Raw genomic sequence first — 54,847 nt, 5'->3', positions numbered from 1 at the left:
TGGCATTGGCGGTGCCGGGGTCCTACTCGACTGGAACCACAGCAGCGGCGAAAGTCGTGCCTCGGTGAAGCTGGAAGACATGATTTCCGGTGGATTGAAGGCAGGCGTGCCGACCTTCGCCTCGGCGATCCTCAAGCGCCCGGCCTCGTTCCCCGGAAACTTCACCACGCATGATGCCTGGCTCATGGCCAACTATGATGGCAACGGTTTGGGGCCGATCCAGCGCAAGCACATCCGGTTCCACTATTTCCAAATCCGGGCGGCCACGCCGCAGGACCTGCAGAACCTCGACACGGCCGCCACCGTGGCGCAGGACACGCAGACCCTTGCTACGCTTGACGGTAAGGCGCGGGCCAGCACCGGCGTTGCTGTGACGGCCGCCGGCGGGGGTAATACCTACGTCACGGAAATTCGGCAAACGAGCTTTGCGAACCCGGACGGCTCCGGCGGCTCCGTGATCCAACTCGGCGCAGATCATATCCTCGCCGATGGCACGCTCACCACGCGGAAGCTCGCGGTGGGGTTCGGGGGTAACCTGCTCACGAATACCGGCTTCTGGGCTGGTCTCAACGATTGGCGAGCCTACGCGAATGGCAACGTCGGGGCGCAAACCAACTTTGCGATACGCCAGCCTGGGCAATCCTTTGCTGGCCTTCGTTATCCCACGCTGATGATGAACCAGAACGGGACAGCCACGGACGGCTACACCGATTTTTCGTCTGAGCCTGCCTATAACGCAGACGGGCATGGTGGTCTCGGGGCGCCTGTGACGCCTGGCAAGCGCTACGAAGCGACGCTTTATTGCTCGACGCACCGCTGCACCGGTCAGCTTCGCATCCAGTGGATCGACGAAGCGGGCAATACCATTGGCTATGCTGGCCCCTCGGGGATCGCCACTGCATCCAGTGATAGCAGCAACCCGGACAAGTGGCCGCGCTACGTTGTTCGAGGGACCGCGCCAGCAAATGCCTGTTACGCGCGGATCCACATTCGCAAGCTCGGGACACTCTCGAGCACGAGCAGCTACCTATTCATCCACAAGCCGATGCTCTGCGAAACCCCCGACAACGCCACCGAGATGACCCCCTATGGTCCGGGCGGCGCGACCTTCATCGACGGCGCCACCATGCGCACTGGCTCGATGACGGCGGACAAGGTTGACACTGGCTCCTTCAGCGCGGCGGGGCTTGCCGTCTTTGGCGGTGAGGTGAGGTCAGACAACTACGCCTCCGGTAGCGCCGGATGGGCGATCCACGAGGACGGCTCGGCCCAGTTCAACAACCTGATCGTGCGCGGCTCTCTGCAGGTGGGTTCGGTGTCGGATGGCGGCTTCTACGCGGGCGCGGCGGGCACCACTCAATACGGCGACGGTGACGTTGTCTACACCACCCCGGTCCTTGTCGGACCCTTCAACTTCGGGGACCTGTGGCATGTAGCTATCTCGGCCCTTATGCGCACATCCGCGCAGAATGGGGGTATCCATTCGCTATACGTAGAGGCTCGGACCCTTAACTCTGGGAGTTGGAGTGGATGGAGCTCAGCTTACGTGAGCATATCCCGAACATCACCTTCTAGCGATGAGTGGCTAGACATGAAGTCCTTTGGTTTCACCCAGCTGGAGGGGGACCAAGTGCAGTTCCGTATGCGGCAGCGCTTGGACGGCCCCAACCGCACGAGTGTGGGCAGACCACGTCTCAGCGCAATCTGTATCAGGAGGTAAGAACATGCCCACCTATGTGGAGCTTGATGAGAATAACTGCGTAATCTCGGCCGGTCACAGCAAGGATATGCCCGAGGGAGCCTTTACCTTGCCAGACCTGCCGGACGGGCAGGATTGGGACTTGGGCGCTCTGGCCGGGGCCTACATGGTGGAGGGCGAGCTGCAGCCTCGCCCGTCCATCGCGCCGGAGCTGAGCGGATCGGAGGTTACCATCCCGCCCGTGCCGGTGGGCACCATGGTCATGGTGTTCGAGCAGTTCACCCCGGAGGCGCTGCTGAACGTCACCACCGATGTCGAAGGTTGGACGGAAACCATCCATCTGCCGGACGCCGGGCGCTACTCCATCGATATCTGCCCGCCGCGCCCGTTCGTGAGCACAAGCACATCGCTGGGGGTGAGCGCATGATCACCTTGAACCGGGCGCAGGCGAGCGTCGATGCGGAAGCGGCGGACCGGAGAGCGTCCCTCAAGATCGCCATCGATGGCGAGCGGGATCGGCGCATCAACGGCGGCTTTACCTTTGGCGGTGTGCGTTATCAGACCCGGCCTGAGGATCGCGAGAACATGGCCGGGGCGGCGACAAGCGCACTCGCGGCGATCACCGACGGGGCGCAGCCTGGCGACCTTCGCTGGCACGGCGGGAGCAAAGACTTCGCGTGGATCGCGCAGGATAACACGCTGGTGCCAATGGATGCGCAGACGATGCTTGCTTTCGGCCAGGCCGCGATGGCGCACAAGCAGGCACACATCTTTGCGGCCCGCGCGCTGAAGGACATGCCGGAAGCGCCGAGCGACATCACCGACGACGCGCTCTGGCCGTCCTAAGCGAGACCGGCTCGGCCAAGCTCTGATCTTTGGCCGGGCAGGCACAACAGCAGCCTTCGAGAACTGCAAGGACCTCCCATGCTTTTGAAAGACTTTCTGCCGCGCGTCCGCACGGGCGCGGGGCTTGTGCGCGACTTCCTTTACCTCGTCGGTGTGGTCACCCCGATGATGCTGGTCTTCCTTTACGGCCTCTATGCCTACAATCGCGAGTGGATCGTGGGCACGGTAAAGGCCGAGCTGGGCATAGACGGCCTAGCAACGGAAGGGGCAGTGACGCGCCTTGCCGAAACCGTCGAGGGGCTGGCCGAAGATGTGCGGCGTGCGACGGGTGAGGATCGAGTCATTCGGCAGCCGCAGGGGCTCTCCTATGTGGAAGAGCCGGTCTCGATCGGCGAGAACGTGGTGCTCTGGCTCACGGTGGCGCGCACTCGGCTTGGGAAAGACTGCCGTCTCACCGACTGGACGCCGCTCTTCACCGATAGCCGCAATGTGCCGCTGGCTGGCACGCGCCCGCACGCGAGCGGCGTCCGGCGCCAGATTGGCGATGAATTCGAGAAGCTACGCGTCGAGATGATCCCGCCGCCGGGTCTCGTTCCGGGGCGGATCGAGCTTTACCTCGTGCTGGACTACGAATGCCCGAGCGATCGTGATGGCACCCGCGCCATCACCCGCGTGCCGGACCGCACTGACGTGGTGACCTACCAGCTGCTGGGGTGAGCGCGACGACCTGCAGGCGAAGGGTTGCATCACGTCCGCACGCTGCCCAGCCAAGCTTCTCATCCCTACGTGCCTATGATCAGGACTTCAAAGGCTCGGATGCGCACGCCGCGCTCGGAAACAAACGTACCACGGAAACCTGAGTGTCCTAAGAAAATCCAATGACAGAAGGGGGCCGAAGTGAGCGCGGCGCCCGGCCTCGGTTGGCCAGATAATCCCGCAAGGGGTTAAGTTCCGAGGCCTGAACCCTCCCGAGATTCGGGGATGAAAGTGAGAGTCCGCGCCGCGCTCAAGGCTCAATCTAACGCTGAACTCAGGATTGTCACGCCCGGCTTCGTGCACGACGTGATCGAGTTCTCCCTGATGATGGACAATGACTGCGGCGGCAAACGCATGCCGGACCGTACCTACGTGGTGACCTAGCAGGTGCTCGGGCGAGGTGAGCGCGACGCAGAGCTTTCGCTTTGCGTTCAACTTACGGAACGGGCGACTTTCTGGGAAAAGACCACACCGCGCCGCGCTCGCAGAAAGCCTGGGGCCGGTGCTCCCGCAAATCAATTGCCGAGATTCAATGAAAAGAGATCGGCATTTTTCTGCTCAGGTTGGGGAGCGCGACCCGATATCTCCGCAGTGGCCAGTTCCTGTGGAAGCTACTGGCATGCAGGGGGCCGCGCTCGCGCACCGGGCTGCGCTGCAAGGATCGGAAGCATAGCGCGGCCGTCTCGCTGTTGCGCATCACGAGAACTGCCGCGCGCCCGTCGCGCAGCGCTTCAATAGCACAGTTTTACTGATTCCTCACGCCCGGCTTCATGCCGGGCTTTTTTCATGGGAGATCGCAATGAGACAGGAAATCCGCGCCCTCCAGGCCGGGGCGAATGCGCTCGGCTTCTTGGCCGGGCCTGAAGACGGCCTCTGGGGGCCGCGCAGCGAGGCAGGAATGCTCGCGCTGCTGGCGGCGCACGAGGGCCGCTGGGGGGATGCGGTCGAGCAGATGCATCAGGCGATCATCGACCTCGGATACCTCGCCGCCGGACCGGTCAGCCGCGTCTGGACGCCCGAGCTTGACCGCGGGCTGCGCGCTCTGGTCGAGGGAGAGGGCCGGCCGCGGGCGGGTGCGATCGTCGAGGATGTTGCGTTGTCGCCCGGCTGGGGTGGCTGGCTCTCGCACGAAAAGCAAATTCTGCAAGGAGGCGCCGGCTACCTGGTCAGCCTGTTCGTGCTGCATACCACGGCCACCTCGGAGACCTGGTGGAGGGGCAAGTCCAACCGGCAGATGTTCGAGGAAGTGCGGAGCTGGCACCTCGCCAACGGCTGGCGCGACATCGGCTATCACGGGCTGATCTTCCCGGATGGAGAGGTCATCGAAGGCCGCGCCTGGTCCGAGATCGGCGCGCATGTCATCGGCCACAACGCGGGCTCCCTCGGCTACTCGATGGTCCCGGTGAAGACCGTGACGCACATGGGCGCGGCCGAGGATTTCTACACCGCCGAGACGCTAAAGGCGATGCGCGGCGTGATCGCCAAGGCGTGCAACGCCACGCAAATCCGCCGGATCGCCGGGCACAACGAATTTGCGAACAAGCTCTGCCCGGGCTTCAAGGTCGAGGATGCGGCGTGGGTACCGCTGGGGTGGGCCGCATGACCCGCGCCGTCCACTACCGCGACCGTAACGCCTTCCTTCAAGACCAGGTGCGCGGCTCGTTCTGGATCAGCGGGCCGGACGAGAAGGGCGAGCAAAACTTCATCTTCTTCTGCCCGTGCGGTTGCGGCGACAAGTCAGTGCTGAAGATCGGCAACGGATTTAAGCCGAAGCACAGCCCGAGCTGGTGCTGGAATGGCTCGACCGCTGCAGCCGAGCTCGCGCCCTCGGTCATTTGGCAAGGCCACTGGCACGGCTGGCTTCAGGCGGGCGTCTGGCGCGCCTGCTGATGCCCTTTCTCCCAATCACCGACTGGCGTCTCGCGCTGGTCCTCTCTGCGGCGCTCTGCCGCCTTCCGAAAGGTTCCCAAGATGGACTTCCTCAAAGCTTTCTTCTCCAGCCCGGAGCTGGTGCAGGCGATCGCCGGGCTGCTCGGCATCGCGCTCATGCTGATCATCAATCGCGGCGCGGCGGCCTTCGAAGCCTTCACCGGCATCAGGATCGAGGCGGCGGCGCGTGAGGCGCTGCATTCGGCCATAAAGTCGGGCGTCGAGGCTGCGCTCTTCGAAGGCCCTGATGCTGGCTTTGAGGTGATTAAGGCACACGCGATCTACCACGCGCAGCAGTCCGTCCCGGATGCGATCGCGCGGCTGGTGCCCGGCGACGGTGTGCTCGACCGCCTCGCGCTGCGGTACTACCGAGAGGCCATGGATCGGGCGGGGGTACAGATCCCCGCGTGAGGGGCGCCCGTCTACTGGTTGACAAGAGCCCGGCCGGCGTGCCGGGCTCTCGTGTCTTCATCTCGTTTTGTTCTCATTCTAATCTGCGGCTCATGTGGACGCGGAAGAAAACAATAATCGCGGGCATGGCGCTCATTGACGATTGGACGGTCTGCAAAGATCGCCAGCCGGTTGGCCGTGTCTACCTGACCCACATCAGCGATCCAGTATTGAACTGGATGTGGATCGTCCAGGTCGCACCCGTGGGGCAGGGCTATTCGCCGAGCTTGGCCGAGGCTTTGGAAGAGGTCCGGCGGCGCGTCGAGTGATCCACCGGGCCCGGGTTTTCTGGACTCGTGCCGCTTGGCGGCTCGTAGCCTTAAGCGACAGGTAGAAGTACCGGATGAGTGTTGGGTCTGCGGCTCGGAAGCGTTAGCGCCAGACCCTGCTTCCGCACTCAGGTTAACTTGTATTGGTTCCATGCTTTCATTTGGCGGGGATCGAAGTGGTCCAATTACAACAGTTATACCGCAACCTAAGCGGTTCTTCGCTGTGAGTTGTCGCAACATATTTGGGCTGTTAGCTTCCTCGAACTTGTACAGTGGTAAAGGACAAACACTTGAGACCCCAGTTTTTAACGGTTGCGGCTTTTGCTCTGCTCGTTTCTGCATGTGCGACTACAGACGTCCAACAACTTACTCAGACCAGCTTCAAAGTCTCGACGCGTGGAGCACCAGCTTGCGGTCCAGCGGGCACTCGCAACGTAGCGTTCCGCACCGCTGCAGTGGAAGTAATTCGCCGTGGCCATGATCTGTTCATCATCGAAGGTGACACTACAGGTTACGACGGCTGGTCCGGCGTCAACCAGCAAGGGATGGTTGTCCAGCTAATTGCACCTAACTCACCGGATGCGAAGAACGCGCTTTCGGCGCGGCAGACGCTCGGAGCGGATTGGCAGAGCGTCGTTCAGAAGGGCACTCCAACTACCTGCACGACTTGAACCGAGTAGCGCCGCTGTAACTTCGAAATACGGCGGCGCTGAAGGCTAGAGTTGCATTGCCGCGATCAGCGCAGCAAGTGGCGGCTATTGTACGCCTCCGGCGAGGGCCGTCTGACGGGGATTTGGGTGTGAGCAAGGTCAACAGAGCCGAAACGAAGGGCGGGGAGCTGCCGTTCGCTGCGGTCTGGACTAACGGCAGCAGTGCGCAAGAGCTGCCGTTCGGCATCGTAGTATGCAAACGTCGGCTTCGCACTCATCTTGGCAACACCGTCTTCATGCAAATAGTCACCAGAGCAGCCGTATACTCACAGACCCCCTTCGCTTCTCCGAAAGGACCTCGAAATTTGGCGCACTTTCGATGATCGTCAGGTCGCCGCCCAGCAAGCCTGTACACCGTCGAGTAGGGCTAGAACTCTGTCCTTGTCGGTGTCGTCATATTTCAACTGGCGCAGCAAATAGCAGTATGCGCATACGGCCAGCTCGCGTCGGCCTGTAGCAAGGCTGTTCGACCAAGTCCTACAGGCCCGAATGAACTCCGGCATTGGGCAATCGACGACATAGGCATCCAATTCATGCCATTTGCGGCAGGCATCGGGCGTGGGCCAAGCTGCGCCAAGCGTTGGATTTTCTTGGAGGACCGCACTAAGTTCGAGCGACACGGGATCGTAGGCGGCGGACCCTGGGCCGACATCGCCATAATCTATCACCAGCACCCTGCCATCCGGCGCAACGAGGATGTTCTCGCCGTGCAGGTCTCCGTGTACGCAACACCATCGCGTCTGAATTTGGCGCCTCTCGAATTCTGGCGCCCATGTGAGCCCATAATCTGCGTGAAGTTTCGCAGCCCATTCGTCCGACAACCAGGACCGCCGGATCGAGGCGATCGTCTTAGGCTCTTCGTTTCGGCCAATAGACCAGCCGGAAAGTGCCTCCGCCGTAGCCGCGACCGCTCTCGCCGCTAATGCGTCCTCGGCTGCCATGGTCAAAAACATCGAAGCTTCATGACCGCTTGCAAGTTGATAGAAGATGCCCGCTGTCGCGCCCGCACCGAACTCCAACAGCTTCATTTTGCGTGGGGTCGCCCCACCGTCAAGCAGCACAATATGCGCGTCATGCCGCCTCTCCTCGTCGATCATCTTGTGTAGCTCGCCCAGCTTCGCCACTACCTCCCGAATCAATGCGCCCGTCCGATCGATCAGCTGAAGCCGCAAAGTGCTCGCGCCTGATTTTCCCGACCCGATCGGGTACACAGCGCAACGCCGGGCGTTGAAGTTCTTGGCAAAGATCCGAACAAGGCGATCTTCGGCCATGCTCAAGTTTAGACCCTCGCACTGCAACTCGACGTCGGACAAGGCGCGGATCGCGGCGACGACCTTGCTAATTATCTCCGGTGCCTCATCCAGCTGGATCTTCTTCAAAAACTCGACAGTATGGACCTTGTGGCCCTCGCTCCAGATATCTGAATCGTGCTTCTGTTCAATTAGCGGCCGAATGAAATCCTCTGACGGCGACGCGGTGAGCACAAGGATCTTCGTGCCCGGCGACACTTTGCGGATGTGATGAAACACATACTTGCCATGTTCGGGGTCGAGATCGGTCGTCCCTTTGGCAGTGGGGATTTTCAGGTCTAGGATGGCGAAATCAAAGAACCCAGTTTCCAGCTGTGCCAACGCGTCATCGCGGTTGGTCACAAACGTCGGAATCGCGGCCCCACCGGCTTCACCGATGATCCGCTTGAGTTCTTCGATGTAGGCGTCTTCGTCCTCGACGATGAGAATGTGCGCCGTCACTTGCGCCACCGTGCGGTGTAGAGGGCACCGCCATGCTTCGCCGGTTCCAAGGTGAGTGAGCCGATCATTGTTTCGACTGCTTGCCGGGCGATCGCCAAACCGAAGCCGATGTGATCCCTCTTAGTCGAGTTGCCGATCTCAAAGGCAGTCTCGATTGGACCGTTTATGCCGATCCCGTGGTCCACCACCGCCAGCCAATAGTCAACATCGGTGTCACCCCAGTTGATTGTCACGTCATGGGAGTTCGGCTGGGCTGATGCTGCCTGCTGGGCCTCGACCGCATTGCGTATGCCGTTGGCAACTACCATTCGGACGAGCGACGGATCGCTCTTGATCAGAAACGGGCGAGAACCGATCGTTGAGATCCATTCTCGGACCTCGGGGCTGTAAACATCTAGCAGTGCGTCCACGAGCGCCGATAAGTCGAACTCCTGCGGGCGTGGCACGCTGGCGGCGTTCTTCAGCAGCTCGATCGCGTCAAAGACACGACCGACCGTTTCTAGATGTCGCTGGGTGTCGGAACCATCCCAGGAATTGCCAAGCTCACGCTTGGCCGCTAGTCGGACCAGCCCGATCGGCGACGATATCTCGTGGAGAAGGAACCCTGTGATCCATTCCATTGCCTTGCCGTAGATCTGCTTACGCACATCGTCAGACACGACATTGGCTTCGTCCTTTGAACGGTCTGGCGCCTTTTCATTTGCCAGCCGACGAATTGTTTCCTGAAGCGCGTAATTGACGTAAGTGACAGTCTCTTCCCGCTGTGCCTTACGCAGGCGAGTAAGATCGCTCGGACGCCCAACATCACCAAGAATGCGGGCGGCCTGGCCGCGCACATGAGCGGACGGTGCCGTTAGATTCTCCAGCGCGTCTTCTCGTGTCATGCGAGACCTTGTGATCCGTAGAAGTTGGCGCGCTGCCGGAAGGCGGCCGCCCCGCCCTCCATTACCGATGTGACAGCTTGAACGACTGGTGGGTCAGACAGCGCGCCAACGGCGATGGGAAAGCCGCGACGACCATCAGATCCGAGCTGAATGACAAAATCGGCAGCCCCCAGGACCGGAATGTTGGCATTATGCGTGGAGAAAAGCAGCTGGCCATTCGCAGGGCGTGCCAGGATCGACTTGATAAGCGTTTCGGCGATAAAGGCGTTGTCGATGTGGTCCTCGGGCTGGTCCACGATTAGCAAACGCTCCATATGACGCAGAACCAGCGGAAGGATAACCGTGCAACGCTGACCGGTCGAAAGTTCGGCGATGTCTTTATAATCCGGACCATCCATGAGTGAGAATGTGACGTAGTCGTCGACTGGAACGGTCGCGATCCCACCAAGATCCGCATCCTTCAGCGCGACGACGACCTTGGCTGCCCGGTCGATGGTCATTGAACCCCGGGTCGCGATCAATTCGAAATCATCATTGTCCACGGCTTCAAGCAGCTCGCGCGGGCTGATGCGCGGCGCCAACTCGGCAACTAGATCGTTGTACCGAAGGCCGCTGCCACGCAGGGCCTCGACAAGGGCACTGGCAAAGGCCTCCGACTGGCCGCCACGCATCACGTCGATTCGAATACGTGGACCGAGCACATGGTTGAGGTTTGCTGCAGCTTGCCGCCGTGCCTCAAAAAGCGCGGATCGTGTGGCTTCCAACGCATCCAGCGCCTGATTGCGGCGCGCTATGACATCGTCGATGCTAGCGACTCGAGACTTTCGGACGGCCATCAGCGATTCTAGATGCGCCTTGCGCTCACGTAGTAGCTGGCCACGACGGACAATTTCTCCAGCACCAGTTTGAAGCGCTTCGATCTCGCGGCGAAGATTCCTCGCCTGACCCTCGAAGTTCAACTTCTCTTGCGCGACATGGCTGCCCAAATCGACGGTTCCCGCCTCGACTGCAGTTAGTTCTTGTTGACCGTATTTGATATGCTCGATGGCTTTGGCAACTCGCGTGCGCAGCTCTCCAAGTGGATCGCCGCCGGCATTAGCAGGCCATTCCTCATATCGCATCGGGTTGCTGACATCGATCAACGAGCGCTGACGAGCGACTTCGTTGCCGAACCTCTGAATTGCTGTAGCCGCGACGCCCATCAAAGCAATTGTGTTGCTGAGCTCGGCCAACTGAACGCTCTTCGCGTTCGCGTCCGCCGAAAGTGCAGCTAGATGCTCTTCCTGTGGCGCCACCTGATTGATTTGCTCCAAGATGGACGGCATCTCCGCCAAGTGCCGGTCCAGTTCCTCGATGTCCGCACGGATGGTGTCCGCTTCGGATGTCAGCGAGCGGACGGAGGCAACGGCCTCTGTTTCCGTGGATTTAGCTGTGCGCTGGTCTCCAATGAAACCATCCAGCAGCCGCAGACGTCCGCCCGACTGGAGGCCTACGGTCTCAATCTCCGTCTGCGATAGCACGATAGGTGCAAGGAATGGCCCCGAAGCGCGCGGGGCAGTATCGTTGGCTGACCGTGACACAGTGATCCGACGGCCGTCTTCGTTCAAGGTCAACGTGACCTGTCCTGCCCCAAGCACTGAAAGCGCATGCTCACGGCTGCGCTTCGTTGTTTCCGGCGTGTAGCCTTCAACGCCGAGGCAGAATCGGATCAGCTCAATAAGGGTAGTTTTGCCAGTGCCGCGCGCGCCTATGACAACGTTCAGGCCGTACCGCAGCGAAATGTCGAAGCCATTGAGGAACCCCTCCTCAACCTGAATCCGCTCAATGACCATCTTGCTCCCTTCAACCAAGTGCTCCAGCAGATTGATGCTACCAGACGGCCTTCGACTTGCAGCGATCTGCTTTTACCCCAGCTTTGCGTAGGCGTGTGAACTTACTGAGATGGTGTCTCTTCGCAAGAGGGAGATTCACCAATCAACCCAGTCTTCGGCAGGAGCTGTCCACCTTTGTTCCGGCGCCAGCAGACGGAGAAGTGCCATTGCGCCAACCTCAGAATGCGGACGTTCTTCCATCCAGCAGCAAGGGTCTGCTCTATGCCCATGGTGTCGGCGCCTGCGGCCATGGTGCGCCTCGCACCAATGTCATGGAAGGGCTGCGACCAGCCCTCCGCTTCGCCTGGTGCGAACGGCTGGTAAGGGCCGGCTACGTCATGAAGGGGACCACCTGTCGTCCCTTCGCTATGTCGGGTTCCTGCGCCGTCCTGCCTGTCTAGTGCTGCGTATCGACTTGCAGCGCCCGCGTCTCACTGTTGGTGGCGAATGACGTAGCTGGGTCGGCTCCATGTCTCTTCTCGGCTCGCCATCGCCGTCTCACTGCTAGCTGGCTCAGGACGGCACACGGCAAGTACTGGCAATTGCTCATGTGACCGGTCTGAGTGGTGCGATGCGCGCGACCATACGGTGCGTTGCCGGCTATCTTAGTGGCTCTAAGCGGGTCGCAGAACAGAACGAAGACGAAACATGAATGTGTGGCAGACTGTGTGGCAAGAGGGCTTGCGCTTCCGCGTGGCCTCGGCTAAACGCCATGCACCACACGGTATACGGCGAGTTGGCGGAGTGGTGACGCAGCGGATTGCAAATCCGTGCACAGGGGTTCGATTCCCCTACTCGCCTCCAAACACCCCCCTAGATCAATTTCTCCGCACTCTCGTTCGATCAGGCCGAGATGGTGCGTGACGTCGAGCCGGGCGCCTCGCAGAGAGTGACGCCGCCCAGTACCGCGTGCAGCGGAACCGATATTCCCAATACATATTCTGAACATTTTCTGCCACCTGCGGCGCAAAGCGCCCGGGTCTTCAGCATCCGCCTGCTTCATCCCACAAAAATCGCAAAAGTTAATTTTACCGTTTGGTAAAAAAATCTCTGCTGATCTCAGACGGCCTGCGCGCCGCCGGACACCTGTTCAGACAAGAGGTCATGCATGGAAATCGGGGTCTTTCTTCCCATCGGAAACAACGGCTGGCTCATCTCCGAGACCGCGCCGCAGTACAAGCCGAGCTTCGAGCTCAACAAGCAGATCACCCTCAGCGCCGAGAAGCACGGGCTGGATTTTGTGCTCACCATGATCAAGCTGCGTGGGTTCGGCGGCAAGACCGAGTTCTGGGACCACAACCTCGAGAGCTTCACCCTGATGGCCGGGCTCGCCGCCTGCACCAGCAAGATCAAGCTCTATGCCACGGCCGCCTCGCTGGTAATGCCGCCGGCGATCGTCGCGCGCATGGCCGCGACGATCGATTCCATCTCGAACGGCCGCTTCGGGGTGAACCTCGTCACTGGCTGGCAGAAGCCCGAGTACAGCCAGATGGGCATGTGGCCGGGGGATGCGTTCTTCGGCACCCGCTACAAGTATCTCGGCGAATACGCGCAGGTGCTGCGCGACCTCTGGGAGACCGGCAAGAGCGATCTCAAGGGCGAGTTCTTCCAGATGGACGATTGCCGGCTCAGCCCGCAGCCGCAGGCTGACATGAAGGTGATCTGTGCCGGCTCCTCGGATGCAGGCATGGCCTTCTCGGCGCAATATGCCGATTACAATTTCTGCTTCGGCAAGGGGGTGAACACGCCCAAGGCCTTCGCGCCCAACGCAGAGCGCCTCAAGGAAGCCACCGCGAAGACCGGGCGCGACGTGTCGACCTATGCGCTCTTCATGATCATCGCCGACGAGACCGACGAGAAGGCCCGCGCCAAGTGGGAGCACTACAAGCAGGGCGCCGACGAAGAGGCGCTGTCCTGGCTCGGCTTGCAGAGCGCGGCGGACACAACATCAGGCACCGACACCAACGTGCGGCAGATGTCCGATCCGGTTTCGGCGGTGAACATCAACATGGGCACGCTGGTCGGCTCCTACGAGACCGTCGCCCGGATGCTCGACGAAGTGGCAGAAGTTCCCGGCACGGGCGGCGTTCTGCTGACCTTCGACGATTTCGTGCAAGGGGTCGAGGATTTCGGCGCCAGGATCCAGCCGCTCATGGCCTGCCGCAAAGCGGTGCAGGTCGCCGAACCCGCATGAGGACCGAGATGGAAGTTTCCGCACAACCCGAAGCCTTCGGCTTCGATCCCAAGACCACCGCGCTGATCGTGGTGGACATGCAGAACGCCTATGCCACCAAGGGTGGCTACGTCGACCTTGCGGGCTTCGACGTGTCGGGCGCGCGCTCTTGCATAGAGAACATCTCGAAGGTGACGAAGGCCTGCCGTGACGCCGGTGTGCTGGTCACCTTCCTGCAGAACGGCTGGGATCCGGCCTATGTCGAGGCGGGCGGGCCCGACTCTCCCAACGTCAAGAAGTCCAATGCCATCAAGACGATGAAGAAGCGCCCCGAGCTCTGGGGCCAGCTTCTGGCCAAGGGCGGTTGGGACTATGACATCATTGACGAGCTGCAGCCGCAGGAGGGAGATCTGCTCATCCCCAAGCCGCGCTACTCGGGTTTTTTCAACTCCTACCTCGACAGCGCCCTGCGCTCGCGCGGGATCAAGACGCTGGTTTTCACCGGCATCGCCACCAATGTCTGCGTGGAAAGCTCGCTGCGTGACGCCTTCCACCTCGAGTACCATTGCCTGATGCTCGAAGACGCGACCAACCACCTCGGGCCGGACTTCATCCAGAAGGCCTCGGTCTACAACGTCGCCACCTTCTTCGGCTGGGTCTCCAAGACCGACGACTTCTGCGCCGCGCTCATCTCCAAGGAAGAAAAGGAACTTTCGAATGCCTAAGACTCCCGTGATCCCCGAAGGCACCGGCAAGCCGCTCGCACCCTACCTGCCGGGCGTGCTGGCCGACGGGGTGGTCTATGTGTCGGGCACGTTGCCCTTCGACAAGGAAAACAACGTCGTACACGTCGGTGATGCGGCAGCGCAGACCAAGCACGTGCTGGAGACGATCAAGTCGGTGATCGAAACCGCCGGGGGCACGATGGACGACGTGGTGATGAACCACATCTTCGTCACCGACTGGGCCAACTACGGCGCGGTGAACGAGGTCTATGCGACCTATTTTCCGGGCGACAAGCCAGCGCGCTACTGCATCCAATGCGGGTTGGTGAAGCCCGATGCGTTGGTCGAGATCGCCACGGTGGCGGTCATCAAGGGATGAAGTTCACACACTACAAGTGCGGGCGCGAGGGCGCCCGTACGCTTGTCCTGTGCTCGGGCCTCGGCGGGGCGCAGGGCTATTGGACGTCGCATCTCGAGGCGCTGAAACCGCGCTTCGATCTCATTCTATATGACCAGCGCGGCACTGGCGCGAACAGCTGCGCGCTCGGCCCGACCTCGATCGAGGCCATGGCCGATGACGTGCTCGAGATCTGCGACGCCGCCGGGGTGAACCGCTTCGATCTCATAGGGCACGCGCTCGGGGGGCTGGTCGGCTTCGATCTGGCGGCGCGCGAAGAGCGCCGAGTCGAGCGGGTGGTGGCGATCAATGCCTGGCCCGAGATCGACGCCCACACCGCGCGCTGCTTCGACATCCGGCTGGCGACCCTGGCCGGGCAGGGGCTCGCGGCCTTCGCGGCGCTGCAGATGAACTTCCTCTACCCACCATTTTGGATCGCCGCCTTCCCCGAGAAGATCGCCGCCGAGGAGGCGCACGCGGTCGCCCACTTCCAGGGCGCCGAGAATATCAGTCATCGCATCAACGCGCTGCGCGACTTCCGCCTGCCGGCGATCCCCGATGGCTCGGACCTGCTGCTCATCGCCAGCAAGGACGACGCGCTGGTCGACGTGGCCCAGTCCGAGCGGCTGGCGGCACGCCTCCCGGGCGCCAGGCTGGTGATCTTCGATCAGGGCGGCCACGCGGTGAACCTGACCAAGCGCGAAGACTTCGAGGCCGAGGTGCTGCCCTTCCTCTCGGCCCACGTCTGATCCCGGGCGGCGCGCGGTCCGGGTCCATGACCTGCGCCCGGCAGGTGCGGCGTGACGTCCCTTTCCAAGCGCTCCGGATCCCGGCTACAAATCGGGGCATGATCCGCGCGCACGCCCATCGCCTGACCCTCGCCGTCGCCGTCCTCGCGGTGGCGTTGGCAAGTGTCGTCTTCGCGGCGCGGTTGGCGCCCGAGGGGCCGGAGACTGCCAGCCTGCGAAGCTACCTCGCCATGGGCGGCACGCTGGCCGACCTCTGCGAGACGGAAGGCACCCACCACGGCCACCATTGCCCGGTCTGCAACCTTCTGCCCGAGGCGCCCAGAACCGTGCCCCCCGCGCTGGCGCTGCGCATGGATCGAAGCTTTGAGGTGGTCATCCTTCGCGTTCTCGGCCTGCCGCCGCAGCCGGCCAACCCCCGGAGCTCTCCGCGAGCCCCGCCGGCGCTGGCCTGACCCGGGCCCGCGGCGCAGGCGCCGCACTCTCGAACACACCCGCCGGGCCGGTACGCCCGGATCATGTCCCGCGCAGGCAGCGGTGCGACCGCGCGCGCGTCGGAGGAGACCCCCAATGAAGACCACCCTGATCACCGCCCTCGGCTTCGCGCTGCTGTCGTCTGCTGGCGCCCATGCGGACCACGCGCATGCCGATCACGCCCATGAGGATCACGCGCAGGCAGAGCACAACATGGACCACGGCGCGCAGATGGCCGCGCACGATGGTGCGGTCTACGAAATCGGCGCCCTGCACATCGAAAGGCCGTTCTCGCGCGCCAGCCTGCCGAACCAGCCGGTGGGCGGCGGCTTTTTCACCGTGACCAACACCGGCTCCGAGGATGACCGGCTGATCGCCGCGAGCACCTCGCCGGAGCGGGCCGACCACATGGAGATCCACGAGATGGCCATGGACGGGCAGGTGATGAAGATGCGCGAGCTGCCCGACGGCCTGCCGATCCCCGCGGGCGAGACCGTCGAGCTGAAGCCGGGCGGCTTCCACCTCATGATGATGGGGCTGAAGCAGCCGCTGGTCGAAGGCGAGAGCGTCACCGTCTCGCTCACCTTCGAGCAGGCCGGCACCATCGAGATCCCGCTGGCCATCGGCGCGCCAAACGCCAAGGGCGGCGCGGCCCAGGGTCACATGACCCACGGCAACTGAGAGGGCTGGACGTGAGCAAGCAAGGCATTACCGCCATCCGCATCGCGCTCTGGGGGCTGGTCTTCCTGGCCCTTGTCGCCCTGCTATGGGTCCGCGTCATCGCGCCGCGACTGGAGCAAGATGTCACCGCCTCGCTGGGGCGCGGCGACTATCAGCTGACCGCCACCGACGGCAGCACCTTCACCGAGGACAGCCTGAAGGGCGCCCCTTCGGCAGTGTTCTTCGGCTTCACCCATTGTCCCGAGGTTTGCCCGACCACGCTTGGCGACATTGCCACATGGCAGGAGGGGCTGGGCGAGGCAGGTCAAGAACTGCGGGTCTTCTTCGTCACCGTCGATCCCGAGCGCGACACGGCCGAGCAGCTCGAGCAATACGTCTCCTGGGTGCCCGGGGTGCTGGGGGTCTCTGGATCGCGCGAGCAGATGGACAAGGCGATCAAGGCCTTCCGCATCTACGCCCGCCAGGTGCCGCTGGACGATGGCGGCTACACGATGGATCATTCAGCCATGGTGCTGCTCTTCGACGAGGGCGGCGACTACGCGGGGCTGATCAACTACCAGGAAGATTATGATCGGGCGCTCGGCAAGCTGCGCGCGCTGGTCGGGGCCTCCTGACCGCCGGGGCGGCAAAATCCGTCCGTTGGCAAGGGCTTGCCTATGCTCCGGCAGGCTCTTGCCGGCGCGCCCGAGCCGCGTCAGTCTGGCTGCAAAACCTATAAATGGCGGAGCGGGCAGATGGGCAGCACACGGCGGACTTTCCTGATCACGGGCGGGGCGATGGCCCTGCTGGCAGGCTGCGGAGGCGGCGGCTTTTCGGGCGGCGCAACAGCGCCCGATGATCCCACGCTGCGGCCGCAGCCGAACCCCGGCTGGGACGCCTGGGTTGCCTCGTTCCGCGGCCGCGCGCTGTCGCAGGGCATCTCTGCCCCGACCTATGATGCCGCATTCCGATCGGCGGGCTTCCTGCCCGGCGTGGTCGAACGCGACCGCAGCCAGACCGAGTTCACCCGCACGCTCGAGGACTACCTCGCGATCACTGCCAACGAGCAGAAGGTCAGCCAGGGGCGCTCGGAACTCCGCCGCAATATGGGCGTGCTGCGCGAGATCGAGGCACGCTACGGCGTGCCGCCGCATGTTGTCTGCGCGGTCTGGGGCATGGAAAGCAGTTACGGCACCCGGCGCGGCAACATCCCGGTGATCTCGGCCTGCTCGACGCTGGCCTTTGACGGGCGCCGCGGCGCCTTCTTCGAGCAGCAGACGTTGGCGGCGCTGCGCATCCTCGAGCGCGGCGACATCGATCCCGTGCATCTCACCGGCAGCTGGGCCGGTGCCATGGGCCACACGCAGTTCATTCCCACCACCTACCAGAGCTACGCGGTGGACTTTCGCGGAGACGGGCGGCGGGACATCTGGTCCGAGGATCCCACCGACGGGCTTGCTTCGACCGCCAACTATCTCGCGCGGAGCGGCTGGCGCCGCGGCGAGCCTTGGGGGGTCGAGGTGCTGCTGCCCGCGGGCGGAGCCTCCATGGCCGGGGGCTCGCGCAGCGGCGCGGGCTGGGCCGCGGCAGGGGTGCGCCCGGCGGCGGGCGGATCGCTGCCCACGGGTTCGGGCAAGCTGCTGCTGCCGCAGGGCGCGGCCGGGCCGGCCTTCCTCGTCTATCGCAACTTCAATGTCATCCTGCGCTACAACAACGCGCAGAACTACGGGATCGGGGTCGGCCACCTGTCGGACCGGCTTTTGGGAGCGGGACCGCTGCGCGGAGGCTTCCCGCCGGACCGCTACGGGTTGACCATCGAGGATCGGCGCGAGTTGCAGGGCCGGCTCAATTCGGCGGGCTTTGACGCGGGCACGCCGGACGGGGTGCTGGGCAAGAAGACCACGGCGGCGATCGAAGGCTACCAGGCGCGGGCCGGACTGCCGGTCACCGGCGAGCCGTCGCAGGGGCTTCTGGCGCAGTTGCGGCGCGGCTGAGCGCCGCGCCCCTTCCTTCGGGTGGCGGTCACACCCCCGCGCTGCCACCGAGCGCGGCCTGCAGGTCGGCCAGCGTCTTCTTCTCGGCGTCGGAGACCGCCTCGCCGCCGAAACCGAGGAAGCCGCCCTCCTTGGCCGCCTCGGCGGTGCGGGTGGCCGTGTCGATCAGGAACTCCGAGAAGGCCCCGGCCTCTTCCGGCGCGGTGGTTTTCACCGTGCCGAGGATCTCCGACAGGCGGGTGATCGCGGCCTCGGTGATCTCGGGGGGCTTCTTGCCCTTCACCAGCGCCTTCACCCCGTCCATCGCGGCAGAGCGACCCTCCGAGGTCTTGTAGGCCTCGGCCACCTCGGCGGCGAGCGAGCCTGCGGAGGCATCCTTGAGCGAGCCGGCCATCGCGGCGCTTTCCTGAACCGCGCCGATCAGACCGCCAGGGTCGGCGGCAGTGATTGCCAGCCCGGCGAGCATCGGCGCTTCCAGAACCATCGCCCAGTCGGTCTCTGTGAATTTTTCCTTGTATGCCATGAGAGCCTCCACTCAATCATTGGTGAGTCCGTTGCGGATGTCCGGGGACGGGCCGGCGGAAAAATGACCGGCGCAGGCGCCGGGGTGGGTGCAGGCTGAAAAATCGCTGCCTGCCATCGACTGAAATGGGCGGGTCCGGCCTCGAACCTTCGACCGGTCCCGGTGCTAAAGGCCTGAACCGGAACGCTCGGAGCCTAGCTCAGCCGGGGCGGGTGATCCAGCGCGGACGCGGGCCGCGGCGCCTAGGCGCGCACGGTGGTCACTTTTCCGCCGACGGGAGACAGGGCGCCGGGAAGGACGCCGCGCTGCGCGAGGCGTTCGTAGACCGCGTCCGCCTCGGCAAAGAGGACCGGATCGTAGAGGTCCTGCGGCGCCCGGTCGGGCATGGGGCGGAAATGGGCACTGAAATCGATCCTGCCGGGGGCCACGCCGAGCGCTTCGCAGAGTGCCTCGAGCGTCTCCTGCGGGTCGGCACGCATGTCGTCCTGCAGCGCGAAGAGGCAGCGGTCCTCGAAGGGTTGCACGTAGCGGAAGGCCTGCAGCCAGTAGTTGATCCAATAGTCCGGCGTCGTGGTCTCAAAGGCGGCGGGATCGAAGCCGGGAAAGAGCAGCGGCCTGTGGATCCGACCGAACTCGAAATGGCCGATGTCGCGCATGTATCGGCGAATGAACTCGTCGTCCGCTTGCAGCTTCAGAAAGTTCAGGTGCTGGCGCAGAAGCGAGGCGGCATGGGTCTCGGGCCGGCGCAACGGCACCACGATGCGGCAGCCGGGGAAAGCCTCGAGCAGATAGGGGATGCGGGCAATATTCGCATTGTTTTTCGAGCAGTAGCGGGCCGGGCCCTCTGGGCTGCGGGCGTGGATTACCTTGCGCATCTGGCGGGCGATGAAGGCCTCGGCGGTGGGGTCGCGGTCTTCGGCCTGCCAGAGCGCGATGCCTTCGGCGCGGTACTTGCCGGGCCAGAGCGTCTTCCACAGCACCTCCTCGAAGGCCTCGGGGCTGTCGAGGTCGATCTCCAGACCGTCACCATGGGCGCGCTCGTGCCGCCCCACGTCGCGCCCCCGCCCGCCGGCGAGCCGGTTCCACAGCGCCGGCGCGGTGACGAAGGGCATGTCGCGATAGGTGTGCGTGGCGATGGCGGGCACTTCGTGCAGCGCGTTGAGCAACGCCGTGGTGCCGCCGCGCGCCAGCGAGGTGACAAAGATAGGCGGGCCGGCCGGCTCCTGCACCGCGCCGGGCATCAGCCGGTCCTCGAGCCTCGAGGCGCCCTTCAGCACCGCGGGGCTGGCAAAGGCCAGCATGTGGAAGAAGCGGTCGGCGGTGGAGTAGCGGTTGATCTCTGGCAGCGCCTCGGGATCGTGGCGGCCCGGCCCACGCAGGCGGCGCAGGCCCTCGGCCGCGGCGATCGCAGCCACCGAGACCACGAAGAGGTAGTCGAGCCGCAGCATCAGCGAGAGCACTGCCTCGCGTGGTACCAGACCCATGAGGTCGGCGGCGAGCACCGGCAGCGCGGCCAGCGCCAGAGACAGGACGAAGCGCCAGAAGAGGCCGAAGGCCGCGCCGATCAGCGCGAAACCGGCCCGGCGCACGGCAATCTCCTTGGCGTCGTCGTCGAGCTCATTGTCCATCATCGCGGTGATACCGGTCATCGCTGTGCCGAGCGTGGCGCGGCACAGCGGCACGACCTCACTGCGCCAGAGCCCGAGGCCGAAACCGGCCACGGCCAGCAGCGAGACGAGGAAGGTGGCGATCATTTGCGCGTGCCACTGCGCGCGGCGGCCCGGCTTTTCAGCATCCGCTTGAGCGGGTACCAGACCAGCCCGGCGATGAGCAGGAGCACGCCGAGCAGGATGGCGACGGTGACGGCGATGGCGCCAAGCCCGGCGCCGGGTCCGATATAGGCGGCGGCCGGGTCGGGCAGCCCCATGCCGAAACTCAGAAGCAGGAGCGCCGCAAGGCGTGCAAAAGGCGTCATCTCTCGGGTTCTCCTCGTCGAAAAGGGGGAAAGGGTTGGCGGTCCACGGGCGCGGCTAGGGCTGGGGGCAGGTCTCCCAAGCCGTTTCGAAATAGCCGGGGGGATGGACGTCGGCGTTGGTGATCTCGCCGACATGGGCGTCATCAAAGGCGTTGACATATTCCCAGACCACTTCGCCCTCGGCGCTGGTCTGGATCACCCGGCCGCCGTCAAACTCGGCGATCACCATGCCGCCATCGGGCAGGATCTCGTGCTGGCCGCGGATCGCCGAGAGCATCTTCTGCCCGGGCGCCTCGCCGAAGAGCAGCTCGATCTCGCCGCTGGCGGGATCGACGGCGGTGATATTGGTGATCTTGGGCGTGTCGAGGTCGAGCACCTCGCCGGGGTAATCGGTGCGGTAGACGTTGTTGTTGAAGATCGAGATGCGCCCGTCGGGGCGGAACTCGGGATCGTGCTGGCGCAGCCAGGGGCCGGTCTGGTGCCACTTCACATCCCAGCTGACCGGATCGACAACCATGACGAGGTTGAGATCGCGCATCGAGACCAGCAAGTCCCCGGTCTCGAACTGCGGAAAGGCGGCAGCGTAGGCGGCGGGCAGCTCGCCGACCTTGTTGGAATGCACCAGCTCGTCGCGGTCGGGGGCGTGGCGGCTGAAGTCCGCCCCATTGGCGGTCAGCAGCGCCTCGAGATGGGCGTCGCGGAGTATCTTCGGGATCGACACCTCTTGCTCGATCTCACCCGCCTCGCTGATTTTCAGGATCGTGTCCTCCTTGATCTCCAGCCCGCTCGCCGATGCGGAGAAGGGAGGCATGCGGTCTGGCGCGTCGGAATCGAGCCAGCGCTGGCGGCCAAGCAGCCAGTAGCCGCCGCCCGACGCGGGAACGATCGAATGGTGGGTGCGCTCGCTCAACGCCCAGACCACTTCGCCGCAGGGGGAGAGCTTCACCGTGCCGCAGTACTCGTAGTTGAAGACGACCTCTCCCTTCGGCGTCACCAGCGCGCCGTGCTGGTCGACGTTGAGCGCGCTGGCAAGCGCGCAGACCCGGGTTCTGGCGTCGGGAAAATGGGTGAAATAGTCGAGCGTCCACTTGCGCATCACGTGTCCATCGCGGTGCACCAGCCGGGCTTGGTTTTCGTCGTCGAAGAACCCGGCCATGAAGACCAGCGCGCCGTCGTCGCCGATCTTGTTGATGGTCACGCCGTCGCCCATGCCGCGCGACGGCTGAAGATGGTGGCGCCGGGGGTGGCTGGTCAGATCGTTGTGCCCCAGCGTGGTGAGCATGTCATAGGTGAGTTCGAGTTGTGGGGCGGGGAAGAGATGCTTCCGCGTGGCAACAGAGCCGTACACGAACCCGCCGCCAATAAGGGCGAGCAGCAGGCACACGGAGAATATGCGCCGCGCGAAGGTGTCGGAGAATTGCGACATGAAATGTGGCTTTCAAAAATCTGACGAGCCCCGTCTAAATTAGGAAGGAGCCAGCTCGGCAAGACATGCGTCCAAGCGCCGGTCAGTCTTGTACAGCCTCCTCGGAATCGCAAGCTTTTCGTTGGATTTGCGGAAAGGTGCGGCGAAAACCCGTCGTTGCGGCTGCGCCGCTGCCGCTGCGCGGCGGCGCTCAGACGACTTCGATCACGTCCTTGTCGATGGCCAGGTGATAGCCCTTGCGGGCGATGTTGCGCACCAAAAGCTCGCTGACCATCTGGTTGCCCAGACCGTCGCGGAGGCGCTTGATCCGCGTCGCCCCGGCGGCCTCTTCGCAATCGCTGGGATCGCGGCCCGAGATCATCCCCTCGATCTGCGCGCCGGTCAGGGTCTCGTCGTCCATCCGCGCCTCGGCCAGGACCGAGAGTGTCTCGATCATCGCCGCGGTCAGCTTGAAGCCCATGGTGTTGAGATAGACCATGTTCTCTTCGCGGCTGATGATCAGTGAACTGACCTGGATGCCCGAGCGCTCGATCTGCGCCATGCGCCGGTTCATCCCCGCCAGCATCACCAGGAAGACCAGCGCGGCCACCAGCATTGCGGCGGCGAAGACCAGCAGCACGAAGATCACCATGCGGTAGCTCGCCAGCGTGTCGGCAAAGGCGGTGCCCGACAGCGCGAGGATCTCCAGCAGCTTCACCTCGGCCTGGGCGGTGAGGTCATGCTCGACGAAAATCCGTTCGACCCGCGCGTTGAAGGCGTTGCCATCGGGCAGGGTGAGCATGAGCAGCCCGCCGGCAAGGACCAGCAGGGCGACGATCGCGGCGATGCCAAGGGTGACGATGCGCCCGCCTGCGCGGCGGGCGTCAGTAGCGGAGATAGAACTCGCCGGCATTCTTCTTCTTTTCTTCCGAGGGCGGCTGTTCGGACAGGGCGACGACGCTCAGCAGCGTCCAGCCGTTGCGGTCGAGCCGGATTTCCAGCTGCGCGGCCGCGGTGTTCTTCGACGGGCAGGCTTCCGTCGGCAGAAGGGCGATGCCGTACTGCAGGCGCAGCGGGTCGTCCTGTTTGGCCTTGTACTCCGCATAGCACTCGGCCTGCGCCGCAGTGGCACCGAGGGCGAGCGAGAACGAGAGGGCGAGAAACGGCATGTTCATAGGGGGAGACTGAGCGCGCGGCGGGCGCAATTCAATAGCCCCGGACGGATAGGTGCAGGATATCCGATAACATCGGAGAGATATTGCCTGTTTTTCCGGGGTGGGCCGAGGGTCGGGAGAGATCGCGGCAGCCGCCGTGATGCCCACAGGTTCCCCAAGGAGACAGCCCATGTCCAGGAAGTTCATCGCCGGCGTGCTCGCCGCCTCGCTCGTCGTCACCGGGTTTTCCGCCGCCCCGCTCCGCGCCGCCGAGGCGCGGGACGTGGCCAAGGTCATCGGCGGGGCGGCCCTCGTCTACATGATCGGCAAGGCGGTCAGCGAGGCGCGCGAGGCGGACCGCGAGCGCGACAGGAAGGATAAGGAAAGGACCAAGGCCCTGCAGCTTCAGGCGGCGCAGCAGGAGCACTCCTGGCGCGCCCCCGATCCGCGGCCCCACCTGCCGCGCCCCTACCGTTTCGAGGACCGTCACGGGCAGTTTGCGCAGCCGTCACACGCGCGGCCGAAGGGGGTTCTGCCGGGGGCCTGCCTGCGCGAGGTGCGCGGCGAGCGGGGCGCGGTGATGCAACGCTCCTGCCTGCGCAGCGCCGCGATCCGCACCGACGCCCTGCCTGACCGCTGCGAGAAGAAGCTCCGCATCGGCAAGGACAAGGAGCACGTTTTCTCGGCGCAATGCCTCCAGAAGGCGGGCTGGCGCATCGGCGGCCGTGGCGCCGGCAATGGCCACGACCGGCATGGCGCTTGGCACCCCGGTGGGCAGCATGATCGGCACTACGACGGTCGGCGCAACTGAGTGCGCCGACCAGAAAGATCGCCCCTCAGTGAAGGTCTTCGGGCAGCAGAAGGTTGAGCAGGATCGACAGACCCGCCGCCGGTAGCAGTCCGGAGGTCAGCAGCACCTGTGCCGTCTTGGGCAGGTGCTGCAGCGCCGTGGGCTCGAGCTGCAGCCCGAAACCGACCGAGAGCGAGATCGCGAAGATCACCATGTTGCGGCGGTTCCACACCACCTCGGAAAGCATGTTGACCCCCGCCGCGCAGACCATGCCGAACATCACGATGACCGCGCCGCCGAGCACGTTGATCGGCACGGTCGAGACCGCCGCGCCGACCTTTGGCACTAGCCCGCAGAGGATCAGGAAGAGCGCGCCGATGGTGACCACGTGGCGGCTCATGACCCCGGTCATCGAGATCAGACCGACATTCTGGCTGAACGAGGTGTTGGGCAGCCCGCCAAAGACCCCCGCCACCGCGGTGCCGAGACCGTCGGCAAAGGTCGCGCCGCCGATTTCCCTGTCGGTGGCCTCGCGCCCGGCGCCGCCCTTGGTGATGCCCGAGACGTCGCCCACGGTCTCGATCGCCGAGATGACCGCCATGAAGCACATGCCGAGGATGATCGCGAAGTTGAACTCGATGCCCCAGCGGAAGGGCATGGGCAGCTCGAAGACCGGCGCGTTGGCGACGCTGCCGAAGCTGACCTGGCCCATGGCCAGCGACACGAGGTACCCCGCGACCAGCCCGACCAGCACCGCCGAGAGCGCCAGAAGCCCACGGGTGAAGAACTTCACCGCCAGCGTCACCAAGATCACGACGAGCGCGGGCAGCCACATGGCTAGACTGCCGAACTCCGGCGTGCCCAGTTTCGGCACGCCGCCCGCGGCATACTGGATGCCGACCTTGAGCAGCGCGAGGCCGATCATCAGCACGATCAGCCCGGTGACCAGTGGCGGCAGCGCGTGGCGGATCCGGGTGACGACGAAGCCGAGGCAGAAGTGGAAGATCCCGCCGATCACGATGCCGGTCATCAGCCCGGCCATGCCCGCAATTCCCTGACCGGCCACCGCCGGGATCATCACCGGCAGAAAGGCAAAGGAGGTGCCCTGCACGATCGGCAGCCGCGCGCCGACCCTGCCGAAGCCGATCGACTGGAACAGCGTGGCGATGCCTGCAAAGAGCATCACCATCTGGATCATGTAGATCATGTTGGGAAAGTCGGGGCTGTTCGATCCGTAGCCGAAGCCCGCGGCCCCGGCGATGATGATCGCCGGGGTGACGTTCGAGGCGAACATCGCCATCACGTGCTGCAGCCCCAGCGGCACCGCCTTGCCGAGCGGCGGCATGTAGTCGGGGTCCATCAGCTGGTCGGGTGTGCCGATTGGGTGGCCCTTGGGGGCGGTTGCGTCAGTCATGCCATAGTCTCCCTCGTCGGTGTTGCGTAGTGGGTATGAGATGACCCGCCGCCTCTGCCGGGCGTCTGTGCGGGGGAGGGGCCGTCAGCCCCGGGTGATCAGCAGCGGCGCCTCCAGCCAGTGTTCTTCAAGGTTGGGTGTCGCGCCGATGCGGTCGACCACGGCAAAGAGCCCCGGCGCCTGCAGTGGCGTCAGCACCCCGTGCCAGGTGCCCCGGTGAAAGTTGATCCCCTGTCCCGGCGCGGCGAGGAAGGCGTGCGCCTCGCCGGGTCCCTCGTTCGCGCCGGACCCGGGGTCGGCGACGATCACCAGCCACTCGTTCTGGTGCATCGGCAGGAAGGCCTGGCTGCCCTCGGGGTGCCGCTCGACCAGTTCCAGCGTATAGGGCAGGGCGCGCGGCTCGGCGTCGAAGAGGCTGATGCCTGCCCGGCCCTCGGGGCCGAAGTCCAGCGCGGCGCGGTCGTGGTGCCGCCCGCAGAGCCCCTGGTTGATGATCTTGTCGGGGGTGCCCTTCACCTCGAGCACCTCGCCATAGGGCGCGAAGCCCTCGGCGGTCAGCGGGCGCGCGGCGATCTCCCTCATCGCGCCGCCCCCACCGGGGCCAGCGAGACGTGGCGGTTGACGTCCTTGTAGAGCAGGTAGCGGAAGCGCTCGCTCTCGTCGACGATGCAGGCCTGCGGGCAGAAGGCGCGCAGCCACATGAAATCGCCGGGGCCGACCTCGACCCAGTCCTGGTTGAGCAGGTAGCGCGCGCGCCCCTCCAGAACGTAGAGCCCGTGTTCCATCACGTGGGTCTCGGCGAAGGGGATGCGCCCGCCCTTGCCGAAGGTGACGATGTTGGCGTGGAAGTCGTGGCGGATGTCGGCGGGATCGAAGAAGCGCTGGGTGCCCCAGAGCTCCTCGCAGCCGGTCATCCAGTTTACCGGGACCTCCTCGTCATGGGTGACGATCACCGGCGGCACCGAGACACCCGGCGCCGCCTCCCAGCGCTTGCGGATCCAGTGGAATTTGCAGGGCGTCTCGCCGCCGTTCCACAGTGTCCAGCCGGAGCTCGGCGGCAGGTAGACGACGTGGCCCGCGCGCAGATCGTACTCCGTGCCGCCGACGGTCAGCCGCGCGGTGCCCTCCGTGACCAGCAGCGCCGCCTGCGCCTGCGCATCGGGTTCGGGTGCCTCGCTGCCGCCACCCGGAGCCAGCTCCACCGCGTATTGCGCGAAGCTCTCGGCAAAGCCCGAGAGCGGCTTGGCGATGATCCAGGCGCGGGTGTGCTGCCAGCCCGGCAGCAGCGAGCTGACGATGTCGCGCATCGTGCCGGCGGGGATGAAGGCATAGGCGGTGGTGAAGACCGCGGCGCCGTGAGGGTTGTCCTCGCGCGGGGGCATGCCGGCGGGCGGGAAGGCATAGCTGCGGGGGGTGTCCATGATGCTCACAGGAGGGCCTCCAGGCGCAGGCGGGCGATGCGTTCGACCTGTCGGCAGGCCTCGGCGAACTCGGTGTCGGTATCATTGGCGATGCGGCGCTCGAAGGCGGCGAGGATGCCCGCCTTGTCGTGGTCGCGCACCGCGATGATGAAGGGGAAGCCGTGCTTCTCGACATAGGTGGTGTTGAGCTCGGTGAAGCGCGCACGTTCGGCATCGGTCAGCGCGTCGAGCCCGGCGCTGGCCTGCTCGGCGGTGCTGTCCTCGGTCAGGCGCTTCGCCTCGGCCAGCTTGCCGGCGAGGTCGGGGTGTGCCTGCAGCACGCCCATCCGTTCCTCGCGTGAGGCAGTGCGCAACACCCGGGCGAGGGCATTGGCCAGCCCCGCCGGCCGGTCATGCGCCGCGCCGAGCTCCAGCTCGAAGGCGCGCTCGGCGACCCAGGGCGAATGCTCGACGATGCCGCCGAAGGTGCCGACAAAGGTGTCGCGGTCCATGGTCGAGGGACGCGGGCCGGTCTTCGGCGGGTGGGTCTTGGCCCAATGCTCGGCGATCTCCAACCGGGTCGGGGTCCAGACCCCCTCGAAGCCTCCGATATAGTCGAGAAAGCGCTTCAGCCCGGCGATCTTGCCCGGGCGGCCGATCAGGCGGCAGTGCAGGCCGACCGACATCATCGCAGGCTTGCCCGCCTCGCCCTCGACAATCAGCGTGTCGAAGGCGTCCTTGAGGTAGGTGAAGAACATCTCGCCCTCGATCCAGCCCGGCGAGGTGGCGAAGCGCATGTCGTTGGCTTCGAGCGTGTAGGGGATGATCAGCTGCTCGCGGCCCTCGACCTCCAGCCAGTAGGGCAGGTCGTCGTCATAGGTGTCCGAGACGTAGTCCATCGCCCCGGTCTCGGCGACCAGCCGCACGGTGTTCTCGCTGCAGCGCCCGGTGTACCAGCCGCGCGGCGGCGCGCCGACAACCTCGGTGTGCAGGCGGATCGCCTCGGCGATGGAGGCGCGCTCCTCTGCCTCGGGCATGTCCTTGTGCTCGACCCACTTCAGCCCGTGCGAGGCGATCTCCCAGCCCGCGTCCTTCATCGCCTCGACCTGCTCGGGCGAGCGGGCGAGGGCGGTGGCGACGCCGTAGATGGTGACCGGGATATCGTAGCCGGTGAACAGCCGGTGCAGCCGCCAGAAGCCGGCGCGGGCGCCGTACTCGTAGATCGATTCCATGTTCCAGTGGCGCTGGCCCGGCCATTGCGCCGCGCCCGCGATGTCCGACAGGAACGCCTCCGAGGCCGCGTCGCCGTGCAGGACGCAGTTCTCGCCGCCCTCTTCGTAGTTCAGCACGAATTGCACGGCGATCTTTGCACCGCCGGGCCATTGCGCGTCGGGGCGGTCGGGTCCGTGGCCGATCATGTTGCGGGGGTAGCGCTGCATTTGCCGGTCCTCTGGCATGGGGTGGTCTCCTGTCGATACTGGCGTGCCGGCTCGGGCGGAACCGCAAAGCCCCGCGGCACAGCGCGCACCTTGCCTTCCCTGTTAGCACCGCTGAAAAAAGGAGCAAGATCATCTGCTCCCGAACACCCCGCGGCGCGCGGCGGCGGCGGTCCCTCCGGCGGGCTTGCGCGCCCTGCATATGGACAGAGCGCCTCGCAGCCCCTATGTGCACCCATCATGGCCCAGCAGAAGTCCGACCCCAACTACAAGATCATCGCCGAGAACCGGCGCGCACGCTTCGATTACGCGATCGAGGACGATATCGAGTGCGGCATCATCCTCACCGGTTCCGAGGTCAAGAGCCTGCGCGAGAACAGTTCCAACATCGCCGAGAGCTACGCGGCGGTGGAGGACAGTGAACTGTGGCTAGTGAACTCCTACATCGCGCCCTACACCCGCGCCATGTTCCCGCACGAGGAGCGCCGCCGCCGCAAGCTGCTGGTCTCCAAGAAAGAGCTGTCGCGGCTTTGGAACGAGACCCAGCGCAAGGGCATGACCATCGTGCCGCTGGTCATGTATTTCAATCACAAGGGCATGGTGAAGCTGAAGATCGGCATCGCCAAGGGCAAGCAGAACCACGACAAGCGCGAGACCGAGGCTAAGCGCGACTGGAACCGCCAGAAGCAGCGGCTGCTCAAGGAACGCGGCTGACCCTGCGACCGAATCTCCGCGCGTGGGCTCGGCGCCGCCCCATCGCACCCTTGCGAGTCCGCAGCCGGCACCTTAGAGACGAGGCGATGCTGACTGCCCCGGGGAGAGGTGATGGCAAGTGACGACCCCAAGACGCTCGTGTCGACCGACTGGCTGGCGCGCCACCTGAAGGATCCGGACCTGCGCCTGCTCGACGCGAGCTGGTACATGCCCGGCTCGGGACGCGATCCCAAGGCCGAGTACGAGGCCGCGCACATTCCGGGCGCGCGCTTCTTCGACATCGACGAGATCTCCGACCTGCGCTCGGAACTGCCGCACATGGTGCCCCCCGTGGACAAGTTCATGTCCCGCATGCGCGCGCTCGGAGTCGGCGACGGCCATCAGATCGTCGTCTACGACGGCACCGGCCTCTTCTCTGCCGCCCGCGTCTGGTGGCTGTTCAAGCTCATGGGACATGACGACATCGCCGTGCTCGACGGCGGCCTGCCGAAATGGCAGTCCGAGGGGCGCGAGGTCGAGGATCTGCCCCCCGTCATCCGCGACCGCCACATGATGGTGCGCCGCCAGAACCACCTGGTGAAGGACGTCACACAGGTCTCTGCCGCTTCGAAGCTGCGCGACCACGAGATCCTCGACGCCCGCGCCCCTGCCCGCTTCCGCGGCGAGGTGCCCGAGCCGCGCCCGGGCCTGCGCTCGGGCCATATTCCCGGCTCCAAGAACGTGCCCTTCGGCACGCTGCTCAACCCCGACCAGACGATGAAGTCGCCCGAGGCGCTGCGCGCCGCCTTCGAGAGCGCCGGCGTCGATCTAGGCAAGCCGGCGATCACCAGCTGCGGCTCGGGGGTCACCGCCGCCATCCTGAGCCTTGCCCTGACACGCCTCGGCAAGACAGACCACGCCCTTTATGACGGGTCCTGGACCGAGTGGGGGCAATTCCCCACGCTGCCCGTCGCCACCGGAGAGGACTGATGTTCGAAACTCTGAAAGAGCAACCCGCCGACAAGATCCTGATGCTGATGCAGGCCTTCAAGGAAGACCCGCGCACGCAAAAGGTCGACCTCGGGGTCGGCGTCTACAAGGACGCCAGCGGCAACACGCCGGTCATGCGCGCCATCAAGGCGGCGGAAAAGCAGCTCTGGGAGAGTGAGACCACCAAGGCCTACACCGGCCTCGCCGGCGACCCGGCCTTTGCCGAGGCGCTGTCGACGCTGGTGCTGGGCGACGCTGTCCCACGCGAGAACATTGCCGCCGCCGCGACTCCGGGCGGCACCGGCGCCGTGCGCCAGGCCTTCGACATGATCAAGATGGCCAACCCCAAGGCGCGCGTCTTTGTCTCGGACCCGACCTGGCCGAACCACTTGTCGATCCTCAAGCACATGGGCCTGCAGATCGTCCCTTACCGCTATTTCGACGCCGAGACACGCGGCGTGGACTTCATCGGCATGATCGCCGATCTGCAGCAGGTGCTGCCGGGCGACGTGGTGCTGCTGCACGGCTGCTGCCACAACCCCACCGGCGCCAACCTGAACATCTCGCAGTGGAAGGCCGTGACCCAGCTGCTGCTGGAAAAGCAGGGCACGCCGATGATCGACATCGCCTACCAGGGCTTCGGCGACGGTCTCGAGGAAGACGCCGCCGGCGTGCGCCTCGTTGCCTCCTCGGTGCCCGAGTGCCTGATCGCGGCCTCCTGCTCGAAAAACTTCGGCATCTACCGCGAGCGCACGGGCCTGCTGATGGCCGTCAGCCAGGATGCCTCGGCGAAGAAGCTGAACCAGGGCACGCTGAATTACCTCAACCGGCAGAACTACTCCTTCCCGCCCGACCACGGCGCGCGGCTGGTGACCATGGTTCTGACCGATCCCGAGCTGCGCGCCGACTGGGCCGCCGAGCTCGAGGAGGTGCGCCTGTCGATGCTGGGGCTGCGCGAGCAGCTTGCTTCCGAGCTGCAGCGCCTGTCGGGCTCGGACCGTTTTGGCTTCATCGCCCAGCACCGCGGCATGTTCTCGCGTCTTGGCGCGACGCCTGAGCAGGTCGAGACCATGCGCCGTGATCACGGCATCTACATGGTCGGAGACTCGCGCCTGAACATCGCGGGCCTCAACAAGACCACCGTGCCGATCCTCGCCGAGGCCATCATCAAGGCTGGCTGCTGAGCCCCGGACGCCGACGCAAACGGCAAGTGTCTCGAGCGCGGGCCTTCGGGCCCGCGTTTCGCGTTTCAGCCATGCGTCGCGTGGCTGTCCTGCGGCGCCTCGGCCCGGTCCTCCATGCCGTAGTCGCGCAGCACCTGGCAGACCCGCAGCCGATAGCCCGCGAAGATGCCCTCGCGCCCGGCCTTCTGTGCGCCGCGATGCGCGGCGAGGGTCCGCCAGCGCTGCACCGCCGCCTCGTCTTCGAAGAAGCTGAGCGAGAGCAGCTTGTCGGGGTTGGTGAGGCTCTGGAAGCGCTCGACCGAGATGAACCCTTCGACCTCCTCGACCATGGGACGCATGGCGGCGGCGATGTCGAGGTATTGCTCCTTGCGCCCTTCGGCGGGGATGACCTCGAAGATGATTGCGATCATGACTGTCTCCTCTTTGTCGGCCAGCTTTCCGGCCCAGAGGCGCGGTTTGCAAGCCGGTAGCGGGGCGTGCCTGCCGCGCGGTGCCCGGTTTGGCAGGGGGCACTTGCGTATTTGAAAAGAGAAGAAGGTGCAGGGCGCGGCGCCGAGGCAGGGCGGCGGCGGCCTGCCGGGGGTCGCGCCCGGGGGTTGATCTCTGCGGCGCGCGCATGGCAAAGCGCGGGCTTTCGCGGTCGGGCGGTTCCCGGCCAGCACGATCCGCTTGCCGCGCGGGGGTTTGACACGTATCCGCAAGGCTGGCCCGCTTGCCCAAGTGCGGGGGCCGTGCGACCCTTCCCGCCGGAGGACCCCAGTGATGACCGAGACGATGAGCCGATCCGAAACCAGCCTTGTGCCGCAGCTCCACGAGCCGCGCAATCCGGGCATGCCGCTCGACATGGACCGGGTGATGCGCGCAACCGCCAACCGTTCGGCGATCGAGCGCCGCGCCGCGACCCTGCCCGGGCGGCGCTCGGTGAAGAAGGACTACCAGGCGGCCTGGCTCGCACGGGCAATTTCCTGCATCGATTTGACCACGCTTGCGGGCGACGACACGCCGGGACGCGTGGCGCGGCTCTGCGCCAAGGCACGACAGCCGGTGCGGGCGGATCTCCTCGACGCGCTGGGGCTCGAGGGGCTGACCGTGGGCGCGGTCTGCGTCTACCACGACATGATCGCCCCTGCCGTCGAGGCGCTCGAGGGCAGCGGCATTCCGGTGGCGGCGGTCTCGACGGGTTTTCCGGCGGGGCTCTCACCCTTCCATCTGCGCGTCGCCGAGATCACCGAGAGCGTCAAGGCCGGTGCCAGGGAGATCGACATCGTCATCTCGCGCCGCCACGTGCTGACCGGTGACTGGCAGGCGCTCTACGACGAGATGCGCGCCTTTCGCGAAGCCTGCGGCGAGGCGCACGTGAAGGCGATCCTCGCCACCGGCGAGCTGGGCACGCTGCAGAACGTGGCGCGGGCGTCGATGGTCTGCATGATGGCGGGCGCCGATTTCATCAAGACCTCGACCGGCAAGGAAAGCGTCAACGCCACGCTGCCGGTCAGCCTCGTGATGATGCGCGCCATCCGCGAGTACCACGAGGAAACCGGCTATCGCGTCGGTTACAAGCCGGCGGGCGGCATCTCCAAGGCCAAGGACGCGGTGACCTACCTGGCGCTGGTCAAGGAAGAGCTCGGCGACCGCTGGCTGCGGCCGGACCTCTATCGCTTCGGCGCCTCCTCGCTGCTGGGCGACATCGAGCGGCAGCTCGAACATCACGTGACCGGGGCCTATTCGGCCTCCTGGCGCCACGCCACGAGCTGATGGCGCATCTGCGGAACTGGAGACGACGGACATGAGCGTGAAAGAGATCTTCGAGAGCATGGATTATGGACCCGCGCCCGAGAGCGCCGCGGATGCGCTGAGCTGGATCGTGGATCAGGGCTCGCGCTTTGGGTGCTTCATCGATGGCGGCTTCACCAAGCCGGGCAAGACCTTCGAAAGCCGCAATCCCGCCACCGGCGAGGTGCTGGCCGAGGTGACGCAGGCGACGCAGGGCGATGTCGATGCGGCGGTCAAGGCCGCGCGCGCGGCGCAGCCGGGATGGGCCAAGCTGGGGGGCAAGGGCCGGGCGCGCTTCCTCTACGCGCTGGCGCGGCTGGTGCAGAAGCATTCGCGGCTGCTGGCGGTGCTGGAAACGCTCGATAACGGCAAGCCGATCCGCGAGAGCCGCGACATCGACATCCCCCTCGTGGCGCGGCACTTCTACTATCACGCCGGCTGCGCGCAGCTGATGGACGCCGAGTTGCCGGGGCAGGAGCCGCTGGGGGTCTGCGGCCAGATCGTGCCGTGGAACTTCCCGCTGCTGATGCTCGCCTGGAAGATTGCCCCGGCGCTGGCCATGGGCAACACCGTGGTGCTGAAGCCCGCCGAATGGACCTCGCTGAGCGCGCTGTGCTTTGCAGACCTCTGCCAGCAGGCGGGTCTGCCCAAGGGCGTGGTCAACATCGTCACCGGCGACGGCGCCGTGGGCGAGATGATCGTGGGCGCAGAGGTCGACAAGATCGCCTTCACCGGCTCGACCGAGGTGGGCCGCAAGATCCGTGCGGCCACCGCCGGCAGCGGCAAGTCCCTGACGCTCGAGCTGGGCGGCAAGTCGGCCTATGTGGTGTTCGAGGATGCCGATCTCGACAGCGCGGTCGAGGGGCTGGTGGATGCGATCTGGTTCAACCAGGGGCAGGTCTGCTGCGCCGGCTCGCGCCTTCTGGTGCAGGAGGGCATCGCCGAGCGCTTCCACGACAAGCTCAAGGCGCGGATGGACAAGCTGCGCCTGGGCGATCCGCTCGACAAGTGCATCGATATCGGGGCCATCGTCGATCCCGAGCAGAAGGCGCGGATCGAGGCGCTGATGCAGAAGGCCGTGGGCGAAGGCGAGGTCTACACAGGCTGCGCCGCGCCCGAGGGCTGCTTCATCGCCCCGACGTTGGTTACCGGCCTCTCCCCCGCCTCGCTGCTGATGCAGGAAGAGATTTTCGGCCCGGTGCTTGTCTCGACCACCTTCCGCACGCCGTCGGAGGCGGTGCAGATCGCCAACAACACGCGCTACGGGCTGGCCGCCTCGGTCTGGTCCGAGAACATCAACACCGCGCTTGATATTGCGCCGAAACTCGAGGCCGGGGTGGTCTGGGTCAACGGCAGCAACATGTTCGATGCGGCGGCGCCCTTCGGCGGGCTGCGCGAGAGCGGTTTTGGCCGGGAAGGCGGCTGGGAGGGCCTCGCGGCCTATACCCGCCCCGCCGGCAAGGCCGCGTCGCTAAAGAAGGTCGAGGCCTTCGCGGGCGAGAAGGCCGAGCCGCAGGACGTCGATCGTACCGCCAAGCTCTACATCGGCGGCAAACAGGCGCGGCCCGACAGCGGCTACGCGCAGAACATCTACGACCGCAAGGGCCGACTGCTGGGGCAGGCGCCGATCTCGTCGCGCAAGGACATCCGCAACGCCGTCGAAGCGGCGCGGGGCGCGTCGGGCTGGTCCTCGGCCACGGCCCACAACCGCGCGCAGGTGATCTACTTCATCGCCGAGAACCTGCAGGCGCGGGCGGGGGAGTTCGCGGCGCGGATCGATTCCATGACCGGCGGCAACGGGGGCGCGGCAGAGGTCGAAGCCTCGGTCGACCGGCTCTTCACCTATGCGGCCTGGGCGGACAAGTACGAAGGGGCGGTGAAACCCGTGCCGCTGCGCGGCACCGCGCTGTCGCTGCGCCGACCCACCGGCGTGATCGGTGCCTTCTGCCCCGACGAGGCGCCGCTGCTGGGGCTCGTGTCGGTCATGGCCCCGGCCATCGCCATGGGCAACCGCGTGGTGCTGGTCGCCTCCGAGCCCTTCCCGCTGGCGGCGACGGATTTCTACCAGGTGCTCGACACCTCGGATCTGCCGGGCGGGGTGGTCAACATCCTCACCGGCCCGCACGAGGAGCTTGCGCCGACGCTTGCCAGCCACATGGACGTCGAGGCGGTGTGGAGCTTTTCGTCGTCGGACCTGTCTAAGACCCTCGAGGCGGGTGCCGCGGGCAACCTCAAACGCAGTTGGGTGAACGACGGCAACGCCCGCGATTGGGCCTCGGCAGCGGGGGAGGGCGAGAGCTTCCTCGAGGCGGCGACCGAGGTTCAGACGGTGTGGATCCCCTGGGGCGCCTGAGCGGCGCCCCGTCCCGGAGCCCGAGTCGCGTGTGGGGCGCCTTGTCGCGCCCCACCGTTTTAGGCGTTGAATCAGCCTGCTGTCCCGGATAAGGGGCGATCTTTCGCCGCAACGTTGAGAAAAGCCCTCTCCGATGCTATCTTATAAGGGCCCGGCGCCGGGGTCACATTCGGCGCGTGCCATGAAGGAGGACAATGTCCTGTCACTTACTGCCGATGCGGCCGGTGCCGCTGTTGCGGGGATGCCCATGAGCGGGCTGCCCCACACCGAGGTCACGAGCGAGCTTATTCTTGCCGCCGTCCTCAAGTCTCTCGACGACAACAAGGCGGAAGAGACCGTGCAGATTGACCTGCGCGGCAAGACCTCCGTCTGCGACCATATGGTGATCTGCTCGGGACGTTCGTCGCGACAGGTGGCCGCGATCGCGCAGAAGCTCGCCGAGGATCTGAAACATGAGCTGGGCGTCCTGTGCAAGACCGAGGGCGAAGAGACCGGCGACTGGGTGCTGATCGACGCGGGCGACGTGATCGTCCACGTGTTCCGGCCCGAGGTCCGCGAGTTCTACCAGCTCGAGAAGATGTGGATGCCGCTGGGCAAGGTGGCCCAGAGCGCGACCTGACCGGGAGCGCTTATGCGTGTGCACCTCTGCGTCGTGGGCCGGCTTCGGTCTGGCCCCGAGCGCGATCTGATTGACGATTACCTCAAGCGTTTCGACCGCACCGGGCGGGCGCTTGGCCTGGGGCCGGTGACGGTCACCGAGGTCGAGGACCGCAAGGGCGGCGGCATGGCCGCCGAGGCGGCGCTGCTGCGCAAGGCGATTCCTTCGGGAGCCCGGCTGTGCATCCTCGATGAGCGCGGCAAGCTGATGAGCTCGCCGGACTTCGCGCAGCGGCTCGGCGAAATTCGCGATGGCGGCACGGGCGATCTGGCCTTCGTCATCGGCGGGGCGGATGGACTCGATCCCTCGCTGCGGGCCGAGGCCGACATGGCGCTGAGCTTCGGCCATATGGTCTGGCCGCACATGCTGGTCAGGGTCATGCTGTCCGAACAGCTCTACCGCGCAGCGTCCATTTTGGCAGGCAGCCCTTACCACCGCGTATGACTTTGTGCCGATGTCGATGTCGGCAGGTTCCCGCCTATAGGGCGACTCGCCCACGGCGAGAATCCGCGCGAACGCAAACCCCGCGTTGCAAACACCGAAATCCCTGATTTAGCTGCACTTATCGCACCGTCGCGCAGCTGTGAAGACGAGCGAGGTTGACTGCCCTTTCTACTGTCCCTGCCGGCTCCCCCGCCGGTCCCGGGTAGTTCAACGGCCCCGGAGTTTCCCCGAACTCCGGGGCCTTCCCATGTCCGGGGGCGCGTTGGGGCTCTGCTCCGGGATCAGCTATAGGCGATGACCAGCAGAACCGCTCCGAGGATCACCCTGTAGATCACGTAGGGGGTGAAGCTCACCGAGCGCAGCAGTCGCATCATGAGCGTCAGGGCCAGCAGGGCCGAGACAAAGGCGAAGCCCGCGGCGATGGCGCCGTCCTTGGCCGCCTGCGCATCGGCAGTGCCGATGACCTCGGCGCCGAGCAGCACACCCGAGGCAAAGATCGTCGGGATCGACATGAGCATCGAGATCTTCGCCGCGTCATGGCGCTTGTAGCCGAGCTGGCGCGCGCCGGTGATGGTGATGCCCGACCGCGAGGTGCCCGGAATCAGCGCCACCGCCTGCCAAAGGCCGAGCTTGACCGCGTCCTTCAGGTTCCAGTCCGCTTCGGTCTTCACCTCAGGGCCCTTCTGGTCGGCCCACCAGAGCACGATCCCGAAGATCAGCATCGTCCAGCCAATCACCGCGATCGAGCGCAGCATGTCCGACAGGCCGGTGATGTTGAGGATCAGCCCGACGAGGATCACCGGCACCGTGGCAACGGCGAGCAGGAAGGCGAGCTTGGAGCCGGGCGTATCGATCTTGCCGGTCAGCATGCGCGGGATGCCCGCGAGCCCCTCGCGCACGTCCGACCAGAAATAGAGCACCACCGCAAAGAGCGTACCGACGTGCACCGCTACGTCGATCACTTGCCCCTGGTCTTCCATGCCGGTCAGCCCGGGGAGGAGAATCAGGTGACCGGAGGAGGAAATCGGGAGAAACTCGGTGATGCCCTGGATGAGCGCGAGAATAATCAGTTGAGACAGGGGCATGGACGCAGGTCTCCGCTTGGATAGCCACTTTTGCTATAGATTCTTGGATTTCAGGGGGAAAGAGGCAATTTGGTCCGTTTCCGGACCTATTTTTTGACTGAAATGGTGGGCGTCAGGCGCCAACGAGCAGAATTTTATCATTATAGGTCAGCATGTATGACTTTTATTCCGTTTCGACTTTAAGTAAGGAAGCCCGACCGATTGATTTGCTTGGAGACAAGGCATCATGGCAAAGCAACCCATGCTGAAATTCGTGAAGATCGAGCGCGACATGCCCGAGAAGCGGGAGGCGAGTGTCCGCAGCCACGACTTCGACGAAATTTACGCTGAGTTCGCAAAGGCCAAGGCCGAAGAGCAGGCGAGCCGCTGCAGCCAATGCGGTGTGCCTTATTGCCAGTCCCATTGCCCGCTGCACAACAACATCCCCGACTGGCTGAACCTCACCGCGACCGGCCGTCTGGAAGAAGCCTACGAGATCAGCCAGGCCACCAACACCTTCCCGGAAATCTGCGGCCGCATCTGCCCGCAGGACCGTCTGTGCGAAGGCAACTGCGTGATCGAACAATCTGGTCACGGAACCGTGACCATTGGCTCTGTCGAAAAATACATCACCGACACCGCCTGGGAGCAGGGCTGGGTGAAGCCCGCCGCACCCGCGGTCGAGCGCGCCGAGAGCGTCGGCATCATCGGTGCGGGCCCGGGCGGGCTTGCGGCCGCCGACATGCTGCGCCGCGCAGGTGTGCAGGTCATCGTCTATGACCGCTACGATCGCGGCGGCGGCCTTCTGACCTATGGCATTCCGGGCTTCAAGCTCGAGAAGGACGTGGTCATGCGCCGCATCAAGCAGCTCGAGGACGGCGGCGTGCGTTTCGTCTTCAACTGCAATGTCGGGCAGGACATGAGCTTCGACGAGATCCGCGACCAGCATGACGCGGTGATCATCGCCACCGGCGTCTACAAGTCGCGCGACTTGCGTGGTCCGGGCGCTGGCGCCAAGGGCATCGTCAAGGCGATCGACTATCTCACCGCCTCGAACCGCACCGCCAACTTCGGCGACACCGTGCCCGAGTTCGAAAGCGGAGAGCTGAACGCCAAGGGCAAGAAGGTCGTGGTCATCGGCGGCGGCGACACCGCCATGGACTGCCTGCGCACCGCGATCCGCCAGGGCGCCGAGAGCGTGAAATGCCTCTACCGCCGCGACCGTGCCAACATGCCGGGAAGCCAGCGCGAGACCGCCAACGCCGAGGAAGAAGGCGTGCAGTTCGAGTGGCTGACCGCGCCGAAGGGTTTCAAGGGCGACGAGGTCGTCGAGGCGGTGATGGTCCAGAAAATGCGCCTCGGCCTGCCCGACGCCACCGGCCGCCAGTCGCCCGAGGTGATCGAAGGCGCCGACTACGAAGAGCCCGCCGACCTGGTGATCAAGGCGCTCGGCTTCGAGGCCGAGGACCTGCAGACCCTTTGGGGCGCGCCAGAGCTGGAAGTCACCCGCTGGGGCACCGTGAAGGCCGAGTTCACCTCGGGCCGGACCGGGCTGCCGGGCGTCTATGCCGTGGGCGACATCGTGCGCGGTGCCAGCCTCGTGGTCTGGGCGATCCGTGACGGCCGCGACTGTGCCGAGCACGTGCTCAAGGACTTCGAAAAGCTCGCCGCGATCGCCGCCGAGTAAGGCCCACCTCCCCAGCACATCCCATGCACATGGGGCGTGCATCCCTTGAACCTCACGTCCGAACAGAGGTCAGCACTGCTGACCCTTGCCGAAAAAGGAGCGGTGCATGACGCAGAAGACCGGACAATGCCTTTGCGGCGCGGTGCGCTTCACCGTGACCGAGTGCGGCAATTTCGGCGTCTGCCATTGTGAGCAGTGCCGCCGCTGGGCCGGATCGGCGCTCTTTGCAGTGAACGTGCCCGAGACGGCGATTGAGATCGAGGGCGCCGAGGCGATCCGCAGCTTCCGCAGCTCGAGCTGGGCCTCGCGGCATTTCTGCGGCACCTGCGGCTCGGTGCTCTGGTACCGCTACGACAAGGGTGAGGACGGGGCAGGAGAGTACGAGGTCTGCCTCGGGCTGCTCGACGATGGCAACGGCTTCGAGATGAAGAGCGAGATCTTCGCCGACGAAAAGCCCGACAGCTGGGGCCTCACCGGGGCCCATCCGAAATACACCCGCGCCGAGACGCTGAAGAAATTCGGGGCGGACGTCAGCGGCGCCTGAGCCGCAAGACCGAACAAGCGGCGCCTGAGCCGCAAGACAGATTTCCGGCGCGATGAGGCGCCATCTCATTCGGCGCGACCTGCGCCAGCCACGTATCCCGGCCGTGCAAGCGGCCTTCCATGGAGGTGCTAAGCCATGACCACTTTCGACGCCAACTGGGTTGCCGCAGAGGAAGCCAAGCGCAAGTGGATGGAGGAGAACGGCCTGTTCCGCGAAGAGCATGAACACTCTTCCTGCGGCGTCGGCCTTGTGGTCTCCATCGACGGGAAACCGTCGCGCAAGGTTGTCGAGGCGGGCATCACCGCGCTGAAGGCCATCTGGCACCGCGGCGCCGTGGACGCCGACGGCAAGACCGGCGACGGCGCGGGCATCCACGTGCAGATCCCCGTCAGCTTCTTCTACGACCAGATCGAGCGCACCGGCCACGCGCCGCGCAAGGACGAGCTGATGGCCGTCGGCCAGGTCTTCCTGCCGCGCACCGACTTTGCCGCGCAGGAAACCTGCCGGACCATCGTCGAAACCGAAGTGCTGCGCATGGGCCATTACATCTACGGCTGGCGCCACGTGCCGGTGAGCGTGGACTGCCTTGGCGAAAAGGCCAACGCGACCCGCCCCGAGATCGAGCAGATCCTCATTTCCAACGCCAAGGGCGTGGACGAGGAAACCTTCGAGCGCGAGCTCTACGTCATCCGCCGCCGCATCGAGAAGGCTGCGGCCGCCGCGGGCATCAACGGGCTCTACATCGCCTCGCTGTCGTGCCGGTCGATCATCTACAAGGGCATGATGCTGGCCGAGCAGGTCGCCGTCTTCTACCCGGACCTGCAGGACGAGCGCTTCGAATCCGCCTTCGCGATCTACCACCAGCGTTATTCCACCAACACCTTCCCGCAGTGGTGGCTGGCCCAGCCCTTCCGGATGCTTGCCCACAACGGCGAGATCAACACCATCAAGGGCAACACCAACTGGATGAAGTCGCACGAGATCCGCATGGCCTCGGCGACCTTCGGAGAGATGGCCGAGGACATCAAGCCGATCATCGCGACCGGGGCATCGGACTCCGCCGCGCTCGATGCGGTGTTCGAGGTGCTGGTCCGCGCCGGGCGCAACGCGCCGATGGCCAAGACCATGCTGATCCCCGAGGCCTGGTCGAAGCAGGCGGTGGAACTGCCGCAGGCCTGGCTCGACATGTATTCCTACGTCAACTCGGTGATGGAGCCCTGGGACGGCCCGGCGGCGCTCGCGATGACCGACGGCCGCTGGGTCTGCGGCGGTCTCGACCGCAACGGCCTGCGCCCGATGCGCTATGTCGTCACCGGCGACGGGCTGCTAATCGCGGGCTCCGAGGCGGGCATGGTCCCGGTCGACGAGTCGACCGTGCGTGAAAAGGGCGCGCTTGGCCCGGGCCAGATGATCGCCGTCGACATGGAAGAGGGCAAGCTCTACCGCGACACCGAGATCAAGGATCGCCTCGCCTCGTCCCAGCCTTTCGGCGAATGGGTCGGCAAGATCACCGAGCTCGACGAGAGCCTCGGCAAGGTCACCGAGAAGCCGCTCTTCTCGGGCGCCGAGCTGCGGAAGCGCCAGATCGCCGCGGGCTACAGCATCGAGGAACTCGAGCAGTCGCTCTCGGCCATGGCCGAGGACGGCAAGGAAATGCTCGCCTCGATGGGCGACGACACGCCCTCGGCGGTTCTGTCCAAGAAGTACCGCCCGCTCAGCCACTTCTTCCGCCAGAACTTCAGCCAGGTGACCAACCCGCCGATCGACAGCCTGCGCGAATTCCGCGTGATGTCGCTCAAGACCCGCTTCGGCAACCTCAAGAACGTGCTCGACGAGAGCTCGGCGCAGACCGAAATCCTCGTGCTCGACACGCCCTTCGTCGCCAACGCGCAGTTTGACGAGCTGACCCATCACTTCGCGCAGGGCCTGGTCGAGATCGACTGTACCTTCCCCGCCGATGCCGGCGAGGGCGCGCTGCGTGACGGGCTGGCCCGCATCCGGGCCGAGGCCGAGGATGCCGTGCGCTCGGGCGGCGGCCACATCGTGCTGACCGATCATCACCAGGGCGATGGCAAGGTCGCCATGCCGATGATCCTCGCCACCTCGGCCGTGCACAGCTGGCTGACCAAAAAGGGTCTGCGGACGTTCTGCTCGCTGGGTGTGCGCTCGGCGGAATGCATCGACCCGCATTACTTCGCGGTGCTCGTCGGCTGCGGCGCGACCATCGTGAACCCCTATCTGGCCGAGGACAGCATCGCAGACCGCATCTCGCGCGGCCTGATCGAAGGCACCCTGACCGAGGCCGTGGCACGCTACCGCGAAGCCATCGACCAGGGCCTGCTGAAGATCATGTCGAAGATGGGCATCTCGGTGATCTCTTCCTACCGCGGCGGTCTCAACTTCGAGGCCGTGGGCCTGTCGCGCGCCATGTGTGCCGAGTATTTCCCCGGCATGCTGTCGCGGATCTCGGGCATCGGCGTGCACGGCATCCAGCAGAAGGCGGAAGAGGTCCACGCGCTTGGCTTCAAGGGGGGCCGCGACGTGCTGCCCATCGGCGGCTTCTACAAGGCCCGCAAGTCCGGCGAGACCCACGCCTGGGGCGCGCAGAACATGCACCTGCTGCAGGCCGCCTGCAACAAGGCCAGCTACGAGCTGTGGAAGACCTACTCCAAGGCGATGCGGGCCAACCCGCCGATCCACCTGCGCGACCTGCTGGACATCAAGCCGATCGGCGAGGCGATCCCGCTCGAGGAGGTGGAATCCATCACCTCGATCCGCAAGCGCTTCGTGACGCCGGGCATGTCGCTGGGGGCGCTCTCGCCCGAGGCGCACAAGACGCTGAACGTCGCGATGAACCGCATCGGCGCCAAGTCCGACAGCGGTGAGGGCGGCGAGGATCCGGCACACTTCGTGCCCGAGCCGAACGGCGACAACCCCTCGGCGAAGGTCAAGCAGGTGGCCTCGGGCCGCTTCGGCGTTACCGCCGAGTATCTCAATCACTGCGAGGAACTCGAGATCAAGGTCGCGCAGGGCGCCAAGCCCGGCGAGGGCGGCCAGCTGCCCGGCATGAAGGTGACCAAGCTGATCGCCCGTCTGCGCCACTCGACCGAGGGCGTGACGCTGATCTCGCCGCCGCCGCACCACGACATCTACTCGATCGAGGACCTCGCGCAGCTGATCTACGATCTCAAGCAGATCAACCCGCGCTGCAAGGTGACGGTGAAACTGGTGGCCTCTTCGGGCGTCGGCACCATCGCCGCGGGCGTTGCCAAGGCCAAGGCCGACATCATCCTGATCTCGGGCCACAATGGCGGCACCGGCGCCTCGCCGGCGACCTCGATCAAATACGCGGGTCTGCCGTGGGAGATGGGCCTGACCGAGGCGCATCAGGTGCTCGCGATGAACAAGCTGCGCGACCGCGTGACGCTGCGCACCGACGGCGGGCTGCGCACCGGGCGTGACATTGTCATGGCCGCGATGCTCGGCGCCGAGGAGTTCGGCATCGGCACCGCCGCGCTGATCGCCATGGGCTGCATCATGGTCCGCCAGTGCCAGTCGAACACCTGCCCGGTGGGCGTCTGCACCCAGGACCCCGAGCTGCGCGACAAGTTCACCGGCAATGCCGAGAAGGTGGTGAACCTGATCACCTTCTACGCCACCGAGGTGCGCGAGATCCTGGCCTCGATCGGGGCGCGTTCGCTCAACGAGGTGATCGGCCGCGCCGACCTCTTGAGCCAGGTCAGCCGGGGTGCCGAGCATCTCGATGACCTCGACCTCAATCCGCTGCTGATCCGTGTGGATGGGGCCGACGACATCGTCTACGACCGCAACAAGGGCCGCAACGAGGTGCTCGACACGCTCGACGCCGAAATCGTCCGCGACGGCAGCCGCTTCCTGCAGGACGGCGAGAAGATGCAGCTTTCCTACGCGGTGCAGAACACGCACCGCACCGTGGGCACGCGCACCTCGAGCCATATCGTCAGCAAGTTCGGCATGCGCAACGCGCTGCAGCCCGACCACCTGCACGTCAAGCTCACCGGCTCTGCCGGCCAGTCGCTGGGTGCCTTCGCGGCTCCGGGGCTCAAGCTGGAAGTGTCGGGCGATGCCAACGACTATGTCGGCAAGGGCCTGTCTGGCGGCACCATCGTGGTGCGCCCGCCGATGATGTCGCCGCTCACCGCGTCGAACAACACGATCATCGGCAACACCGTGCTCTATGGCGCCACCGACGGCTACCTCTTCGCCGCCGGCAAGGCGGGCGAGCGCTTCGCGGTCCGCAACTCGGGCGCGAAAGTGGTGGTCGAGGGCTGCGGCACCAACGGCTGCGAGTACATGACCGGCGGCACCGCCGTGATCCTCGGCCCGATCGGCGCCAACTTCGGCGCCGGCATGACCGGCGGCATGGCCTATCTCTATGATCCAGAGGGACTGTCCCCGGACCTGATGAACATGGAGAGCTTGGTGACCTGCCCCGTGACCGAAGCGCATTGGGAAGCCGACCTCAAGGCCCTCGTGGAGCGTCACGCGACCGAGACCGGCAGCCGCAAGGCGCTCGATATCCTGCAGAACTGGGAGCGCGAGAAGGCCAACTTCGTGCAGGTCTGCCCGACCGAAATGCTCAACAAGATCCCGCACCCGCTGGGCATCGAGAGCGATGTGGCGGTGCCGGCGGAATAAGCCCGCCCGCTTGTGGAAAGCCGAAGCGCCCGGACCCGAGGTCCGGGCGTTTTCCGTTCCGTCCCGACGCAGAGTGCTTTTCCGCGCGCGCGCGGACGTGTAGATCTGCGCCATGGCGCGAGCAGCAAAGACGACCAAAAGCAAATCGAAGACACCCGCAAAGGGATCTGGCAAGACCGCACGGCGCCCGAGGCCGCTGCGCTTTGTGGTGACGCGCGCCGTGCAGGCCGCGGTGGCGCTGGCGCTGCTGCTCTGCCTCGCGGTGTTCTCCTACCGCTTCGTGAACCCTCCCGGCAGCTTCTACATGTGGAGCGAGGGGCGGCGGCTCGGCAGCCCGGTGGACTACGACTGGGTCGATGCCGAGGATGTGGCCCCCGTCGCGCTGCGGGCGCTGGTGGCCGCCGAGGACGCCAATTTCTGCACCCACTGGGGCTTTGACATGCGGGCGATCCGCGCGGCCATCGCCGAGGGCGGCAATCGCGGCGCCTCGACGATCAGCCAGCAGGTGGTGAAGAACGCCTTCCTCTGGCAGGGCCGCAGCTGGCCGCGCAAGGCGCTCGAGGCGGCGCTCACCCCGCTGATGGAGGCACTCTGGCCAAAGCGGCGCATCCTCGAGGTCTACATGAACATCGCCGAGTTCGACGAGGGCGTCTTCGGCCTCAAGGCCGCCTCGCAGCACTACTTCGGCGTCGCGCCGTCGCAGTTGAGCGCCACCCAGGCGGCCCGGCTCGCGGCGATCCTGCCCGACCCCAAGGACCGCTCGGCCTCGAAACCCTCGAACTTCGTCGAGCGCCGCGCCGCGCAGATCCGCGACGGGGCGGCGACGATCGCCCGCGACGGCCGCGCCCGCTGCTTCGAGTAGGCGGGGCCAGCGCCCCGGCCATCACCCGCCCGTGTTCCCATCCCCAGTTGAATCGCCGCCGGTTTCACGGCAAACAGGCGAAAGATTTCCCTCAGACCCGGAGCCGCTTTCTCGAATGGCAAAGCTTTACCACGTGCCGCTCTCGCCCTTTTGCCGCAAGGTTCGCCTGAGCCTCGCCGAAAAGAAGATCGAATGCGAGCTGGTCGAGGAACGCTACTGGGAGCAGGAGGCCGACTTCCTGCGCCGAAACCCGGCAGGCAAGGTCCCGGTGCTGCGCATCGACAACAAGACCCTGTCCGAAAGCGCCGCGATCTGCGAATGGCTCGAGGAGAAATACCCCGAGCCCTCGCTGCTGCCGCGCTCGCCTGACGCCCGCTACGAAGTGCGCCGGCTCGTCGCCTGGTTCGACGACAAGTTCCACCACGAGGTGACCTCGAAGCTGCTCTACGAGCGGGTGAACAAGAAGATCATGAAGGCCGGGTTCCCCGACTCGAGCAACGTCAAGGCCGGGGCCAAGGCAATCAAGTACCACCTCGACTACATGGCCTGGCTGCTCGACCACCGGCGCTGGCTGGCGGGCGACGTGATGACCCTCGCGGATTTCGCCGCGGCGGCGCATCTGTCCTCGCTGGACTACATCTCGGATGTCGACTGGAACCGGTCGGCGGTGGTCAAGGACTGGTACGCCAAGATCAAGTCGCGCCCGGCCTTCCGGTCGATCCTTGCCGACCAGATTCCGGGCTTCCCGCAGCCGGCGCATTACGCCGATCTCGATTTCTGAGGCGCGCGGGGGCACGCCCCCGCGCGCCAGCCGCCTCAGCCAGAGGGGCTCTCCAGGCTGGCCAGCACGGCGTCCGTGACCATCGGCACGCCGCTGCAGGCCGCGACCCAATCCAGCGCCATATCGTGTTTCTCGCGGCTGAAGTCGGCCAGCGCATCCGCCACGAAAAAGGGCTCGATGTCGCGCTGAAAGGCCTCGGCAGCCGTGGCGAGGCAGCCGATATGGGCGTAAATCCCGGTGATGATCAGCTGGTCCCGCCCGCGCGCCCGCATCAGCGTCTCGAGGTTCGAGCGCTGGAAGGCGCTGTAGCGATGCTTGACCAGCGCGATATCGCCCTCTGCCGGGGCGAGAACGGGGATGATCTCTTCGTGTTCGGGCGTCGCCGACATGCCCGGCCCCCAGAGGTCGGCCTGCAATCCGCGGTCGGGGCGGAACTGGTTGCCCTTCTGCGCAGTGTAAAAGACCGGCACGCCCGCGGTTCTAGCGGCGCTCAGCAGCCGCGCGATATTGGCGGCGGCGGCGGCGATGGGGCTGCCCTCGCGGCGGAAGGCATCCGCGCCAAAGGCGGCGCAGAAGTAGCGCTGCATGTCATGCACCAGCAGCGCGGCGCGCCCGGGCTCGAGCACAAAGGGCGCGCGCGACTTGGGCAGGTCGGCGGCCGCGGGCAGCGGGTAGTCGGGGATCTTCGGAAGGGCCATCGGAGCTTTCCTTGCGGGCTTTGTGTCGGGTCGTGCGGACTTGCGCCTTGCGGGCCTCACAGGCCCTCGGCGATGCCGAGCGCGCGGCGCATGGCAATGAACTTGGCGCGGGTCTCGGCGACCTCTTCAAGTGGATCCGAGGCGGCGACGATCCCGGCCCCGGCAAAGAGCCGCGCCTCGCACCCTTCGAGCATCGCACAGCGCAGGGTGACGTGCCATTCGCCGTTGTTGCTGCCGTCCACCCAGCCGAGCGTGCCGGCGTAGAAGTCGCGCGCGAAGGGTTCGGCCCCGGCAATCGCCTGCAGCGCCTCGGTCAGCGGCGCCCCGGCGACGGCAGGCGTCGGGTGCAGCGCCGCCAGCAGCTCGAGGCAGGGGGTCTCGGGATCGCGCAGCACCCCGTCGATGCAGGTGCCAAGGTGCCACATGCTGGCGGTGCGATCGAGCTGCGGCGCCTGCGGCACGCTGAGCTCGGCGCAATAGGGGGCAAGGATGTCGTGGATGTAGTCGACCACAACGCGGTGCTCGACATTGTCCTTTTCCGAGCCAAGCAGCGCCGCCTTGGCCCGCGCATCGTCGCGCGCATCGGCGCGGCGCCGCGCCGATCCGGCAAGCGGGTGCGAGCGGATCGCCGCGCCGGTCTTGCGCAGCAGCAGCTCGGGCGTCGCGCCGACCAGCCAGCGCGCGTCGCCGCGGGTGCCGGGGAGCGGCAGGCAATAGGCGGTCACATGCGGATCGGCACCGAGCCGCGCGGCCACCGCAAAGGGATCGAGCGTCCGGTCGGTGCGCAGATCGAGCGCCCGGGCCAGCACCGCCTTGCGGAGCGGATGTTCGGGGTCCCCCACCTGCGCCGCCACCGCGGCCACCGCCTCGGCGTAGCGTTCCTGCGATGGCAGGCGATCGAGGGCCAGCGGGCGGGCGTCTGCCTCGGTCCGGGCGGTCGGCAGGGCGTCGGTGCGAGTTTCGGAGCGGAGCGCGTAGAGCCAGCCGGGCCGGTCGCGCTCGAAGGGGAAGGCACCGCAGAGACGCCGGGTCACCGCCCCGCCGCGCGCGGCAAGGGCGCAGAGCCTGTCGGAGATGGCCTCCTCGACAAAGCCGCTCTGCGCTCCGAGGCGCAGGGGCAGGCCAAGGCAGGCGCCGTCCGGCGCACCGATGGGGTACGAAATCGCAAGGTCGCTCAAGGAACAAATCCTGTTCTCGGAGCTGCCTGCCGGTTCGGTGGGTGCTGTGGGTGGAAAGGGCCGCGGGGCGGCGCGTGCCCCCGACCTACCGCGAGGGGCCGAGGGGTGTCAATTCACAAGTCTTGGCGGGGATTGCAGCGGCGGCCCTATCCGCCCGTCCGCTCAGTTCAGCAGGCGCTCGAGCCGCCCGCGCTTGTTGGCGTCATTGCCCTGGCTGTGGAGGATGGCGCGGATCTTGCCGACCTCCTCCGGGCGGATCCGGCTCGGATCGATGCTTGGGGCGAGCGTCTTGACCTGCTGCACCTCGCCCTGCGTCAGCTCGACAGGGCGGCCAATGCTCATGGCATAGCGTTCGGTCTCGGGTTGGGTCGCAGATGTCGCGGCCCGGTCGTGGCCTCCGGGCGTACGGCTGCGGTTGACCATGGCCAGCCCAGCAACGACAAGCAACGCGCCGATCACGAAGACAACTGCATAGCTTTTCATGGCGGGCTCCGATCCCTGGGTGGTCCTTGTTCCAACATAGGGCCTCACGCCGCGCGCACAAGGTGGCTCACCCCCGCGCGGCCTGGGCCTTCCCTTCGGCCTTCACGTGGTCGACGAAGGCGCGCAGGGCCGGGGGCATCAGCCGCCGCTCGGTGAAATAGAGCGATGGGCCGGGAAAGGGCGGGGTCCAGTCCTCGAGGACCGCCACCAGCCGGCCGCTGCGGAGATCCTCGGCGAGGTAGTCGTCGAAGGCATACACGAGCCCGTGCCCGGCGCGGGCGGCCACCAGCGCGGCGGCAGAGCTGTTCACCGCGAGCCGCCCTTGCGGGGTGATGTCGCGCGCCTGCCCATCCTTCTCGAAGGACCAGGGCAGGATATTGCCGGTGCCGAAGACATGGGTGATGCAGGCGTGGCGGGCCAGCGCCTCGGGGTGCTCCGGGGGGCCGTGTCGGGCGAGGTACTCGGGCGCGGCGGCGACCAGCATGCGCTGGTCGGCCCCCACCCGCACCGCCACCATGTCCTGCGCCAGCGCCTCGTCGTAGCGCAGCCCGGCGTCGAAGCCGCGGGCCACCACATCGACGAGATCCCCCTCGCTCACCGCCTCGATGCGCACCCCGGGGTGGCGGGCGAGAAACGAGGCGACCAGAGGCATCAGCCGCAGCTCGATCGCCGGGGCCGGGCCGTTGATGCGGATGCGCCCGGTGAGCGCGGCCTGCGCCCCGTTGCCGACGGCGGCGGCGGCTTCGCCCAGAACCGCCACGGCATCACCGGCGCGGGCGAGCAGGCGTTCGCCCTCCTCGGTGAGCGAGGTGCTGCGGGTGTTGCGGTTGAGCAGCCGCACCCCGAGCCGCGCCTCGAGCTCGCGGATCCGCTCGCTCAGCGTCGAGGGAGAGATCGCCAGCTCGGCTGCCGCGCGGCGGAAGTTGAGATGCCGCGCCAGGGTGACGAACTGCGCCAGCGAATTGAGGTCGATCTGCTGCATTGTTCGGATATCCGAATAGTCCATGCGACTCTGTACGATTTATCGCACGAGGATCGCAATCTATCTCTGGCGCAGGAAGGGGCGGATGTGCCGCCCCCCAGGGACAGGAGATGACCCCATGACCCGCAAGATTGCTCTCATCACCGGCGCGAGCCGCGGCCTCGGCCGCTCTGCCGCGCTGCACCTTGCCCGCGCGGGCGTCGAGGTGATCGGCACCTACAACAGCTCTGCAGAGGCCGCCGCAGAGACCCGGCGCGACATCGAAGCGCTCGGCGTGCGGGCAGCAATGCTGCCCTTCGATGCCGACGGCGGCGACATCGCGGGTTTCGCCGCCACTTTGGCAGAGGAGCTGACGCGCCATTTCGGCCGCGACACCGTGGATTACCTGGTCAACAACGCCGGTCTCGGCGTGCACGCCAGCATCCTCGGCACCGAGCCCGAGCAGCTCGACCTGCTCTACCGGGTGCACCTGCGCACGCCCTTCCTGCTCACCCGGGCGCTGTCCCCGCGGATTGCCGAAGGCGGCGCGGTGCTTTTCGTGTCGTCCGGGCTGGCGCGGTTCACCCTGCCGGGCTACGCGGCCTATGCGGCGATGAAGGGCGCGGTGGAGGTGCTGACCCGCTACGCCGCGCAGGAATTTGGACCGCGCGGTATTCGCGTCAACTGTCTTGCCCCGGGCGCCATTGCCACGGATTTCGGTGGCGGCGCGGTGCGCGACAACGCCGAGCTGAACGCGCGGGTGGCGGAGATGACGGCGCTTGGCCGGGTCGGCGCGCCGGAGGACATCGGCGCCGGGGTCGCGGCGCTGCTGGACGGTGGGCTTGGCTGGATGAGCGGGCAGCGGGTGGAACTGTCGGGAGGCCAGGGGCTCTGATCGCGGCCCCCTGTCCCCGCGGGGACAGGGGGTGCACCGGTGCTGCAAAGGGATCGCTGAAAAGGCATTAATGACCCTTGGGCCGCACGGAGATACGCGGTTGATCCCAAGGGTGTGCAGGGGGAGGAAAATAACCACTCAGCTTGGTAACTGCCCTACCTTTGGACTATCCGCCGCAGAGTTAATTTTTTGTAAACTTTTATGAAGATTTGCGCTGTCGTAGGGTCACGCTTGGCCAGTCTTATGGGCCTTTCGCGGGGCTCCCCGAGGACGCGGGTTAACGAAAGCGGGGCGGCCATCATTGGCCGCCCCGCTTCAGATGCTGAATGTTCGCGGTCAGTCCGGCAAGGCGCCGCAGAAGCCGCCCGAGGCCACGGCGCCCGAGCCGAAGGCCAGCAGGGCGGGGGCCTGGTAGGGGTTCGGCGGCGTGCTGGCCAGATCGAAGGCCAGCAGCGCCGCAACGAAGGTGAGCGCGAGCGCGGCGGTGAGGCTGCGGGTCATGTCCGCGCCTCCAGCCCCAGCGCCGGGCGCAGCCGGATGCCGAGGAAGGCCCCGGCGAAGGCGGCGACGAACCAGACCCAGCCGTGCAGGCTGCCGGTGGAGATGCCCGAGAAGAACGCCCCGACGTTGCAGCCGAAGGCCAGCCGCGACGAATAGCCAAGCAGGAAACCCGCAACGATGGTCGCGACCCAGGCGCGCGCCGGATAGGACGGCAGCTTGGCCGCCAGCGCGCCGCGGCGCCAGGCGGCGACGCCGAAAGCCCCGAGGATAAGGCCGATGTCCGTCAGCGAGGTGTAGTCCGTCAGCACGCTCGATTGCACGCGCTCCATCGAGCCGGGGGCCGCCCAGAACGCGGAGCCGGAGAGATCTCCGCCGAGTGCGGAGAACCCCTTGGCGGCCCAGAGGCCAAGCCCGTAGACCACCCCCCACGGCTGACCCGCGACCAGCAGGTTGCCGATGGCGAGCGCCGCCAGCACGACGGCGGCAAGCGCATGCCGGCGGCTCAGCTTGACCGAGCCCGGCGCGGCGCGCCAGAGGAAGATCGCCGCGGCGAGGGCCAGTAGCACCAGCGTGACGCCAAGCCCCGGAACGCCCGAGAGCCTCAGGATGGGCAGGGCGCCGAGATCGGTCCACCAGATCAGGTTCCAGGCCCCGGCGAAGCTGCCGAGCGCGAAGAAGGGCAGGGCCAGCAGGCTGACGGGGTTGCCGCTTCCGGCGTTGACCAAAGTGCCCGAGCCGCAGCCCAGAACGATCTGCATGCAGGCGCCGAAGACGAAGGCGCCGCCGACCATGGCAAAGCCGATGGGCGCCTGCGCGCCGACCAGTTCCCCCGCATGGCTCGACAGCAGCGGGATGGCGACCACGGCGACCAGAGCGATGGACAGCAGCTGCGCCAGCACGCCCGAGGGTTCGCGGCGCTGGATCATCGCCCGCCACGGCCCGGCGAAGCCGAAGCGCAGTCCCTCGAGCGCGATGCCGAAGCCGAGGCCGATGGCCAACAGGAGCCCGTAGCGTGCGCCGGCAAAGAGTGCGACGAGGGCCACGATGACGAGCGCGCCGAGGATCAACCCGGCGCGCTGCGGCATGGCCCCTGCGGGCGCGGCCGGTGCCGCGCCTTGGGTGACGGATTGGCGCATCAGTTGCCCCCGGTGACCTGGTTCAGCAGGTTCCTGAACAGGCCCGGGGCGTTCTGCATCTCGCCGCCGGTCTGCGAGTATTCGACCATCGAGCCGGGGTAGAGCTTGACGTTCTCGATGCCCGCCATCTCGCTCAGCGCGAACCAGTTGGTCGCGGCCCAGTGGCCGGTGTTGCAGAAGGAGACGATCTCTTTGCCCTCGGTGATGCCGAGCGAGGTCTTCAGCGCCTGCACGTCGGAGATCTGGCCGATGGCGGTGGCGCCGCTCTGGAAGAACTTGGTGTAGGCGTAGTTCTCGGCGCCGGGCAGGGTGCCGGGCTTGGCGGCTGCGCCATGGGCCTTCTTGCCTTCGAAGAAGGCGGCGGGGCGGGCGTCGAGCAGCAGCGCCTCGTGGCCGCCATCGACCACGTCGGCGACCTCGGGGGTCTCGGCGGTCCAGGCGTTGTTCCAGGTGATGTCGAGCTCGGTGGGCTCGGGGGTCACCGCGTCCTTGCTGAGCGGCAGGCCGGTGTTGACCCAGGCCTGCGCGCCGCCGTTGAGGATCGACAGCTCGGTGAAGCCCGAGCTCTTCAGGGTCCAGTAGACGCGGGCGGCGGCACCGAAATCGGTGTCGGTGTCGCCCTGCGAGACGATGACCACCTGCGCGTCGGGCGCGAGGCCGAGCTTTTCATAGGTGGTCTCGAGCTGGTCCACCGGCACCGTCGCGCCAGGGTTGTCCTCGGGGCCGCGGAACAGCCCGTAGGGGGCCGAGACGGCACCGGCGATGTGGCCGTCGGCATAGGCGTCGCCGCGGATGTCGAGAATCTGGGGCGCATCCGCCTCGGTGAGAGCGCGCTCAAGTTCGGCGGGGCTGACGAGCGGGGCGAGGTCGGCGGCAAGTGCGCCGGTTGCGGAAAGCCCGGTGATCGCAGCGGAAAGGGCGATCGCTTTGAAGGTCATGAGAGGGCCTCTTGGTAAGGGTGTTCGTTTTGCGGCCTTATTTCGGTCTGACGGGGCCGGGCGGCAAGGCCCGCGCGGGGGTGCGGGCAAGGCGCGCGCGGAACAGCGCTCCGCCGTGCAGGTCGCGCGTGGACGGCTGATTTGGCGTGGCGGCCCGGACGGGAGAGTTTCCCGGCTGCTCGCCCTGCCTGACGACAACGTTCTTATTTGATCCAGCGGTTCGTGGAAGTGGGCGGACCCCTGTTCCTTCGGCCTTACTCGAGCCCGCTGCGGCGCGCGTCCCAGAGCGTGAGCGCGAAGAGCCCGAAGCCCGCGGCGCTCAGCGCTGCGCCGACATAGCCCGAGGCGGGGAAATCGTGACCCGCGGCGATCACCCGCGCGGCAAGGAACGGCCCCACTGCGTTGGCGACGTTGAAGGCGGCGTGGTGCAGCGAGGCGGCAAGCTGCTGGGCCTCTCCGGCGACGTTCATCAGACGGGTCTGCATCACCGTCGAGACGCCGCCGAGGATGCTCATGCAGAGCACCGCGAGGCCCATGGTCCAGAGCCCGCCCGACACCGCCGCCGGGAAGAGGGCCAGCACAATGGCGCCGCCGCCGAAGGAGGCGAAGGCGGTGACGTTCAGGTTGCGGTCGGCCAGCGCGCCCATCGCGAGGTTGAAGATGGTCATGCCGAAGCCCGCGACCATCAGCATCAGCGCCACCATGTCGTCAGAGGCGCCGAGCGTCGTCTGCACGGTCGAGGCGATGTAGGTATAGACCGCGAAGAAGCCGCCAAAGCCGACGGCGCCGGTGGCCAGCGTCAGCCAGACCTGCCGGTTCTTCAGCGCGCCGAGTTCGCGCAGCGGATTGGCGTCCGGATCGGCGGGGGTGCGGGGGGCCTTGAGGTAGACCGCCAGCGCCGTCGCCAGCGACAGCGCACCGACGATGACGAAGCCCGAGCGCCAGCCGAAGAACTGGCTGAGCCAGCTCGCGGCGGGCACGCCGATGGTGGTGGCGATGGTCAGCCCGAGAAATACCCGCGAGACCGCCGTGGCGCGCTTGTTGCGCGGCACGATCGAGGCGGCCACCAGCGCCGCGACGCCGAAATAGGCGCCATGCGGCAGGCCCGAGGCGAAGCGCGACAGGGTGAAGAGCCCGAAGGTCGGGGCCAGCGCCGAGAGCGTGTTGAAGGCGGCGAAGGCCAGCATCAGCCAGATCAGCAGCATGCGCTTGCGCATCTTCGCCCCGGCCACGGCAAGGATCGGCGCGCCGACAACCACGCCGAGCGCATAGGCGCTGATCGCGTCCGCGGCACGGGCCTCGCTGACCCCGAGGTCACGGGCGAAGTTTGGCAGCAGCGCCATGGCGGCGAATTCGGTGGTGCCGATGGCAAAGCCGCCCATCGCCAGCGCGAAGAGCACCATGCGCGACGAAATCTGTCTTTCGACACCGGCCATCGAGGCAGGCGCGGTTTCGGCCGCTCTGTGGGTCATGCCAATCCATCGTGTCTGTCGGGAATCGGGAGGGATTCCGGCTGTGTCTCTCTCTCCCTGCGGGCATACCTAGGACGCTGCGGCAGGCGAGGCAAGACGCGGATGGGGGATTGGGCACAACAGCGCCTGCCGCTGCGTCCTTTGGCGGCGCGCGGGCGATGGACGCAGGCGCATCGCGCTGCTATCAGGCGCGCGAGCGATAACAGGAGAGGCGCCATGTCGAGCCACGGGGACCCCATTCCGATGATTGCCCGCAAGTCCGCGGGCCTTAAGGGCGAGGCGCATGTGCCGGGCGACAAGTCGATTTCGCACCGCTCGCTGATCCTCGGCGCGATGGCGGTGGGCGAGACGAAGGTGACCGGTCTTCTCGAGGGGCAGGACGTGCTCGACACCGCCAAGGCGATGCGCGCCTTCGGTGCCGAGGTCGAGAAGCGCGACGACACC

55 protein-coding genes and 1 tRNA gene (2 of these 56 only partly in view) are annotated in these 54,847 nt (G+C 66.1%); 33 read left to right on the top strand and 23 right to left on the bottom strand.

Annotated elements, in window-relative coordinates:
- From G0Q01_RS00765 to G0Q01_RS00725, 9 genes are all read left to right on the top strand, one after another.
- Window positions 1-1,720, top strand: the final stretch of a protein-coding gene (locus G0Q01_RS00765; RefSeq protein ID WP_164212929.1) for a host specificity factor TipJ family phage tail protein. 5,585 nt of this gene lie to the left of the window's left edge; only the last 1,720 of its 7,305 coding nucleotides appear in the window; its start codon lies beyond the left edge, outside the window; it ends in the stop codon at window positions 1,718-1,720.
- Window positions 1,721-1,724: 4 nt separating this feature from the next.
- Window positions 1,725-2,126, top strand: a complete 402-nt coding sequence (locus G0Q01_RS00760; protein WP_164212928.1) for a hypothetical protein — start codon at window positions 1,725-1,727, stop codon at window positions 2,124-2,126.
- Window positions 2,123-2,545, top strand: coding sequence for a DUF4376 domain-containing protein (locus G0Q01_RS00755; protein WP_164212927.1), 423 nt, complete (start codon window positions 2,123-2,125; stop codon window positions 2,543-2,545). Before G0Q01_RS00760 ends, G0Q01_RS00755 begins: the two co-directional genes overlap by 4 nt.
- A 78-nt stretch (window positions 2,546-2,623) precedes the next feature.
- Window positions 2,624-3,262, top strand: coding sequence for a hypothetical protein (locus G0Q01_RS00750; protein ID WP_164212926.1), 639 nt, complete (start codon window positions 2,624-2,626; stop codon window positions 3,260-3,262).
- A 264-nt stretch (window positions 3,263-3,526) separates the two neighbouring features.
- Window positions 3,527-3,685, top strand: coding sequence for a hypothetical protein (locus G0Q01_RS00745; protein WP_164212925.1), 159 nt, complete (start codon window positions 3,527-3,529; stop codon window positions 3,683-3,685).
- 415 nt (window positions 3,686-4,100) lie between these two features.
- The gene (locus G0Q01_RS00740) at window positions 4,101-4,904 is read left to right on the top strand and encodes an N-acetylmuramoyl-L-alanine amidase (RefSeq protein WP_164212924.1); all 804 of its coding nucleotides are present in this window, start codon (window positions 4,101-4,103) and stop codon (window positions 4,902-4,904) included.
- On the top strand, window positions 4,901-5,191 hold the full coding sequence (locus G0Q01_RS00735) for a DUF6527 family protein (protein ID WP_164212923.1): 291 nt from the start codon (window positions 4,901-4,903) through the stop codon (window positions 5,189-5,191). Before G0Q01_RS00740 ends, G0Q01_RS00735 begins: the two co-directional genes overlap by 4 nt.
- An 81-nt stretch (window positions 5,192-5,272) precedes the next feature.
- Window positions 5,273-5,641 carry a hypothetical protein gene (locus tag G0Q01_RS00730; protein ID WP_235939403.1) on the top strand — a complete coding sequence of 123 codons (369 nt, stop codon included), beginning with the start codon at window positions 5,273-5,275 and terminating at the stop codon, window positions 5,639-5,641.
- 125 nt (window positions 5,642-5,766) lie between these two features.
- A complete protein-coding gene (locus G0Q01_RS00725; protein WP_164212922.1) occupies window positions 5,767-5,949 on the top strand; it encodes a hypothetical protein in 183 nt (60 codons plus the stop codon).
- A 1,036-nt stretch (window positions 5,950-6,985) separates the two neighbouring features.
- Here the strand turns inward: G0Q01_RS00725 and G0Q01_RS00720 are convergent.
- The 3 genes from G0Q01_RS00720 to G0Q01_RS00710 are packed head-to-tail and all read right to left on the bottom strand — an operon-like array spanning window position 6,986 to window position 11,126.
- Window positions 6,986-8,410, bottom strand: a complete 1,425-nt coding sequence (locus G0Q01_RS00720) for a phosphotransferase (protein ID WP_370526673.1) — start codon at window positions 8,408-8,410, stop codon at window positions 6,986-6,988.
- The gene (locus G0Q01_RS00715) at window positions 8,407-9,294 is read right to left on the bottom strand and encodes a HAMP domain-containing sensor histidine kinase (RefSeq protein WP_164212920.1); all 888 of its coding nucleotides are present in this window, start codon (window positions 9,292-9,294) and stop codon (window positions 8,407-8,409) included. The genes G0Q01_RS00720 and G0Q01_RS00715 overlap by 4 nt, the downstream gene beginning before the upstream one ends.
- The gene (locus G0Q01_RS00710; protein WP_164212919.1) at window positions 9,291-11,126 is read right to left on the bottom strand and encodes an AAA family ATPase; all 1,836 of its coding nucleotides are present in this window, start codon (window positions 11,124-11,126) and stop codon (window positions 9,291-9,293) included. Before G0Q01_RS00710 ends, G0Q01_RS00715 begins: the two co-directional genes overlap by 4 nt.
- Before the next feature lie 769 nt (window positions 11,127-11,895).
- Between G0Q01_RS00710 and G0Q01_RS00705 the strand changes: the two genes are divergently transcribed.
- The 9 genes from G0Q01_RS00705 (at window position 11,896) to G0Q01_RS00665 (ending at window position 18,334) form a co-directional block, all read left to right on the top strand.
- A tRNA-Cys gene (locus G0Q01_RS00705) sits at window positions 11,896-11,969 on the top strand.
- A gap of 304 nt (window positions 11,970-12,273) precedes the next feature.
- Window positions 12,274-13,359 carry a pyrimidine utilization protein A gene (gene rutA, locus G0Q01_RS00700; protein WP_164189581.1) on the top strand — a complete coding sequence of 362 codons (1,086 nt, stop codon included), beginning with the start codon at window positions 12,274-12,276 and terminating at the stop codon, window positions 13,357-13,359.
- Between the two features lie 8 nt (window positions 13,360-13,367).
- A complete protein-coding gene (locus G0Q01_RS00695; RefSeq protein ID WP_203594853.1) occupies window positions 13,368-14,063 on the top strand; it encodes an isochorismatase family protein in 696 nt (231 codons plus the stop codon).
- Complete coding sequence (gene rutC / locus G0Q01_RS00690; protein ID WP_164189577.1) at window positions 14,056-14,442, top strand: pyrimidine utilization protein C; 387 nt, start codon at window positions 14,056-14,058, stop codon at window positions 14,440-14,442. Before G0Q01_RS00695 ends, rutC begins: the two co-directional genes overlap by 8 nt.
- Window positions 14,439-15,209 (top strand): pyrimidine utilization protein D, encoded by a 771-nt coding sequence (rutD, locus tag G0Q01_RS00685; protein ID WP_164189575.1) that lies wholly within the window; start codon window positions 14,439-14,441, stop codon window positions 15,207-15,209. The genes rutC and rutD overlap by 4 nt, the downstream gene beginning before the upstream one ends.
- A 98-nt stretch (window positions 15,210-15,307) precedes the next feature.
- Window positions 15,308-15,661 carry a hypothetical protein gene (locus tag G0Q01_RS00680; protein WP_164189573.1) on the top strand — a complete coding sequence of 118 codons (354 nt, stop codon included), beginning with the start codon at window positions 15,308-15,310 and terminating at the stop codon, window positions 15,659-15,661.
- Between the two features lie 115 nt (window positions 15,662-15,776).
- Entirely contained in the window at window positions 15,777-16,361 is a 585-nt protein-coding gene (locus tag G0Q01_RS00675) for a copper chaperone PCu(A)C (protein WP_164189571.1), read from the top strand.
- 11 nt (window positions 16,362-16,372) lie between these two features.
- Window positions 16,373-16,975, top strand: coding sequence for an SCO family protein (locus G0Q01_RS00670; protein WP_164189569.1), 603 nt, complete (start codon window positions 16,373-16,375; stop codon window positions 16,973-16,975).
- Between the two features lie 120 nt (window positions 16,976-17,095).
- Window positions 17,096-18,334, top strand: coding sequence for a lytic murein transglycosylase (locus G0Q01_RS00665; RefSeq protein ID WP_164212918.1), 1,239 nt, complete (start codon window positions 17,096-17,098; stop codon window positions 18,332-18,334).
- A 28-nt stretch (window positions 18,335-18,362) separates the two neighbouring features.
- Here G0Q01_RS00665 and G0Q01_RS00660 read toward each other — a convergent pair whose 3' ends face one another.
- The 6 genes from G0Q01_RS00660 to G0Q01_RS27245 form a co-directional block, all read right to left on the bottom strand.
- Window positions 18,363-18,857: a hypothetical protein gene (locus G0Q01_RS00660; RefSeq protein WP_164189565.1), complete on the bottom strand. Its 495-nt coding sequence runs from the start codon at window positions 18,855-18,857 to the stop codon at window positions 18,363-18,365.
- Window positions 18,858-19,099: 242 nt separating this feature from the next.
- Window positions 19,100-20,611 (bottom strand): sulfotransferase, encoded by a 1,512-nt coding sequence (locus G0Q01_RS00655; protein ID WP_164189563.1) that lies wholly within the window; start codon window positions 20,609-20,611, stop codon window positions 19,100-19,102.
- Window positions 20,608-20,832: a hypothetical protein gene (locus G0Q01_RS00650; protein WP_108968313.1), complete on the bottom strand. Its 225-nt coding sequence runs from the start codon at window positions 20,830-20,832 to the stop codon at window positions 20,608-20,610. Before G0Q01_RS00650 ends, G0Q01_RS00655 begins: the two co-directional genes overlap by 4 nt.
- A gap of 55 nt (window positions 20,833-20,887) precedes the next feature.
- Window positions 20,888-22,258, bottom strand: a complete 1,371-nt coding sequence (locus tag G0Q01_RS00645) for an arylsulfotransferase family protein (RefSeq protein ID WP_164189561.1) — start codon at window positions 22,256-22,258, stop codon at window positions 20,888-20,890.
- A gap of 190 nt (window positions 22,259-22,448) precedes the next feature.
- Complete coding sequence (locus G0Q01_RS00640; protein WP_108968317.1) at window positions 22,449-23,150, bottom strand: hypothetical protein; 702 nt, start codon at window positions 23,148-23,150, stop codon at window positions 22,449-22,451.
- On the bottom strand, window positions 23,122-23,598 hold the full coding sequence (locus G0Q01_RS27245) for a hypothetical protein (RefSeq protein WP_370526671.1): 477 nt from the start codon (window positions 23,596-23,598) through the stop codon (window positions 23,122-23,124). The genes G0Q01_RS00640 and G0Q01_RS27245 overlap by 29 nt, the downstream gene beginning before the upstream one ends.
- Between G0Q01_RS27245 and G0Q01_RS00630 the strand changes: the two genes are divergently transcribed.
- A complete protein-coding gene (locus G0Q01_RS00630; protein WP_164189559.1) occupies window positions 23,582-24,202 on the top strand; it encodes a hypothetical protein in 621 nt (206 codons plus the stop codon). The two genes, G0Q01_RS27245 and G0Q01_RS00630, sit on opposite strands and share 17 nt — an antisense overlap.
- A gap of 25 nt (window positions 24,203-24,227) precedes the next feature.
- On the opposite strand, the gene G0Q01_RS00625 is transcribed toward G0Q01_RS00630, so the two are convergent.
- The 4 genes from G0Q01_RS00625 to puuE form a co-directional block, all read right to left on the bottom strand.
- The gene (locus G0Q01_RS00625) at window positions 24,228-25,595 is read right to left on the bottom strand and encodes a uracil-xanthine permease family protein (protein WP_164189557.1); all 1,368 of its coding nucleotides are present in this window, start codon (window positions 25,593-25,595) and stop codon (window positions 24,228-24,230) included.
- A gap of 84 nt (window positions 25,596-25,679) precedes the next feature.
- Entirely contained in the window at window positions 25,680-26,177 is a 498-nt protein-coding gene (locus tag G0Q01_RS00620; RefSeq protein ID WP_164189555.1) for an ureidoglycolate lyase, read from the bottom strand.
- Entirely contained in the window at window positions 26,174-27,016 is an 843-nt protein-coding gene (locus tag G0Q01_RS00615) for a bifunctional allantoicase/(S)-ureidoglycine aminohydrolase (RefSeq protein WP_164189617.1), read from the bottom strand. The genes G0Q01_RS00620 and G0Q01_RS00615 overlap by 4 nt, the downstream gene beginning before the upstream one ends.
- A 5-nt stretch (window positions 27,017-27,021) precedes the next feature.
- Window positions 27,022-28,434 carry an allantoinase PuuE gene (gene puuE / locus G0Q01_RS00610; RefSeq protein ID WP_164189615.1) on the bottom strand — a complete coding sequence of 471 codons (1,413 nt, stop codon included), beginning with the start codon at window positions 28,432-28,434 and terminating at the stop codon, window positions 27,022-27,024.
- A gap of 237 nt (window positions 28,435-28,671) precedes the next feature.
- Between puuE and smpB the strand changes: the two genes are divergently transcribed.
- The 3 genes from smpB (at window position 28,672) to G0Q01_RS00595 (ending at window position 31,298) form a co-directional block, all read left to right on the top strand.
- Window positions 28,672-29,145 (top strand): SsrA-binding protein SmpB, encoded by a 474-nt coding sequence (gene smpB, locus G0Q01_RS00605; RefSeq protein WP_164189553.1) that lies wholly within the window; start codon window positions 28,672-28,674, stop codon window positions 29,143-29,145.
- A gap of 111 nt (window positions 29,146-29,256) precedes the next feature.
- Window positions 29,257-30,114: a 3-mercaptopyruvate sulfurtransferase gene (gene sseA, locus G0Q01_RS00600; RefSeq protein ID WP_164189551.1), complete on the top strand. Its 858-nt coding sequence runs from the start codon at window positions 29,257-29,259 to the stop codon at window positions 30,112-30,114.
- On the top strand, window positions 30,114-31,298 hold the full coding sequence (locus G0Q01_RS00595; RefSeq protein WP_108968327.1) for an amino acid aminotransferase: 1,185 nt from the start codon (window positions 30,114-30,116) through the stop codon (window positions 31,296-31,298). Before sseA ends, G0Q01_RS00595 begins: the two co-directional genes overlap by 1 nt.
- A 65-nt stretch (window positions 31,299-31,363) precedes the next feature.
- Here the strand turns inward: G0Q01_RS00595 and G0Q01_RS00590 are convergent, their stop codons facing one another.
- Window positions 31,364-31,708, bottom strand: a complete 345-nt coding sequence (locus tag G0Q01_RS00590) for an antibiotic biosynthesis monooxygenase (RefSeq protein ID WP_164189549.1) — start codon at window positions 31,706-31,708, stop codon at window positions 31,364-31,366.
- A 352-nt stretch (window positions 31,709-32,060) separates the two neighbouring features.
- On the opposite strand from G0Q01_RS00590, the gene deoC reads away from it, so the two are divergent.
- From deoC to rlmH, 4 genes are all read left to right on the top strand, one after another.
- Entirely contained in the window at window positions 32,061-33,053 is a 993-nt protein-coding gene (gene deoC, locus G0Q01_RS00585; RefSeq protein WP_203594852.1) for a deoxyribose-phosphate aldolase, read from the top strand.
- A 31-nt stretch (window positions 33,054-33,084) separates the two neighbouring features.
- Window positions 33,085-35,424 carry an aldehyde dehydrogenase family protein gene (locus tag G0Q01_RS00580; protein ID WP_164189547.1) on the top strand — a complete coding sequence of 780 codons (2,340 nt, stop codon included), beginning with the start codon at window positions 33,085-33,087 and terminating at the stop codon, window positions 35,422-35,424.
- Window positions 35,425-35,671: 247 nt separating this feature from the next.
- Entirely contained in the window at window positions 35,672-36,043 is a 372-nt protein-coding gene (gene rsfS / locus G0Q01_RS00575; protein WP_108968335.1) for a ribosome silencing factor, read from the top strand.
- Window positions 36,044-36,055: 12 nt separating this feature from the next.
- Complete coding sequence (gene rlmH, locus G0Q01_RS00570; protein WP_164189545.1) at window positions 36,056-36,526, top strand: 23S rRNA (pseudouridine(1915)-N(3))-methyltransferase RlmH; 471 nt, start codon at window positions 36,056-36,058, stop codon at window positions 36,524-36,526.
- 281 nt (window positions 36,527-36,807) lie between these two features.
- Here rlmH and G0Q01_RS00565 read toward each other — a convergent pair whose 3' ends face one another.
- Window positions 36,808-37,611 (bottom strand): undecaprenyl-diphosphate phosphatase, encoded by an 804-nt coding sequence (locus G0Q01_RS00565; RefSeq protein WP_108968339.1) that lies wholly within the window; start codon window positions 37,609-37,611, stop codon window positions 36,808-36,810.
- A 226-nt stretch (window positions 37,612-37,837) separates the two neighbouring features.
- Between G0Q01_RS00565 and G0Q01_RS00560 the strand changes: the two genes are divergently transcribed.
- From G0Q01_RS00560 to G0Q01_RS00540, 5 genes are all read left to right on the top strand, one after another.
- Window positions 37,838-39,277 (top strand): NAD(P)-dependent oxidoreductase, encoded by a 1,440-nt coding sequence (locus G0Q01_RS00560; protein WP_164189543.1) that lies wholly within the window; start codon window positions 37,838-37,840, stop codon window positions 39,275-39,277.
- Window positions 39,278-39,383: 106 nt separating this feature from the next.
- The gene (locus tag G0Q01_RS00555) at window positions 39,384-39,821 is read left to right on the top strand and encodes a GFA family protein (RefSeq protein WP_108968343.1); all 438 of its coding nucleotides are present in this window, start codon (window positions 39,384-39,386) and stop codon (window positions 39,819-39,821) included.
- Window positions 39,822-39,956: 135 nt separating this feature from the next.
- A complete protein-coding gene (gene gltB, locus G0Q01_RS00550) occupies window positions 39,957-44,498 on the top strand; it encodes a glutamate synthase large subunit (RefSeq protein WP_108968345.1) in 4,542 nt (1,513 codons plus the stop codon).
- A gap of 205 nt (window positions 44,499-44,703) precedes the next feature.
- The gene (mtgA, locus tag G0Q01_RS00545) at window positions 44,704-45,360 is read left to right on the top strand and encodes a monofunctional biosynthetic peptidoglycan transglycosylase (protein WP_370457148.1); all 657 of its coding nucleotides are present in this window, start codon (window positions 44,704-44,706) and stop codon (window positions 45,358-45,360) included.
- Between the two features lie 115 nt (window positions 45,361-45,475).
- Entirely contained in the window at window positions 45,476-46,141 is a 666-nt protein-coding gene (locus tag G0Q01_RS00540) for a glutathione S-transferase family protein (protein ID WP_108968348.1), read from the top strand.
- Window positions 46,142-46,176: 35 nt separating this feature from the next.
- Here G0Q01_RS00540 and G0Q01_RS00535 read toward each other — a convergent pair whose 3' ends face one another.
- From G0Q01_RS00535 to G0Q01_RS00520, 4 genes are all read right to left on the bottom strand, one after another.
- Window positions 46,177-46,839, bottom strand: coding sequence for an isochorismatase family protein (locus tag G0Q01_RS00535; protein ID WP_164189539.1), 663 nt, complete (start codon window positions 46,837-46,839; stop codon window positions 46,177-46,179).
- A gap of 56 nt (window positions 46,840-46,895) precedes the next feature.
- The gene (locus G0Q01_RS00530; protein WP_164189537.1) at window positions 46,896-48,017 is read right to left on the bottom strand and encodes an isochorismate synthase MenF; all 1,122 of its coding nucleotides are present in this window, start codon (window positions 48,015-48,017) and stop codon (window positions 46,896-46,898) included.
- 162 nt (window positions 48,018-48,179) lie between these two features.
- A complete protein-coding gene (locus G0Q01_RS00525) occupies window positions 48,180-48,500 on the bottom strand; it encodes a hypothetical protein (RefSeq protein ID WP_164189535.1) in 321 nt (106 codons plus the stop codon).
- A 67-nt stretch (window positions 48,501-48,567) separates the two neighbouring features.
- Window positions 48,568-49,482, bottom strand: a complete 915-nt coding sequence (locus G0Q01_RS00520; RefSeq protein ID WP_164189533.1) for a LysR substrate-binding domain-containing protein — start codon at window positions 49,480-49,482, stop codon at window positions 48,568-48,570.
- A 118-nt stretch (window positions 49,483-49,600) separates the two neighbouring features.
- Between G0Q01_RS00520 and G0Q01_RS00515 the strand changes: the two genes are divergently transcribed.
- Complete coding sequence (locus G0Q01_RS00515) at window positions 49,601-50,356, top strand: SDR family NAD(P)-dependent oxidoreductase (RefSeq protein ID WP_164189531.1); 756 nt, start codon at window positions 49,601-49,603, stop codon at window positions 50,354-50,356.
- A 336-nt stretch (window positions 50,357-50,692) separates the two neighbouring features.
- On the opposite strand, the gene G0Q01_RS26520 is transcribed toward G0Q01_RS00515, so the two are convergent.
- From G0Q01_RS26520 to G0Q01_RS00500, 4 genes are all read right to left on the bottom strand, one after another.
- Complete coding sequence (locus G0Q01_RS26520) at window positions 50,693-50,857, bottom strand: hypothetical protein (protein WP_193989083.1); 165 nt, start codon at window positions 50,855-50,857, stop codon at window positions 50,693-50,695.
- Complete coding sequence (locus G0Q01_RS00510) at window positions 50,854-51,993, bottom strand: YeeE/YedE family protein (protein WP_164189529.1); 1,140 nt, start codon at window positions 51,991-51,993, stop codon at window positions 50,854-50,856. The genes G0Q01_RS26520 and G0Q01_RS00510 overlap by 4 nt, the downstream gene beginning before the upstream one ends.
- Window positions 51,993-52,931 (bottom strand): sulfurtransferase, encoded by a 939-nt coding sequence (locus tag G0Q01_RS00505; RefSeq protein WP_164189527.1) that lies wholly within the window; start codon window positions 52,929-52,931, stop codon window positions 51,993-51,995. Before G0Q01_RS00505 ends, G0Q01_RS00510 begins: the two co-directional genes overlap by 1 nt.
- Window positions 52,932-53,185: 254 nt before the next feature.
- The gene (locus G0Q01_RS00500) at window positions 53,186-54,403 is read right to left on the bottom strand and encodes an MFS transporter (RefSeq protein ID WP_235939399.1); all 1,218 of its coding nucleotides are present in this window, start codon (window positions 54,401-54,403) and stop codon (window positions 53,186-53,188) included.
- A 216-nt stretch (window positions 54,404-54,619) separates the two neighbouring features.
- On the opposite strand from G0Q01_RS00500, the gene aroA reads away from it, so the two are divergent.
- A protein-coding gene (gene aroA / locus G0Q01_RS00495) for a 3-phosphoshikimate 1-carboxyvinyltransferase (RefSeq protein WP_164189525.1) crosses the window boundary here: on the top strand, window positions 54,620-54,847 show its start. Its footprint extends 1,119 nt past the window's final position; the window shows 228 of its 1,347 coding nt (coding positions 1-228); its start codon is at window positions 54,620-54,622; its stop codon lies off the right edge, out of view.

This window comes from Salipiger sp. PrR007 (genome assembly GCF_010499845.1).
In the GTDB taxonomy this organism is placed as follows: domain Bacteria; phylum Pseudomonadota; class Alphaproteobacteria; order Rhodobacterales; family Rhodobacteraceae; genus Salipiger; species Salipiger pacificus_A.
Note: the sequence above shows the minus strand (reverse complement) of the source record. Positions and strands in the feature narration are given on the sequence as shown.

Excerpts from the sequence above, each read along its gene's own strand:
- G0Q01_RS00760 (WP_164212928.1), top strand. The coding sequence starts at position 1,725 with ATGCCCACCTATGTGGAGCTTGATGAGAATAACTGCGTAATCTCGGCC.
- G0Q01_RS00755 (WP_164212927.1), top strand. The coding sequence starts at position 2,123 with ATGATCACCTTGAACCGGGCGCAGGCGAGCGTCGATGCGGAAGCGGCG.
- G0Q01_RS00750 (WP_164212926.1), top strand. The coding sequence starts at position 2,624 with ATGCTTTTGAAAGACTTTCTGCCGCGCGTCCGCACGGGCGCGGGGCTT.
- G0Q01_RS00745 (WP_164212925.1), top strand. The coding sequence starts at position 3,527 with ATGAAAGTGAGAGTCCGCGCCGCGCTCAAGGCTCAATCTAACGCTGAA.
- G0Q01_RS00740 (WP_164212924.1), top strand. The coding sequence starts at position 4,101 with ATGAGACAGGAAATCCGCGCCCTCCAGGCCGGGGCGAATGCGCTCGGC.
- G0Q01_RS00735 (WP_164212923.1), top strand. The coding sequence starts at position 4,901 with ATGACCCGCGCCGTCCACTACCGCGACCGTAACGCCTTCCTTCAAGAC.
- G0Q01_RS00730 (WP_235939403.1), top strand. The coding sequence starts at position 5,273 with ATGGACTTCCTCAAAGCTTTCTTCTCCAGCCCGGAGCTGGTGCAGGCG.
- G0Q01_RS00725 (WP_164212922.1), top strand. The coding sequence starts at position 5,767 with ATGGCGCTCATTGACGATTGGACGGTCTGCAAAGATCGCCAGCCGGTT.
- G0Q01_RS00715 (WP_164212920.1), bottom strand. The coding sequence starts at position 9,294 with ATGACACGAGAAGACGCGCTGGAGAATCTAACGGCACCGTCCGCTCAT.
- G0Q01_RS00710 (WP_164212919.1), bottom strand. The coding sequence starts at position 11,126 with ATGGTCATTGAGCGGATTCAGGTTGAGGAGGGGTTCCTCAATGGCTTC.
- rutA (WP_164189581.1), top strand. The coding sequence starts at position 12,274 with ATGGAAATCGGGGTCTTTCTTCCCATCGGAAACAACGGCTGGCTCATC.
- G0Q01_RS00695 (WP_203594853.1), top strand. The coding sequence starts at position 13,368 with ATGGAAGTTTCCGCACAACCCGAAGCCTTCGGCTTCGATCCCAAGACC.
- rutC (WP_164189577.1), top strand. The coding sequence starts at position 14,056 with ATGCCTAAGACTCCCGTGATCCCCGAAGGCACCGGCAAGCCGCTCGCA.
- rutD (WP_164189575.1), top strand. The coding sequence starts at position 14,439 with ATGAAGTTCACACACTACAAGTGCGGGCGCGAGGGCGCCCGTACGCTT.
- G0Q01_RS00680 (WP_164189573.1), top strand. The coding sequence starts at position 15,308 with ATGATCCGCGCGCACGCCCATCGCCTGACCCTCGCCGTCGCCGTCCTC.
- G0Q01_RS00675 (WP_164189571.1), top strand. The coding sequence starts at position 15,777 with ATGAAGACCACCCTGATCACCGCCCTCGGCTTCGCGCTGCTGTCGTCT.
- G0Q01_RS00665 (WP_164212918.1), top strand. The coding sequence starts at position 17,096 with ATGGGCAGCACACGGCGGACTTTCCTGATCACGGGCGGGGCGATGGCC.
- G0Q01_RS00660 (WP_164189565.1), bottom strand. The coding sequence starts at position 18,857 with ATGGCATACAAGGAAAAATTCACAGAGACCGACTGGGCGATGGTTCTG.
- G0Q01_RS00655 (WP_164189563.1), bottom strand. The coding sequence starts at position 20,611 with ATGATCGCCACCTTCCTCGTCTCGCTGCTGGCCGTGGCCGGTTTCGGC.
- G0Q01_RS00650 (WP_108968313.1), bottom strand. The coding sequence starts at position 20,832 with ATGACGCCTTTTGCACGCCTTGCGGCGCTCCTGCTTCTGAGTTTCGGC.
- G0Q01_RS00645 (WP_164189561.1), bottom strand. The coding sequence starts at position 22,258 with ATGTCGCAATTCTCCGACACCTTCGCGCGGCGCATATTCTCCGTGTGC.
- G0Q01_RS00640 (WP_108968317.1), bottom strand. The coding sequence starts at position 23,150 with ATGCCGGCGAGTTCTATCTCCGCTACTGACGCCCGCCGCGCAGGCGGG.
- G0Q01_RS00630 (WP_164189559.1), top strand. The coding sequence starts at position 23,582 with ATGTCCAGGAAGTTCATCGCCGGCGTGCTCGCCGCCTCGCTCGTCGTC.
- G0Q01_RS27245 (WP_370526671.1), bottom strand. The coding sequence starts at position 23,598 with ATGAACTTCCTGGACATGGGCTGTCTCCTTGGGGAACCTGTGGGCATC.
- G0Q01_RS00625 (WP_164189557.1), bottom strand. The coding sequence starts at position 25,595 with ATGACTGACGCAACCGCCCCCAAGGGCCACCCAATCGGCACACCCGAC.
- G0Q01_RS00620 (WP_164189555.1), bottom strand. The coding sequence starts at position 26,177 with ATGAGGGAGATCGCCGCGCGCCCGCTGACCGCCGAGGGCTTCGCGCCC.
- G0Q01_RS00615 (WP_164189617.1), bottom strand. The coding sequence starts at position 27,016 with ATGGACACCCCCCGCAGCTATGCCTTCCCGCCCGCCGGCATGCCCCCG.
- puuE (WP_164189615.1), bottom strand. The coding sequence starts at position 28,434 with ATGCAGCGCTACCCCCGCAACATGATCGGCCACGGACCCGACCGCCCC.
- smpB (WP_164189553.1), top strand. The coding sequence starts at position 28,672 with ATGGCCCAGCAGAAGTCCGACCCCAACTACAAGATCATCGCCGAGAAC.
- sseA (WP_164189551.1), top strand. The coding sequence starts at position 29,257 with ATGGCAAGTGACGACCCCAAGACGCTCGTGTCGACCGACTGGCTGGCG.
- G0Q01_RS00595 (WP_108968327.1), top strand. The coding sequence starts at position 30,114 with ATGTTCGAAACTCTGAAAGAGCAACCCGCCGACAAGATCCTGATGCTG.
- G0Q01_RS00590 (WP_164189549.1), bottom strand. The coding sequence starts at position 31,708 with ATGATCGCAATCATCTTCGAGGTCATCCCCGCCGAAGGGCGCAAGGAG.
- deoC (WP_203594852.1), top strand. The coding sequence starts at position 32,061 with ATGACCGAGACGATGAGCCGATCCGAAACCAGCCTTGTGCCGCAGCTC.
- G0Q01_RS00580 (WP_164189547.1), top strand. The coding sequence starts at position 33,085 with ATGAGCGTGAAAGAGATCTTCGAGAGCATGGATTATGGACCCGCGCCC.
- rsfS (WP_108968335.1), top strand. The coding sequence starts at position 35,672 with ATGAGCGGGCTGCCCCACACCGAGGTCACGAGCGAGCTTATTCTTGCC.
- rlmH (WP_164189545.1), top strand. The coding sequence starts at position 36,056 with ATGCGTGTGCACCTCTGCGTCGTGGGCCGGCTTCGGTCTGGCCCCGAG.
- G0Q01_RS00565 (WP_108968339.1), bottom strand. The coding sequence starts at position 37,611 with ATGCCCCTGTCTCAACTGATTATTCTCGCGCTCATCCAGGGCATCACC.
- G0Q01_RS00560 (WP_164189543.1), top strand. The coding sequence starts at position 37,838 with ATGGCAAAGCAACCCATGCTGAAATTCGTGAAGATCGAGCGCGACATG.
- G0Q01_RS00555 (WP_108968343.1), top strand. The coding sequence starts at position 39,384 with ATGACGCAGAAGACCGGACAATGCCTTTGCGGCGCGGTGCGCTTCACC.
- gltB (WP_108968345.1), top strand. The coding sequence starts at position 39,957 with ATGACCACTTTCGACGCCAACTGGGTTGCCGCAGAGGAAGCCAAGCGC.
- G0Q01_RS00540 (WP_108968348.1), top strand. The coding sequence starts at position 45,476 with ATGGCAAAGCTTTACCACGTGCCGCTCTCGCCCTTTTGCCGCAAGGTT.
- G0Q01_RS00535 (WP_164189539.1), bottom strand. The coding sequence starts at position 46,839 with ATGGCCCTTCCGAAGATCCCCGACTACCCGCTGCCCGCGGCCGCCGAC.
- G0Q01_RS00525 (WP_164189535.1), bottom strand. The coding sequence starts at position 48,500 with ATGAAAAGCTATGCAGTTGTCTTCGTGATCGGCGCGTTGCTTGTCGTT.
- G0Q01_RS00520 (WP_164189533.1), bottom strand. The coding sequence starts at position 49,482 with ATGCAGCAGATCGACCTCAATTCGCTGGCGCAGTTCGTCACCCTGGCG.
- G0Q01_RS00515 (WP_164189531.1), top strand. The coding sequence starts at position 49,601 with ATGACCCGCAAGATTGCTCTCATCACCGGCGCGAGCCGCGGCCTCGGC.
- G0Q01_RS26520 (WP_193989083.1), bottom strand. The coding sequence starts at position 50,857 with ATGACCCGCAGCCTCACCGCCGCGCTCGCGCTCACCTTCGTTGCGGCG.
- G0Q01_RS00510 (WP_164189529.1), bottom strand. The coding sequence starts at position 51,993 with ATGCGCCAATCCGTCACCCAAGGCGCGGCACCGGCCGCGCCCGCAGGG.
- G0Q01_RS00505 (WP_164189527.1), bottom strand. The coding sequence starts at position 52,931 with ATGACCTTCAAAGCGATCGCCCTTTCCGCTGCGATCACCGGGCTTTCC.
- G0Q01_RS00500 (WP_235939399.1), bottom strand. The coding sequence starts at position 54,403 with ATGACCCACAGAGCGGCCGAAACCGCGCCTGCCTCGATGGCCGGTGTC.